General features: G+C 58.8%; 56 protein-coding genes (1 of these 56 running past the window's edge). 26 read left to right on the plus strand and 30 right to left on the minus strand.

The genetic code is table 11. The features are described from left to right. Positions 1-151: 151 nt before the first annotated feature. From tssM to NLU14_RS15830, 15 genes are all read right to left on the minus strand, one after another. Positions 152-3,736, minus strand: coding sequence for a type VI secretion system membrane subunit TssM (gene tssM, locus NLU14_RS15760; RefSeq protein ID WP_275708236.1), 3,585 nt, complete (start codon positions 3,734-3,736; stop codon positions 152-154). A gap of 33 nt (positions 3,737-3,769) precedes the next feature. Beyond that, complete coding sequence (tssA, locus tag NLU14_RS15765) at positions 3,770-5,203, minus strand: type VI secretion system protein TssA (RefSeq protein WP_275708238.1); 1,434 nt, start codon at positions 5,201-5,203, stop codon at positions 3,770-3,772. Positions 5,204-5,257: 54 nt separating this feature from the next. Continuing rightward, a complete protein-coding gene (vasI, locus tag NLU14_RS15770; protein WP_275708240.1) occupies positions 5,258-5,911 on the minus strand; it encodes a type VI secretion system-associated protein VasI in 654 nt (217 codons plus the stop codon). Then, positions 5,908-7,473 carry a sigma-54-dependent Fis family transcriptional regulator gene (locus NLU14_RS15775; protein ID WP_275708561.1) on the minus strand — a complete coding sequence of 522 codons (1,566 nt, stop codon included), beginning with the start codon at positions 7,471-7,473 and terminating at the stop codon, positions 5,908-5,910. The genes vasI and NLU14_RS15775 overlap by 4 nt, the downstream gene beginning before the upstream one ends. Positions 7,474-7,643: 170 nt before the next feature. Then, the gene (gene tssH, locus NLU14_RS15780; protein WP_275708242.1) at positions 7,644-10,286 is read right to left on the minus strand and encodes a type VI secretion system ATPase TssH; all 2,643 of its coding nucleotides are present in this window, start codon (positions 10,284-10,286) and stop codon (positions 7,644-7,646) included. A 10-nt stretch (positions 10,287-10,296) separates the two neighbouring features. Further along, positions 10,297-11,124, minus strand: a complete 828-nt coding sequence (icmH, locus tag NLU14_RS15785; protein WP_275708244.1) for a type IVB secretion system protein IcmH/DotU — start codon at positions 11,122-11,124, stop codon at positions 10,297-10,299. A gap of 3 nt (positions 11,125-11,127) precedes the next feature. Continuing rightward, positions 11,128-12,462 carry a type VI secretion system baseplate subunit TssK gene (gene tssK, locus NLU14_RS15790; protein ID WP_275708246.1) on the minus strand — a complete coding sequence of 445 codons (1,335 nt, stop codon included), beginning with the start codon at positions 12,460-12,462 and terminating at the stop codon, positions 11,128-11,130. Beyond that, positions 12,462-12,995 carry a type VI secretion system lipoprotein TssJ gene (gene tssJ / locus NLU14_RS15795; protein ID WP_275708248.1) on the minus strand — a complete coding sequence of 178 codons (534 nt, stop codon included), beginning with the start codon at positions 12,993-12,995 and terminating at the stop codon, positions 12,462-12,464. Before tssJ ends, tssK begins: the two co-directional genes overlap by 1 nt. After that, entirely contained in the window at positions 12,992-14,326 is a 1,335-nt protein-coding gene (gene tagH, locus NLU14_RS15800; protein WP_275708250.1) for a type VI secretion system-associated FHA domain protein TagH, read from the minus strand. Before tagH ends, tssJ begins: the two co-directional genes overlap by 4 nt. A gap of 47 nt (positions 14,327-14,373) precedes the next feature. Beyond that, complete coding sequence (tssG, locus tag NLU14_RS15805) at positions 14,374-15,390, minus strand: type VI secretion system baseplate subunit TssG (RefSeq protein ID WP_275708252.1); 1,017 nt, start codon at positions 15,388-15,390, stop codon at positions 14,374-14,376. Further along, positions 15,354-17,126: a type VI secretion system baseplate subunit TssF gene (gene tssF / locus NLU14_RS15810; protein ID WP_275708254.1), complete on the minus strand. Its 1,773-nt coding sequence runs from the start codon at positions 17,124-17,126 to the stop codon at positions 15,354-15,356. The genes tssG and tssF overlap by 37 nt, the downstream gene beginning before the upstream one ends. 264 nt (positions 17,127-17,390) lie before the next feature. Then, positions 17,391-17,831 (minus strand): type VI secretion system baseplate subunit TssE, encoded by a 441-nt coding sequence (tssE, locus tag NLU14_RS15815; RefSeq protein WP_275708256.1) that lies wholly within the window; start codon positions 17,829-17,831, stop codon positions 17,391-17,393. A gap of 3 nt (positions 17,832-17,834) precedes the next feature. After that, positions 17,835-19,337, minus strand: coding sequence for a type VI secretion system contractile sheath large subunit (tssC, locus tag NLU14_RS15820; protein WP_275708258.1), 1,503 nt, complete (start codon positions 19,335-19,337; stop codon positions 17,835-17,837). Positions 19,338-19,413: 76 nt separating this feature from the next. Further along, complete coding sequence (gene tssB / locus NLU14_RS15825) at positions 19,414-19,914, minus strand: type VI secretion system contractile sheath small subunit (protein WP_036211254.1); 501 nt, start codon at positions 19,912-19,914, stop codon at positions 19,414-19,416. A 211-nt stretch (positions 19,915-20,125) separates the two neighbouring features. Next, on the minus strand, positions 20,126-20,617 hold the full coding sequence (locus NLU14_RS15830) for a DUF4442 domain-containing protein (RefSeq protein WP_275708260.1): 492 nt from the start codon (positions 20,615-20,617) through the stop codon (positions 20,126-20,128). 152 nt (positions 20,618-20,769) lie between these two features. Here NLU14_RS15830 and NLU14_RS15835 point away from each other — a divergent pair, with 152 nt between their 5' ends. Next, positions 20,770-21,030: an acyl-CoA-binding protein gene (locus NLU14_RS15835; protein WP_275708262.1), complete on the plus strand. Its 261-nt coding sequence runs from the start codon at positions 20,770-20,772 to the stop codon at positions 21,028-21,030. A 143-nt stretch (positions 21,031-21,173) separates the two neighbouring features. Next, entirely contained in the window at positions 21,174-21,485 is a 312-nt protein-coding gene (locus NLU14_RS15840; protein WP_275708264.1) for a site-specific integrase, read from the plus strand. A gap of 18 nt (positions 21,486-21,503) precedes the next feature. Here the strand turns inward: NLU14_RS15840 and NLU14_RS15845 are convergent, their stop codons facing one another. After that, positions 21,504-21,947 carry a hypothetical protein gene (locus NLU14_RS15845; RefSeq protein ID WP_420845071.1) on the minus strand — a complete coding sequence of 148 codons (444 nt, stop codon included), beginning with the start codon at positions 21,945-21,947 and terminating at the stop codon, positions 21,504-21,506. A 134-nt stretch (positions 21,948-22,081) separates the two neighbouring features. Beyond that, a complete protein-coding gene (gene greB / locus NLU14_RS15850; RefSeq protein WP_275708266.1) occupies positions 22,082-22,573 on the minus strand; it encodes a transcription elongation factor GreB in 492 nt (163 codons plus the stop codon). Positions 22,574-22,831: 258 nt separating this feature from the next. Between greB and NLU14_RS15855 the strand changes: the two genes are divergently transcribed. After that, positions 22,832-23,086, plus strand: coding sequence for a hypothetical protein (locus NLU14_RS15855; RefSeq protein ID WP_275708268.1), 255 nt, complete (start codon positions 22,832-22,834; stop codon positions 23,084-23,086). Here NLU14_RS15855 and NLU14_RS15860 read toward each other — a convergent pair whose 3' ends face one another. The 8 genes from NLU14_RS15860 to ftsY form a co-directional block, all read right to left on the minus strand. After that, positions 23,087-24,568: a HAMP domain-containing sensor histidine kinase gene (locus NLU14_RS15860; RefSeq protein WP_275708270.1), complete on the minus strand. Its 1,482-nt coding sequence runs from the start codon at positions 24,566-24,568 to the stop codon at positions 23,087-23,089. After that, the gene (locus tag NLU14_RS15865) at positions 24,555-25,235 is read right to left on the minus strand and encodes a winged helix-turn-helix domain-containing protein (RefSeq protein WP_275708272.1); all 681 of its coding nucleotides are present in this window, start codon (positions 25,233-25,235) and stop codon (positions 24,555-24,557) included. Before NLU14_RS15865 ends, NLU14_RS15860 begins: the two co-directional genes overlap by 14 nt. Before the next feature lie 103 nt (positions 25,236-25,338). Further along, positions 25,339-26,118 (minus strand): hydroxypyruvate isomerase, encoded by a 780-nt coding sequence (gene hyi / locus NLU14_RS15870; RefSeq protein WP_275708274.1) that lies wholly within the window; start codon positions 26,116-26,118, stop codon positions 25,339-25,341. 4 nt (positions 26,119-26,122) lie between these two features. Then, positions 26,123-27,037, minus strand: coding sequence for an NAD(P)-dependent oxidoreductase (locus NLU14_RS15875; protein WP_275708276.1), 915 nt, complete (start codon positions 27,035-27,037; stop codon positions 26,123-26,125). Between the two features lie 243 nt (positions 27,038-27,280). Next, on the minus strand, positions 27,281-28,150 hold the full coding sequence (rpoH, locus tag NLU14_RS15880) for an RNA polymerase sigma factor RpoH (RefSeq protein ID WP_275708278.1): 870 nt from the start codon (positions 28,148-28,150) through the stop codon (positions 27,281-27,283). 194 nt (positions 28,151-28,344) lie between these two features. Continuing rightward, positions 28,345-29,343 (minus strand): permease-like cell division protein FtsX, encoded by a 999-nt coding sequence (gene ftsX / locus NLU14_RS15885; protein ID WP_275708280.1) that lies wholly within the window; start codon positions 29,341-29,343, stop codon positions 28,345-28,347. Beyond that, positions 29,336-30,013 carry a cell division ATP-binding protein FtsE gene (gene ftsE, locus NLU14_RS15890; protein WP_275708282.1) on the minus strand — a complete coding sequence of 226 codons (678 nt, stop codon included), beginning with the start codon at positions 30,011-30,013 and terminating at the stop codon, positions 29,336-29,338. The genes ftsX and ftsE overlap by 8 nt, the downstream gene beginning before the upstream one ends. A gap of 6 nt (positions 30,014-30,019) precedes the next feature. Beyond that, entirely contained in the window at positions 30,020-31,225 is a 1,206-nt protein-coding gene (gene ftsY / locus NLU14_RS15895) for a signal recognition particle-docking protein FtsY (RefSeq protein ID WP_275708565.1), read from the minus strand. A 165-nt stretch (positions 31,226-31,390) separates the two neighbouring features. Here ftsY and rsmD point away from each other — a divergent pair, with 165 nt between their 5' ends. After that, positions 31,391-31,993 carry a 16S rRNA (guanine(966)-N(2))-methyltransferase RsmD gene (gene rsmD, locus NLU14_RS15900; protein WP_275708284.1) on the plus strand — a complete coding sequence of 201 codons (603 nt, stop codon included), beginning with the start codon at positions 31,391-31,393 and terminating at the stop codon, positions 31,991-31,993. A 5-nt stretch (positions 31,994-31,998) separates the two neighbouring features. Here rsmD and NLU14_RS15905 read toward each other — a convergent pair whose 3' ends face one another. Beyond that, on the minus strand, positions 31,999-33,177 hold the full coding sequence (locus NLU14_RS15905) for a DesA family fatty acid desaturase (protein ID WP_275708286.1): 1,179 nt from the start codon (positions 33,175-33,177) through the stop codon (positions 31,999-32,001). Between the two features lie 207 nt (positions 33,178-33,384). Here NLU14_RS15905 and mutM point away from each other — a divergent pair, with 207 nt between their 5' ends. The 7 genes from mutM (at position 33,385) to NLU14_RS15940 (ending at position 39,800) form a co-directional block, all read left to right on the plus strand. Further along, positions 33,385-34,209, plus strand: a complete 825-nt coding sequence (mutM, locus tag NLU14_RS15910; protein ID WP_275708288.1) for a bifunctional DNA-formamidopyrimidine glycosylase/DNA-(apurinic or apyrimidinic site) lyase — start codon at positions 33,385-33,387, stop codon at positions 34,207-34,209. A gap of 191 nt (positions 34,210-34,400) precedes the next feature. Continuing rightward, positions 34,401-34,733 (plus strand): hypothetical protein, encoded by a 333-nt coding sequence (locus NLU14_RS15915; protein ID WP_275708290.1) that lies wholly within the window; start codon positions 34,401-34,403, stop codon positions 34,731-34,733. A gap of 77 nt (positions 34,734-34,810) precedes the next feature. After that, positions 34,811-35,500 carry a GMP/IMP nucleotidase gene (gene yrfG / locus NLU14_RS15920; protein WP_275708292.1) on the plus strand — a complete coding sequence of 230 codons (690 nt, stop codon included), beginning with the start codon at positions 34,811-34,813 and terminating at the stop codon, positions 35,498-35,500. Between the two features lie 41 nt (positions 35,501-35,541). Next, positions 35,542-35,949 (plus strand): ribosome-associated heat shock protein Hsp15, encoded by a 408-nt coding sequence (gene hslR / locus NLU14_RS15925; protein ID WP_275708294.1) that lies wholly within the window; start codon positions 35,542-35,544, stop codon positions 35,947-35,949. A 61-nt stretch (positions 35,950-36,010) separates the two neighbouring features. Then, positions 36,011-36,865: an Hsp33 family molecular chaperone HslO gene (hslO, locus tag NLU14_RS15930; RefSeq protein ID WP_275708296.1), complete on the plus strand. Its 855-nt coding sequence runs from the start codon at positions 36,011-36,013 to the stop codon at positions 36,863-36,865. A 178-nt stretch (positions 36,866-37,043) separates the two neighbouring features. Further along, positions 37,044-38,576: a phosphoenolpyruvate carboxykinase gene (locus NLU14_RS15935; RefSeq protein WP_275708298.1), complete on the plus strand. Its 1,533-nt coding sequence runs from the start codon at positions 37,044-37,046 to the stop codon at positions 38,574-38,576. A gap of 465 nt (positions 38,577-39,041) precedes the next feature. Continuing rightward, complete coding sequence (locus NLU14_RS15940) at positions 39,042-39,800, plus strand: FadR/GntR family transcriptional regulator (protein ID WP_275708300.1); 759 nt, start codon at positions 39,042-39,044, stop codon at positions 39,798-39,800. Positions 39,801-39,858: 58 nt separating this feature from the next. On the opposite strand, the gene NLU14_RS15945 is transcribed toward NLU14_RS15940, so the two are convergent. Continuing rightward, positions 39,859-41,664 carry an IlvD/Edd family dehydratase gene (locus NLU14_RS15945; protein WP_275708302.1) on the minus strand — a complete coding sequence of 602 codons (1,806 nt, stop codon included), beginning with the start codon at positions 41,662-41,664 and terminating at the stop codon, positions 39,859-39,861. 32 nt (positions 41,665-41,696) lie between these two features. Then, entirely contained in the window at positions 41,697-43,442 is a 1,746-nt protein-coding gene (locus NLU14_RS15950) for an IlvD/Edd family dehydratase (protein WP_275708304.1), read from the minus strand. 173 nt (positions 43,443-43,615) lie between these two features. Here NLU14_RS15950 and NLU14_RS15955 point away from each other — a divergent pair, with 173 nt between their 5' ends. From NLU14_RS15955 to NLU14_RS15995, 9 genes are all read left to right on the plus strand, one after another. Continuing rightward, positions 43,616-44,674, plus strand: a complete 1,059-nt coding sequence (locus tag NLU14_RS15955) for a TRAP transporter substrate-binding protein (RefSeq protein WP_275708307.1) — start codon at positions 43,616-43,618, stop codon at positions 44,672-44,674. A gap of 72 nt (positions 44,675-44,746) precedes the next feature. After that, complete coding sequence (locus tag NLU14_RS15960; RefSeq protein WP_275708309.1) at positions 44,747-45,355, plus strand: TRAP transporter small permease subunit; 609 nt, start codon at positions 44,747-44,749, stop codon at positions 45,353-45,355. Next, on the plus strand, positions 45,355-46,656 hold the full coding sequence (locus tag NLU14_RS15965; RefSeq protein ID WP_275708311.1) for a TRAP transporter large permease: 1,302 nt from the start codon (positions 45,355-45,357) through the stop codon (positions 46,654-46,656). The genes NLU14_RS15960 and NLU14_RS15965 overlap by 1 nt, the downstream gene beginning before the upstream one ends. A gap of 34 nt (positions 46,657-46,690) precedes the next feature. Then, a complete protein-coding gene (gene araD1, locus NLU14_RS15970) occupies positions 46,691-47,677 on the plus strand; it encodes an AraD1 family protein (RefSeq protein ID WP_275708313.1) in 987 nt (328 codons plus the stop codon). Positions 47,678-47,695: 18 nt separating this feature from the next. After that, complete coding sequence (locus tag NLU14_RS15975; RefSeq protein ID WP_275708315.1) at positions 47,696-49,276, plus strand: aldehyde dehydrogenase (NADP(+)); 1,581 nt, start codon at positions 47,696-47,698, stop codon at positions 49,274-49,276. A gap of 37 nt (positions 49,277-49,313) precedes the next feature. Continuing rightward, positions 49,314-50,486, plus strand: a complete 1,173-nt coding sequence (locus tag NLU14_RS15980) for a fumarylacetoacetate hydrolase family protein (RefSeq protein ID WP_275708317.1) — start codon at positions 49,314-49,316, stop codon at positions 50,484-50,486. 281 nt (positions 50,487-50,767) lie between these two features. Then, positions 50,768-51,262 carry an anthrone oxygenase family protein gene (locus tag NLU14_RS15985; RefSeq protein ID WP_275708319.1) on the plus strand — a complete coding sequence of 165 codons (495 nt, stop codon included), beginning with the start codon at positions 50,768-50,770 and terminating at the stop codon, positions 51,260-51,262. A gap of 146 nt (positions 51,263-51,408) precedes the next feature. Continuing rightward, entirely contained in the window at positions 51,409-51,777 is a 369-nt protein-coding gene (locus tag NLU14_RS15990; protein WP_275708321.1) for a DUF3703 domain-containing protein, read from the plus strand. Between the two features lie 12 nt (positions 51,778-51,789). Then, positions 51,790-52,470: a DUF899 domain-containing protein gene (locus NLU14_RS15995; protein WP_275708323.1), complete on the plus strand. Its 681-nt coding sequence runs from the start codon at positions 51,790-51,792 to the stop codon at positions 52,468-52,470. A gap of 21 nt (positions 52,471-52,491) precedes the next feature. On the opposite strand, the gene gcvA is transcribed toward NLU14_RS15995, so the two are convergent. After that, complete coding sequence (gene gcvA / locus NLU14_RS16000; protein WP_275708326.1) at positions 52,492-53,400, minus strand: transcriptional regulator GcvA; 909 nt, start codon at positions 53,398-53,400, stop codon at positions 52,492-52,494. Positions 53,401-53,508: 108 nt separating this feature from the next. Here gcvA and NLU14_RS16005 point away from each other — a divergent pair, with 108 nt between their 5' ends. The 5 genes from NLU14_RS16005 (at position 53,509) to NLU14_RS16025 (ending at position 56,733) form a co-directional block, all read left to right on the plus strand. Then, positions 53,509-54,633 (plus strand): cellulase-like family protein, encoded by a 1,125-nt coding sequence (locus NLU14_RS16005; RefSeq protein WP_275708328.1) that lies wholly within the window; start codon positions 53,509-53,511, stop codon positions 54,631-54,633. Positions 54,634-54,756: 123 nt separating this feature from the next. Continuing rightward, on the plus strand, positions 54,757-55,185 hold the full coding sequence (locus NLU14_RS16010) for a GFA family protein (RefSeq protein WP_275708331.1): 429 nt from the start codon (positions 54,757-54,759) through the stop codon (positions 55,183-55,185). A 58-nt stretch (positions 55,186-55,243) separates the two neighbouring features. Continuing rightward, positions 55,244-55,663, plus strand: coding sequence for a VOC family protein (locus NLU14_RS16015; RefSeq protein WP_275708334.1), 420 nt, complete (start codon positions 55,244-55,246; stop codon positions 55,661-55,663). A gap of 2 nt (positions 55,664-55,665) precedes the next feature. Beyond that, positions 55,666-56,232 carry a YdeI/OmpD-associated family protein gene (locus tag NLU14_RS16020; protein ID WP_275708336.1) on the plus strand — a complete coding sequence of 189 codons (567 nt, stop codon included), beginning with the start codon at positions 55,666-55,668 and terminating at the stop codon, positions 56,230-56,232. 12 nt (positions 56,233-56,244) lie between these two features. Continuing rightward, positions 56,245-56,733, plus strand: a complete 489-nt coding sequence (locus tag NLU14_RS16025) for a hypothetical protein (RefSeq protein ID WP_275708338.1) — start codon at positions 56,245-56,247, stop codon at positions 56,731-56,733. 204 nt (positions 56,734-56,937) lie between these two features. On the opposite strand, the gene NLU14_RS16030 is transcribed toward NLU14_RS16025, so the two are convergent. Then, the gene (locus NLU14_RS16030; protein ID WP_275708340.1) at positions 56,938-57,117 is read right to left on the minus strand and encodes a DUF2897 family protein; all 180 of its coding nucleotides are present in this window, start codon (positions 57,115-57,117) and stop codon (positions 56,938-56,940) included. An 83-nt stretch (positions 57,118-57,200) separates the two neighbouring features. Here NLU14_RS16030 and NLU14_RS16035 point away from each other — a divergent pair, with 83 nt between their 5' ends. After that, on the plus strand, positions 57,201-57,671 hold the 5' portion of the coding sequence (locus NLU14_RS16035) for a DNA-3-methyladenine glycosylase I (RefSeq protein ID WP_275708342.1). The gene runs 198 nt beyond the window's last position; 471 of the gene's 669 nt are visible here — the first part of the coding sequence; it begins with the start codon at positions 57,201-57,203; the stop codon falls past the right edge of the window.

Here is a 57,671-nt window from a genome sequence, read left to right on the forward strand (position 1 = left end):
GCGACCACGAACAGGTCTTTGGGGAGTTGGCCAAGGGTGGCCGTGAACTGCAGTCCGGTTGCCTGGGGCATGTCTTCTATCCTTGAAGCAAGAATTCCTGAACCGCCAATACGGAAAACGTCCTGTTTCCGTATTGGCTCTGGTGCATAGTCTAATACAGACTGCGTGGTATCTGGTACCCCGCCAGCAATTCCTGTGTGAATGGGTTGGTATTACTGCCCGCATGCAGGCGATAACGCATTTCACCGTCGTCCAGCGCAAACCGCACGTCCACGGCACTGCTGCTCACCCCGGTGATATCTGCCTCATCCAACAGGCGGAACAGCGCCCAGGGGCCGTTTTCGGAAATACTGCGCGGTGACCGGTTCACTTCCGTAGGCACCAGGGTGACCCGGCTCTCGACCGAATCCCTCAGCGTATTGGGCCACACCAGCGGAATACTCTGGCTGGGGCCGTGGCTGAACTCCACCAGCTGTCCGTCCACGTTCATCACGCTACGGCGCTTGTTGGACGACAGGTGCAACGGTTCGAGCGCGAACTCAACATCCAGCGAGCCGCTTCGGGTGAAGAAGGCACGGCGGATATTTTCAGCCTTTTCCAGCGAGGCCAGCACATCGCGACGAACCAGGCTGGCGCGCTTGGAACCGGCAATGTGCTCCGGATGGTCTTCCAGGAACAGTTTCAGGTTTTCATTGTAGAACTGGTCCAGCACGCCCTCCGGCGCAAAGAAGCGCTCGAAATCCTGCAATGCGGCATCACGACCGGCGCCCGGGTTGAACGGGTAATGCCTGGCCAGGCTCTGCTGGAACGGCTGATACACTTCCTGGTACCACTGGCGCTCAAGCTGCGCCACGGCCTGGTCCAGCACCACGCGCCAACTTTCGGAGGCCAGTTTTTCAAGCATGCGGTCCAGGGGCGCGGGCTGGTTCGAAGCCACCCGTTGCAGGGTAAAGATCGGGTCCGCCCCTTGCAGGCCCATACGGGCACGGGCGGCGGAAAGCGCAGCCTTGCCACGATCCGGCGCTTCCTGGATACCGCGCAGGTAAGTGTGCAAACTCTGGATAACCTCCATTACCTGCTCCATGTCACTGGGGTCGTCACCCTGCTTGTCCATCAGTTCATTCAGGTCGGTAAACTGGCGTTCAATCTCCTGAACCATCTGGAAGTGGGAGGACTGTTCCATCACCTTGCGGGCCGCCTCGGCCTCTTCGCTGCCACCGGGAATCAGACGGGTATTGGCGGTTACCTGGGCCAGCAACTGGTTCAGCGGTTCGTGGCCGCTGGTCAGGCTCTCCAGAACACGCACCCCATGGTTCAAATCGCTGAAGCTCCGGATATCCAGCCGGCTCAGGGCCCGACGCCAGTTGGCCACATAGTTCTCGGCGTACAGGGATTGCAGTTGTGCCTGCAGCCGGGCCTCGTCGGCTTTACTGAAGTTCACGTCATCGCGGCGGCCCAGTACCCAGGCGTCCACCAGCGCCAGTTCCGTGACCGAGCCGGACTTGCGCAGGAACCAGGAATCCAGGCCATCGCGTGTCAGCAGGGAGGGAATCACCACCGGATCCTCCTGTTCCGTATTCTCGTCATCCAGAGGCTCGCCAAACTCATCCAGACGTACAAACACAGTGCTGAAGGCGGGGCCGGATTCCCGGGCCAGATCCAGAGGCGACTGGAAATTCTGTTCGGCTTCTTTCTCCAGGTCACGATAGACCCGCTCCGGGGTCGCGATGCGGCCAAGCTCGTGCTGGGCCCATTGAACGCTGCTACGGAACGGGGCCAGGGCCATATCGGCCGTCTTGTCGCCGTCTTCGACCCGTTGGTTCAGGTCCGTGTGAAGCATGGCGTAATCCAGATGGCTAAGCAGTCGCTGTTGCAGGTCTCGCTGCGCAGGGTAAGCGCGTTGCCAGTAATCGCTCATGTAGCTGTGGACAATATCCCGGCGGCGACCACTGGCGTCGTAAAGCATCCGCAACACACGAAGGTGATCAAGACGCTCCGAGCTGGTGTCCGGAGCATCGCTCATTTCCTCCATCACGCCCAGCATCAGGGCGGGCAGGAACTGGTAGGCCAGCATGTCCAGATAGGACGCTTCCACTTCCGGGCCAACCTTATGGCCTTTGTACAAACCCATGTCCGCCACTACGGCCGGTTCTGCCCGGTAATCTCCAAACGCCAGTGTGGCTTCCTGCAACTGGTCCAGCGGTTCCAGCAGGTTGCGGCCGGTGGTATCGGGTTCGTAGCCGATGGGGCGCCAGTTATCGATAAAGCTGCGTACCCGCTCCTCGACTGCCGTGGCGGCTTCCGCGTTCTCAATGAAGTAATGCTGCCATCCAGCGGTCATGCCCAGGCCGGCGGCAACGGCGACAACCGCAGCAACCGCAATCCGGCGGCGCCGGCTACCGACCACCTTCTGGTTGTCACCAGCCAGGCCCGCCTCCCGATAGATAATGTTGGGGAACAGCTTTTCCGTAAACAGGCTTGACGACTGTCCGCCACGCTGCGCCGGCTGTATCGGGCTGGCAAGCCCATAGTTCGCGGCCGCGGCGGAGACGAAGGCATCTTCTGGTACGCCTTCCTGGACCACGGACGTAAAATAGGTGCCACGCACCAGTGCCGGTGTCGAGAAGGCATCCGCAGACAACAGATCAGCAAGGAACTGTTCCAACACCGGCTTCAGCCCCGCCAATTGACGGGTAAAGGAATAGGCGGCCGCACGCTCTTCCGCGTCCCGGGTAGCAGAAAGGACATCTGGAAGGCGCTCACCGAGTTGTTCCGCGAGCTTGCTGAAGTTTTGGTCGAACTCGCCCAGCCAGTCGTCCGGATCGTGCTGGCCATCCAATTGGAAGGTAAAGCCCAGGGGCTGCTCACGCTCGGCTTTCGAGAGGGTGCGGGCAAACGGTGCAAATCCGTAGAGCAGGTCCATCTTGGTGAAACTGATGTATACCGGTAACTGGGAGCCCAATTGCTCCATCAGTTCCCGCAGGCGGGTACGTAGCAGGATGGCCTGGGCCTGGCGCTGTTGTTCATTACCGGTGCTCAGGCGGGCCATATCCACCGCCAACACCACACCGTTCAACGGGCGCTGAGGGCGGTTCTTTTCCAGCCAGTTCATGAAATGGGTCCACAGCCGCTGCTGGATCTCGCTACTGGCACCCTCGCCATCATTCTGGCTCAGCAGTTCGCCATCCGGATCAATCAATACGCCGTTGTCGCCCACCCACCATTCGAAACCGAACGGGTTGCGCTCGGTGCGGGGGTTGCGGGTGACATTGGTGAGAGTATAAGTCTGCCCCGAACGCTGGATCAGGCTGGTCTTGCCGGCGTCTTCCAGGCCCATGACCAGGTACCAGGGCAAACGATAGACGCCCTTACGGCCCGGCAGGTTACTCTTCAGCTCAGCCAGGCGGCGATCAAGCAGGCGTTGCTGGCGACGTTCCAGCGGCAGGATCGGATCTTCCTCTTCCTTTTGTTCCTCCGCCTTGGCCACGTTCACCTTACGCAACTTGCGGGCCAGCATCATGCCCCAGACCATGGCCACCAGCAGTACCACCACCAGCGTGACCAGGGCCCGCATCTGCCAGGCCGCCAGCGGGTATGCACCGTTGATTTCCAGGCGCGGTCCCAGCCACCAGGTTGCGGCCAGCAATACCACCACACCCAGCGCCAGGGTAATCGGCGCCGCACTGCGCACATAGGGCAGTATCCGTCGTCCAATGAGTAGGGCTTTTCTCCACATGGTGTCCATTCCTGTTAATTGATCCGTCGGTGTTTACGCAAGTCTGTCCAGCCGGGCCACCAGGCCTGGCTCCCAGTCTTCAAGGCTCATATCCCGGGTCTGCTCACGCAGATCCTGCACCTGCTGCTTCGCCAGGCTTTTCATGCCACTGTCTTTCATCAACTGGCTGCTCATCAGCCGCCAGTAGAATCGGTCCCGGGGTTCGCGAGCCGCTTCCAGGCCTTCTTCCAGCAATTTCATGGCCGGAGCCAGACCTTTCTGTTCCATCACACCCCGGGCATCGTCATAGGCCTGCTCCCAGGAGCTCGCCCCACCGGCGGAGCCGCCCTTCGCCGGGCCACTGAGCATCCAGTCGGCCACCGCCTTGGGCAGGAAGGGCGTGCCGTCGTTAAAGGTCATGTCCGCCAGTTCCGGTAACCGTTCAACGAAGACTTTAACGGCCGCGCGAATGGCTTCGGCACAGGGCTCGTGCCCCAACGCGGAGGCCACCTGTGCACTCAGCCAGTGGCCTTCCAGCCAGAACGGGCTGACCGACAGGCTTTGTTCGATACGCTGCCAGAGCGCCAGGTCCGGTGATTTGGATAAGCTCTCCCGGTAGTCCGCCACGCGGTCCGCGCTCACGGCGGCCAGGTCGCTCTTGACGCCGTCCCGCGCGGGGGGAACCGAGGTAATGGTCTGCCAGATGGCGTAGCGACGAAGTTGGTAGCCGAGCGCATCGGCAGGCGTGGCTTCGGTCAGCATATCGGCCACTTTCAGAAGGCTCTGGCGGGTGGCCCGCTCGTTCGCAGGGTCCAGGGTCAGGTCGCCAAGGGAGGCGGACGACGTGCTGGTGCCATGGGATGGCGCCGACCCGGAAGAAGACGCTGCTGTTTCCGTTTTATCGGCGGCTTCGGACGGCCTGGGCGCGTCGGAGGGCGATGGCAGCTTCTCCACCGCCCGGCGCAGGTCGAAGAGCCCATCATCCGGCAGTTCGCGGGCGCTTGCCTGCTCCATCAGTTTGCCCAGGGTGGCCAGGCAGAATTCGCGGCCGTCCCCCACACCCCCATCAAAGCTCAGCGCCGACACTTCCTTGCTGGCACGCTGCATCATCTGGGTCATCAGCATCTTGCGGGCACGCTTACCCTTGTCACCTGAATAGGGCCAGGCGTCGTCCCACCAGCTGTCCAGTACCCGGTGCAACAGGTACAGCGACAAGGCAAAACGCTCGCCGTTGCCGCCGCGCTGCAGACACAGCAACAGGAACCCCAGAACCTTGAGATCCTTGCTGGTATCCGACAACAGGCGCAGTGACTCGCTCTCCACCTTGCCCCATTCAACGCCGGTGTGGGCCAGCGAGCCCACCTTCATGATTTCGTTCTCGAGGTACTCCATGGTGGGGTCGTCCATCAGGTTGTCACCCGTGGAATGCTCACCGGAAAAAGTACTCAACACCTGTTCAACGTATGGATGCTGCTCTACTGCCTGCATGTCCAATCCCTGTCTTTGCAAATGGCGCTATACATTCTTATTCGCTCTTAATCACTACCAGCCACAGGCTTCCCGCAGTGGCTTGAGGGTGTCCCGGAACCCGGTCAGGTCAAACATCAGTCCGTCGACAACACTGCTGGATGAAGCCACGGTCACGCCGGGTGAGGCGGCCATGTTCCGGACCGTCCGGATGGCGGGCAATCCACGGCCGCCGCTGATGACATAACCGTCGTCCCTTACCCGCCAGATCTGCCGGCCCTGGCCGAAATCAACGGTCACCCGCTCTTCTTTCACCGCCTCTGGCAGCATCAATGTGAGCTCGGTGATGTTGTTATGGCACTGTACCGCCAGCAGTGGCCTCGGCGGTTTTACACCGAGGGCACTGAGTGTCAGCAGATGTCCGGCCAGTTGTTCGGTATCGCGGTAGAGGGGGCCCTCACCCGGCTTCCGACGCTGTTCCTGGGCAAAGGCCTGGCGCCAGCGTTCCGGCTGATTGCCTCCACTGATGTTTTCAATCGCCACTTCCACCGGGGTACCGAACACTTCATCGAAACAGGCCAGCCGTTCCAGTCGTTGGCTCTCCTCGGTACAGTCACGGGCCGCGGCCAGCTGCTGGCTGGACTGTGCACTGGCCGCCAGTGAAAAGGTCATGCCGAGGGCGCAGAGCACAGCGGCGAGTGGGCGGTTACTTCTGATAAACGGGTTCACGCTTCTGTCACCTGATACTTCAGACATTTATGGGCCAGGGTGCGCTTGGGCAGACCCAGGCTTTCCGCCGCCTGGGCACGGTTGCCGCCGTATTGGCGCAAGCGCTCACGGATGATGGCGGCTTCGAACGCCTGGGCCGCGGCCCTGAGGTCGTCCACCTCGTCCGCCAGGGGAAGGCCCGGAACCATCTGCGACTGGAAGTCGCTGGCAATGCAGGTTTCCTGGCTTGGAAAAAGATCGTCCAGGCGCAACACTTCCGGCTGGATATCGTCACCGACCGGTGTCTGCAGGCAGGCAAACTCGACAATGTTCCGCAGTTCACGGGCATTGCCGGGAAAGCTGTAACCCGCCAGCATACTGAGCGCGTGGCTGCTGATACCCATGGGGCCAGCGCCCTCGCGGGCGGTGTATTCGCGGATGAAATGCCGGCACAGGGGTTCGAGATCTTCCGGGCGCTCCCGCAGGGGCTTGACCCGCAGCGGGAACTGGCTGAGTCGATAAAACAGGTCCCGGCGGAAGCTTCCGCCCTCAATGCAGTTGCTCAGTGGCTGATGGGTAGCGGCCACCAGGCGAAAATCGGAGTGTTGTTCATGCTGTGCGCCGAGTGGGCGGAAGCGGCGACTTTCCAGTACCCGCAGCAGTTTGGACTGTAGGGCCATGGGCATGTCGCCAATCTCGTCCAGGAACAGGGTACCGCCGTCAGCCTGGGCCAGCAGCCCTTCCTTGGCCCGATCGGCACCGGAGAAGGCGCCCTTGGTGTGGCCGAAAAGTTCACTTTCCAGCAGCGAGTCCGGGATGGCGGCGCAGTTAACAACGACCATGGGCCCTTCGGCCCGGTCGGAGAAACGGTGGATGCCCTGCGCCACAAGGTCCTTGCCACAGCCGGTTTCGCCCTGCACCAGTACCGAGAGCTGGCTACCGGCGGCCCGTACGATCTGGGCACGCAGGTCGGTCATGGCTTTGGAGTTGCCGACCAGGGTTTCCGCCAGTTGATCGCAGCGCTGGCGCACGGCTTCGGCGTCGTGGAGGTGGTCCAGTGAGCGTTTAAGCATGCGCCGTTGCCATACCTGGTCGCTGGTTTTGAGCTGGCTGACCCATTGATGGGACAGCAGGGTCAGCAGGCCACGGTAAAGGGGTTGGGCGGTGATGCCGTCCCATTCGGGTTCTTCGTTACAGAGTACGAGGATACCGAGGGTGCGGCCGTCTTCGCCTTTTATGGGTTCCAGCCAGAATGAGCGGGGCCGGTTGCTGGCTTCGACCATGGCCTGGAAGCCGGGGTGGTCCAGGCGGTAGCTGGCGGCCCGTGACAGTTCTCTGGGTTTGCCCTGTTGCAGCAGGTGGGCAAAGGGGTGGCTGAAGTCGCCGCAGTCGAATTCGCCCTGGTCGCCCAGTGCGGCACATTGGAGTGTGCGGCCGCTGAGGTCGAGTTCGAGTGACCAGCAGCGGTTGAGGCCGAAGGTGTTTTCGAGTTGCCGTGAGGCGACTTTTAGCAGGGTTGGCAGGTTGTCCTGCCGGAGCAGTTCAACTGCCAGGTCTATGCCGGTGTGCAACTCCGTCTGCATCCGTCCCATTCTTTTTATCCCTTTTCCTTGTCCCCTAAGGATCGCGTACCGTGCAGATTCACTTTCCGAAACACGCTGTGAATACATCCCTGTACGCTCCGCTCCGCCATCCTTGGCTCCGCAGGGTATTTGGAAAGCCGAACCACAGGGCCCGCTACCTCCCGATTGCCTTAGGCAACCACCCCGGTGAATTGATTATCTTTGACACCGAGGGTCACTTTGGTGACTGGCTCCCGAGCAGCCAGTTTCTCCAGCAGCGCCAGTGATACCGGCGGCAGCAGTTCACCCTCGATAATCGACTCCAGCATCCGCGCGCCATTTTCACTGCGGGTGGCGCGGCTGCGGATGGCTTCCACCAGGCCGTCTTCCAGCTCCACTTCGGTGTGGTAACGGTCGCCGATCTGGGTGGCCAGGCGGTCGAGTTTGTCGCCAACGATGCGGTTGAGGGTTTCCTCGCCCAGCGGCAGGTAGGGCACGACTTCCATACGTGCCAGCAGTGCCGGTTTGAAGAAGTCGGCCAGTTCCGGGTACAGCGCTTCCTCGATTTTCTTCGGCTCGTCCGCGTGTTTGACGATGGTCTGGTAGCCCAGGTTTGAGGTGAGGAAGAACACCACGTTCTTGCAGTCGATCAGGCGGCCTTCGCCGTCGGCCAGTTCGCCTTTGTCGAAGGCCTGGTAGAACAGGTTGAGTACTTCCGGGTGGGCTTTTTCGACTTCGTCGAGCAGCACGACCGAATAGGGCTTCTGGCGGATGGCTTCGGTGAGGATGCCGCCTTCGCCGAAGCCCACGTAGCCCGGCGGTGAGCCGATGAGGCGGGAGACGGTGTGTTTCTCCTGGTATTCGGACATGTTGATGGTGGTGAGGAACTGGCGGCCGCCGTAGAGCAGTTCGGCCAGTTGCACCACGGTTTCGGTTTTACCCACACCGCTGGGGCCGGCCAGCAGGAAGGCGCCCATGGGGCGGCCGGGGCGGCGCAGGTCGGCGCGGGCGGTGAGCAGGTGCTGGTGCAGGGCGCCGATGGCGGTGTCCTGGCCCTTGATGTGGGATTGCAGGTACTCCGGCAGGCGGGTGATTTTTCCCAGCTCGTCGGCGGTCATGCGGTTGACCGGGATACCAGTCCAGTCGGCGATGACTTCGGCCACCTGGCGGGCATCGACACGGGCGTGTACCAGTGGCTCGTCGGCCTGCAGTTCCGCCAGTTCCTGTTCGATGGCGGCGGCTTCGCTTTTCAGGTCCGGGCGCTCTTCGTCGGTTTCAGGAGTGGCTTCTTCCGCCAGTGCTTCCGGTTCTGCGTCTGTCGTGTCTTCGTTTAGCAGCTGTTCGCGGATGTCCACGAGGCGTGCCACCAGTTCCCGCTGGTCATTCCAGCGCTGTTCCAGTTCTTCCGCTTCCACCCGCAGGGTTTCCAGGCGCTCGACCAGCTCGCTTTCGCGCTGGTGATCGATGGCCTGCCCGAGGGTCTGTTCGCGGGTCATCAGGTCCTGTTCCATGCCTAACTGGTGCAGTTCGCTGCGTACATGGCTGAGACGGCGCGGGGGTGTACTGAGGTTGAGGCTGACCCGGGCGCAGGAGGTGTCGAGCACGTCGATGGCCTTGTCCGGGAGCTGGCGGCCGGCCAGGTAACGGGCGGACATGTCGGCGGCGGCTTTCAGGGCACTGTCGGCGATCAGTACCTGATGGGCTTTCTCATAGACGGTGCGCAGGCCACGGAGGATGTGAACCGCCTGGGCCGGGGTTGGCTCGTCCAGCGCGACAGGCTGGAAGCGGCGGCTCAGGGCCGGGTCTTTCTCGAAGTATTTCTTGTACTCGCGCCAGGTGGTCGCTGCGATCGTCCGCAGCTCGCCACGGGCCAGGGCCGGTTTGAGCAGGTTGGCGGCGTCGGAGCCGCCTTCGCTGTTGCCGGCGCCGATCAGGGTGTGGGCTTCGTCGATAAACAGAATGATGGGGGTGGCGGAGCTTTTCACTGCTTCGATCACGCCTTTCAGGCGCTTTTCGAACTCGCCTTTTACCGAGGCGCCAGCCTGCAGCGCGCCCATGTCCAGGGTCCACAGTTCCACGCCGGCCAGGCGCTCGGGCACATCGCCGTTAACGATGCGCAGGGCCAGGCCTTCGACTACAGCGCTTTTGCCCACGCCGGCGTCGCCGACAACAATGGGGTTGTTCTTGCGGCGACGGCAGAGGATGTCGATCATCTGGTCGATTTCAGTGTCGCGGCATACCACCGGGTCCAGCTTTTTATCCCGGGCCAGTTTGGTGAAGTCGGTGGCGTAGCGCTTGAGCGGATCCATATCCACCTGCGCCTGATTGGCGGCACTGGGGCCATCCTCGGCACGGGGTTGCTCCAGAGAACCACGGGTCATGGAATCGAACTGCCGGCGCAGTTGTTCACGGTTGATGTCTTTCAGGCGCTGGCTGACCCGGGGCATCAGGTAGCGGTCTGCATTCATCAGCAGTGCCAGCATGATGGCGCCGGAACGCAGGTCGGTGTGACCCAGTTCCGTGGAGGCGATGAGCCAGGCGTCCTGCAGCAGCTCGATCAGCAACGGCGAGAACGACGGGTACGGCTCGGCGGACTGGGGTTCGCCGTTAAGGCTGTCTCCCACCACCGGTTGCAGCGTGTGGTGATCAATACCGGTGCTCTCCAGAATCTGGCGCATATCGGTAAAGGGCGTTTCCAGCAGCTTGAACAGCAGATGGGCGGGAGTGATCTCCGCGCCCTGGCGGGTGATACACAGGGCCGCCGAGCCTTCCAGGCCCTGGCGACAAATCTCGTTGAGGCGCCCAATCAGCGCCGGCAGTTCTACCCGAATCACAGTGATCTCCTTATTTCGGGAGTTGTTCCAGTACGCTGAGCACATCCCTGATGCGTTCGTTCAGCGCTATGTTGTAAAGCGTGTATACCCCGGCCATGGCCACCACAAACAGGCCACCAATGCCCCACAGGGGCAGGCCGGTTCGCAACCGGTTGCGGGTGGGGGTAACGTTGTCCAGCGCGCTGGTCAGCGGTTGCGGTTCCTCGTCGCGACGAAGCCCGCGAAGCTGTTCGTACAGCCCGCGGATAATCTGTTCGTACTCGTCCCGACCGTTGGTCATCACCTTGTAGCGGCCTTCGAACCCCAGGCACAGGCACAGGTAGATGAACTCCAGCATGTCGCGGTACCGGGCCGGTTCCTGCTCCATGCGGGCGGTGATGGCGAATACCTTCTCGCCACCCCAGGTTTCATTGTGGAAGCGGGACAGCAGCGAATGCTGGGACCACACGCTGTGGGCGCCCCAGTCGGTGCCCAGCACGGCCTCGTCGATAAAGGCGCAGAGCACGTAGCGATAGGCCACCACGGTCGGGCGTTCGTAACCCTGCTCCACCAGTTCCCGGTCGATGGCGGCCACTTCGTCCACCACCTGTTGGTACAGGTTTTCCACACCGAGAAAATCCGCCAGCCTGCGCACCCGGATAACCAGCCCCAGCAAGGGCGTGGCCGCGTCAATCAGCCGGTTATCCTCAAGGCCCCGCAGTTGGAACTGGTCATTGCCGAAGCCCTGGTCGCCCACGCGACCATCGCGGTTACTGTCCGCGAACATAAGGTCATCAAACGCACTGCCACCTGCTTCCGTGTTGCCATTGGGTGAATCCATCACCGGTGCATCTGCCATGATCTAGCTCCTGATTGCCCAGAATTGCATTTCCATTCCCGGGAAACTTCCCGCCACGTGGAACGCAAAGCCGCTGGCGTTGTCGAGCATCTGCCAAGCCTGGCTCTGGTCGTCCAGCCGGAAGTACACGAACCCGGCGTGATACGGTAACTGGCGGGGCGCCACCGGCAGGGCCGACAGCGGAATCCCGGGCAGTTGCAGACTGATGAGGTCGCGGATTTTCTCCACCGACGCCACCTTGCACTGCTGGGTGAACTGCTTGCGCAGATCGTCCAGTGGCATATCCGCCTTCACCGCCAGGATGAACTCGGCCTGGCCGATCAATTGCGCGTCCTGGATCGGTGCGACCGTGAGGCCGTACTGGCGCTGCTGCAACTGGATGGCCAGTGCGCGCGGCTCCAGCACCGTGCTGAGGGACTGCCTCAGTACCTGCATCAGCGGCGTGAACGAATCCTCCGGCAGGTCGTGATCGTAGGCGGTGTATTCCTGGGGCAGGCGGTTTTCATCGGTGAAGGTCACCAGCTCGCCACACAATTCCAGCAGCGCCTCATAAAGCCGCTCCGGGTGCAATTGCCGCAGGCGCGCCAGATGCAGGAAGCGGGGATGGGCGCGGTTGAGCATCTGCAGCAGCATGAAATCCGCCACATCCGCCACCCCGCCCTGCCCCGGTGCTCCCACGCGCTCGGCAATGTTCTTGGCGCGCTCACGCATCAGCCCGGCCATTTCCCCGACGAACCGTTGCAGCCGGGGCGCCGCGCGGACGCTGAGCATGGTGGGGATGAAGTTCGGGTCCATCACCAGGCTGCCGTCCGGGCGCTTTTCCAGGATCCTGCCGATGGCCAGGGCCGCATAGGCGCTGCGATCGTCCCGCTCCAGCATCAGCTTCGGGGCCACCCGGGCCACGTCGATGGTGTGGGAATCGCCGTCGATGGAATGCAGGTCCCGGACTTCCTCGCTCTGGGCGCGGAAACGGCCGGCGATAGCGGCTTCCGGCCACTCCACTTCCGCCAGGCTCTCACTGCCCAGTGGCAGGGCCAGATACACCACCTGGTTGGCCACGGAGGCGTCGGTGATTTCCAGGGGCTCTGGCATCACATCGTCCTGGGGCAGGCAGAAACGGGTGCCATCCGGGAACAGGCCGCTGGCCCTGACCAGGCCTACCCGGCCAAAGCTCAGGTATTCCGCGTTCAGTTCCAGGTCACTGAAACCGTAGAGGTAATCAGAAACCGCCAGGGCCCGCTCGTTGATCTGGTGTTCCAGGTATCTTTGTTGCTGCTGGAAGTGCTGGGGTTTGATAAAAAGCCCATCACTCCAGACGACTCGATTGGTTGCAGACATCAGGACTCATCCGACCTTCTGAGTTTGACTTCACGCTCACGCAGGTTGACCAGCAAGTGGTAACGACCACCAATGGGGTCCACCTTCACAACCTTCTTCCACTGGGACAGGTTGGGATAGGCGTAGAAAGCGATCACACCAATAAAACGCGTGTCTTCGGCGATTTCGAACGGCTCGATAAACTTGAACTGCCCCGGCACCAGGGTGTAATCGCTGTGGTCCACGTAGTTGCGGCCCAGGGATGGCTCCAGCTCGCCCAGCAACTGGTCAAAATCTGCCGCCATCAACCGCGAACTGTCCCGCATCTGGATGATCTGAAACGCGATCGGCGTCGGCGCAAGTGATTCGTTGGGGTTCACGTCGGGCTCCGCCAGCATGGTCAGATCCACACGGCTGGGCAGATCTTCCGGATAGCCCACGGGGATATCCGGGTCCCACATGACCTTGGCGGTTTTGGTAACAGCGTTGTAGGGGGTGCTACACCCCACCAAAACGAGAATGGCGACCAGCAAACTCCATTTGCAGTACTTCACGACAGGTTCTCCCTCTGTAATTGGCGCAGTTGTTGATCGTAAGCCTGGTCAAACACCTCCTGAAAAAGGCGTTCGAATCCCTGCTGACGACTGGAACTCAGTTCCCGGTAATAGTGTTGGTACATCTCCCATGCCCAGTTGCTTTCGTCTTCGTCGGTTTTCAGCCCGCGGCGATAGCCGTGGAACCGGCGCAGCAGCGCTTCCGGTGAGAAGGCGTGGAGAATGGCGTCCAGCCCTTCGCGGATGGCGGTCTGCGTGGCGACCTGGTGATGATGCAGGCTCTGCAGGCTCTCGCTGACCGCCGCCGGGGCAGACAGGTGAACCGGGCTGCGCTGGCTGGCGAAGAGAGTCTGAACGGTCTCGTTGTAGTCCTCACCCAGGCGCAGCGGGTTGTCCTCGATGGGCTGCAGGCGCGTACGCAGGGCCTGGTGACGGCTGTCCTCGCCCTGGTGCAGGGCCAGCAGGCCCTCCACCGTGGATTTCAGGGTCTGGCCGGCCTCTTCCAGGAACAGGCGCATCTCATCGCTGTCGGCAAAGCCCAGGTCGGTGTCCATGCCGCGCAACAGCGGCGCACCACTGATGTGTTGGCGGCTCTGGTCACTGGTCTCCCGGCGGCGTGCCGGTTTGGGGGTCTCGGACATCCTGTCACGCTCTCCTTTTCGCATGGGCAGCCCCATGGCTACATCACGGTTTTCGCGGTACTCGTCGGTTACGGCGCCATCGCTGGCATACCACTCGGGCTTGTCCGCCAGCAGTGAATCCCGTTCACGGCACATATCCTCATCGGCACTGCGGTTTTCGTCACTGGTGTCTGTCCAGGCTTGAAGGGGATCGTCGCTGAAGGTTTCGCCCGGGGCCGGCTGCAAGCCGTGCAATGGCTCATCGCCGACGGTTTCCAGTTCGCGCTCTTCGGCACGCATCAGCTCGCCTTCGTCCACGTTCACCAGGGTAGTATCTTCCGCTTCCTCCGGCATAGCCTCGTTCCTGCGCTGGCCACTGAGCACTTCCGCCTTGAGCTGATAGCGGCCGATGGTAATTGTATCGCCGCTCTTGAGGCGCGCCCTGCGACCGCGGCCTACCGGCTGGGTGCCACTGTTGATATAGGTGCGGCCGCTACGATCGATCAGGCAGAACACGCCGTCCATAAAGCGAACTTCGGCATGGCCCGCCACAGCGCCGGTACGATGAGAAGACAACTGCCAGGTATCGCTGCCAGCACTGCCAATCGAGCCGCCCCTGACACCGAACACATACTCCCGGGCCAGACCACTGGCAACCTGGGTGGGATTGCTGACCACCAGTTTCAGGCTGCGGGTTGGTTGATGTTCCATATCCGGTTTCCTTTTATTCAATCCGTCGTTTGCTCAACCCATTGGGATCAGCGGCGTATCTGCAGCCGTACCGCTGGCAACTTTGTGGCCTTTTCCGGCGTTACAAACGAGTTCCAGCCCAGCCGCACATCCGCACCCAGTTGCATCGGCTTCACGTCCTTGGGGCGCATTTGCAGTTCCAGGTCGTAGGCCAGTTGTTCCCGGGTAACAAACTCCACCAGTTTCACCAGCCGGTCGTGGTCCTCGCCATTGGGCAGAAAGTCCGCGAAGCGCTGGCGGTCCAGGTTGCGGATGCGCAGGATGAACTTGCCACTGCGATCGCGAATGCCGGAACCTACCAATGTATCCTCCCCCAGGGAGGCATTGGCCTGCCCCAGGCGGGTTTGCTGGTCTTTCGGAATGGCCACCCGTCGCAGTACCCACTGCTCAATGCCCACATCGTCAAGATCGAAACAATGGCCGATGATGCCGCTGACCACTTCCGGCGAGCGGCTGCGGCCCGCCATCATTCCGGCGTACGCCAGCATCTTCGACCAGTTGACCGGCGTTGCCGCTCTGACTTGCGGGTCCCCCAGGCCAACCAGGGAAAATATGTGCTCGGAGAAGCCATCCGAGGCTTCCGGTTGAAACCGCACGTAATAGCGATACTTGCGCCACGCCCGGTGAAACAGGGTCACCAGCCGGTGATTGAAAAAATCCAGGAAGTGGCGCCGAATGCCCAGGTTCTGCCCCGCTTCCCAGGCCAGATCCTCCAGGTAATAACCCGGCAGGGGCGACTGGGAACCGTGCAAGCCCAGAAAGCTGACTTCCAACTGATAGGGCGCATGCTCGTGCTCCGGCGACGCCGCCGACACCACATCACTGCCCGGAAAGCCCAGCCCCGCCGACGCCGAGAAGCGGATGCGCTCGCGCTGGGGCTGTTCGTCCTGGGACCGTTCCAGGTCATCACCGTGGTGCCGATGGATCAGGTCCACCAGTTGGAAAAAGCTGTAGCGCCGTGCATTGCCCAGAACGGGTTGCAGCTCGGCTACATCAGAGGCTGCTGCCCTTGCTGTAACGTCCATGTGTACCGTTCCTGATTGTCTGTGTTCACCACTTCCAGTTGGTGAAATGCGTTAATACTGGCGTAGAGTGCGAAGAACTGGCTCAGCACCGTGCCAAAGAGGTACAGGTCGCCTTCCGAGGCAAACGACTGCTGATCCAGCCGCATCACCGAGCGGATTCCCCGCACCGGCAACCCCCGCACCATCCGGTCCACCGGCGTGGTTTCGATATCCAGGATGCCCGCAAGGCGCTTCTGGGACACCCGCTCCGCCTGGCGATCCACCAGTGCCCGGAAGTCGTAAACCCGCAGCACCGTGCGCAGGGCATCCACATCCAACAGTGACAGATAGTTCAGCGACAGGTTGGAGATCAGCGTCCACAACAGGCTGCCATCCAGTGTCGGCCGCAGGGTGTGAGTGGGCCGGGTAATATTGCTGAACGCAGCAAACGACGGCGTGTTCTCCGTCGCCATGCAGATCTCCCCCACCGCCAGTTGGTGCGGCAACTGCCGGTTGGTGCAGGTCAGCGTCAGCGACACCGCTTCCTGGCGATTCATGCATTCCGACTCATCCCCGCGCACGAAGGAAATGTAGTGATCAAAACCATCGCCCCGCACACTCTCCCGGGCCTTCACCCGGTAATACAGGGCGGTGCGGCCACGATCCCGCTCCACCTCATGCTGAAAACTTTCAAACGCGGTGTACAACCGCGGCTCCCCACGCCCGGACCGGCCTTCCAGCCAGCCCTCCACCTGCTCGATACTGAACACCTCGTAGTGCTCCGGCGAGCGACTGGACGGCGCAATCCGGTACTCCGTCTGGCGGCCATTCAGGTCCACCGGGTCGGCCTCGTGGGTAAAGAGATTGATGGCCGGTGTGCAGTAAAGCTGAAAATTCTCCGCCCGGATCTTCGCATCCGGCGGCAGAATCCGGCTGAAATGGAAACGCAGGCCGACCTCATCCGCCTGCACCACCGGCAACCGGCCCTTCAACCCCGAAATGTCCACAAACCGGAAGGCTTCGGGAAAACTCAGGTACTCCTGCAGAATCCGGTAACCCGGATAGGCATTCTTGGGATACGGCAACAGCGCCTCATCGTTGGCAAACCCCACCGGCTTCAGGTGGCTGGCCGGAATGGAAAACACCGAATCCCCGACCACCAGCTCCATACGCTGCAGGTAATGGTTCAGCCACAGGTACAGCGTCTCGGAAATGTGGCTCTCGCCGCCCAGGTAAAAACGCAGGTTATCCAGGCCCAGGGTCGACAGCGGCTGGTCGGTGTGCAACGCCAGGTCCACGGTCACCGAAGACACTTCCCGCGAATGCTCGGCATGGGCATCCGCCACACTCACCGGAAATACATCCACCGCCCGACAGGTCCGGAACCGGCACTGGGTCTGCCGCGTGGCGTCCCCGAGCGGCCGGCTCTTGATCTCGGTATGCCGATCCACCCGCTGGCGCTCGCTGATAGCATGCAACTGCGGATCAAACCGCATAATGGTGCAGCTTGGCACCGGCCGCAGATAGTTCGGCCACAGCATATTCAGCAGTGAATGCGTCAGCTCCGGAAACTCATCCTCGACCTTCTCCCTAAGCTTCCCGGTCAAAAAGGCAAAACCTTCCAGCAGCCGTTCGACATCCGGATCGGTACTCTGCTCCGACAGGAAACGAGTCAACTGCGGATGTGCATCCGCAAATTCCCGCCCCTGCAATCGCAGAAAGCTAAGCTCGTCCCTGTAAAACCGATTCAACTTCATAGAACCACTACACCAAAGTTCGATCGAGGGGGATGGGGATGCCTTTTCTGCCGGGAAAAAGGTGTCTGAGCGAAGCGAGTTCTTTTTCCCAGAAGAAAAGGTATCGCTGTCCCCCTCTGACTCCGAGCGGGGGTGCAGTCAGGCTTCCAAAAGACGCTCAAGCCATCCATGGGCGCTTGGGCTCCGCCATCCATGGCTCCGCACACTTTTGGAAGCCTGACTGCACCCCCACTCTCATCCGTGTCTTCAAGCTATTTCGTGGCGTTAAATCACCCGGTAATAGCGCTTGTCATCCAATAACAAATCAATGGTCGTTTTATCGTCTTCCGAACCCACCTTCAGGTAGACCGTCACCTGGAACCGCAACTGCAATGGATCCGGCCCCTGGGGCATCGCCATCACATCCACCCGGCTCACCCTGGGCTCAAACTTCTCAATACACTGCCGTATAGCGCTGCGAATACGAATGCTCAGGTCATGGGTACCAAGCGTGGCGTCGTTGAAATCCACCAGCCCCAGGTCCGGCACACTCTCGCTGTTGCCCGGATGGGCATTCAGCAGACGAACCAGGTGACGCTTGATGGAATCCACCACATGGGTCACCTCCCCCATGCCTTGCCCCGCGGGTTCGGCAGCCTGCTCCAAACGCTCGAACAGGCTGCCGCCCGAAGCCTGAACACCGTCAGCACCGGTGTTCCTGAACACGGGTTAGTCCTTGTCCAGACGGCCGACGAGTGACAGTTCGAAGTTCGCACCCATGTACTTGAAGTGCGGACGAACCGCCAAAGACACCTGATACCAGCCCGGATCGCCTTCCACATCGGAAACGGTCACCTTGGCGGCGCGCAGCGGACGACGGCTGCGAACATCCGCCGGCGGGTTTTCCTGGTCGGCGACGTATTGGCGAATCCAGGTGTTCAGTTCCCGCTCCAGGTCCTGACGCTCTTTCCAGGAACCGATTTGTTCCCGCTGCAGCACCTTGATGTAGTGCGCCAGGCGGTTGACGATCATCATGTAAGGCAGTTGCGTACCCAGCTTGTAGTTGGTTTCCGCTTCCTTGCCTTCCTTGGTGTTCGGGAACTGCTTGGGCTTCTGCACCGAGTTGGCGGAGAAGAACGCCGCGTTGTCGCTGCCCTTACGCATGGTCAGCGCAATGAAGCCTTCGTCGGCCATTTCGTATTCGCGACGGTCGGTGATCAGCACCTCGGTCGGGATTTTCGCTTCCAGTTGGCCGAAAGACTCAAAGGTATGAACCGGCAGGTCTTCCACCGCACCACCGCTTTGCGGGCCGATAATGTTCGGGCACCAGCGGTACTTGGCGAAGCTTTCGGTCAGGCGCGTGGCCAGCAGGTAGGCAGTGTTGCCCCACAGGTAATGCTCGTGATCGCCAGACACGTCTTCCTTGTAGTTGAAGCTGCGCACCGGATTCTCGGTGGGGTCGTAAGGCACCCGAAGCAGGAAGCGTGGTGATGCCAGGCCCAGGTAGCGGGCGTCTTCCGACTCACGCAGGGAGCGCCACTTGGCGTATTTCGGGCCTTCGAAGACAGCTTTCAGTTCCTTGATGGCCGGCAATTCCTGGTAGCTGTCGACACCGAAGAAGGTTGGTGCAACGGAGGACAGGAACGGCGCATGAGCCATGGCACCCACGGAAGACACATACTGCAGCAGCTTCATGTCCGGTGTGGAGGGCGTGAACGCGTAGTTGCCTACCACGGCACCCACGGGCTCACCGCCAAACTGGCCGTATTCGGTGGAGTAAATGTGCTTGTAGAAACCGGTCTGGGTGACGTCGGGCGCAAACTCGAAGTCTTCCAGAAGTTCGGTCTTGGTGGCGTGGAGGATATCCACCTTGATGTTCTCGCGAAAATCCGTGCGATCGACCATCAACTTCAGGCCGCGCCAGGAGGATTCCAGTTCCTGCAGCTTGGGCGCGTGCAGGATTTCATCCATCTGGGCGCTGATCTTGCGGTCCAGCTCGACCACCATCTGGTCGACCAGTGCCTTGTTGACCGGCTGGCCTTTCTCGTCGCTTTTCAGCAGGTTGGAAATAAATGTCGCAACGCCGCGGCGCGCCACATCGTATCCTTCATCGGCGGGAGCCATGCGACTGTTGGCCATTACCTGGTCCAGCAGAGAGCCTTCAGCTCCAGATAGAGAGCTATCCGCAGCAGCTTCGGAGGCAGCAGATTGCTGCTCAGCAGTATCAGACATACCACATCCCTTCAGTACGTTTTAATAGAAAAGTGAAACCTGCCAGCAATGGCAGAATTCGAATCAAGCGTCCGGATTATTCGCCGCTTTCGTCCGTGGCCAGCTCAAGCTCCTGGAGGAGTTTGTCGCGGGCGTCATCGTTGTCCAGCAGTTCCTGCAGCTTGGACCGGAACGATGGCACGTTACCCAGCGGGCCCTTGAGGGCAACCAGTGCTTCACGAAGCTCAATCAGCTTCTTCAGCTCAGGCACCTGGCGGGAAATGCTATCCGGGGAAAAGTCATCCAGCGTCTGGAATTCGAGGTTCACCGGGAGTTCCTCGGCTTCTTCGTCCAGCTTGTTGGTGACAGTGGTGGAGAGGGTGAGACCGGCTTCCGACATCACAGAACGGAAATTGTTCTTGTCGACGGAAATCGCCTTACGGTCTTCGATCGGAGTTTCTTCGGCCTGCCCCTTGAAGTCACCAACGACAAACATCTTCAGCGGCAGTTCTGTTTCAGCCTGCTGATCACCGGTGGCGGGGACATACTTGATATTGATGCGCTCTTTCGGCGCGACGGAACCGTCTTTTGAAGACATGCGCTTGCTCCCTGTGGTCCATTGCAAACTCAGTTGCGGTGTTACAGTCCATTGTGCGCACCTTCCTGGCACGCTACAGGCCGAACTTTACACAGGATAAACCGGGCACTCAAGCAAAAACTGGCCAGCTTTTGGCAAAATTTCGGCCCCGGGCAAGGAATTGCCAACCATTCGACATCCCGGAGCCTTTTACAACAATGACATGGCGCAACTAGCGACGCTTCGGTGTCCAGGCCCAGATCATTTCAATTTCTATTGGCTCCTGGCCTTCACTGTCATGAAGGGTCACCGGCACCGAGGTTTCGCCCTTGTCCTCGGTCAGCATGCGTTCCCGTTGTTCAGCGGTCAGGTAGGCCTCCACCTTCATGTCACCCTTGGCGCGGCGAGTGTACTCGGCATGGGCGGTTTTGATCACCGGCACTTTGTCGTCCGGCACGTTCAGGCCCACCAGGAAGCCAGTGGCAGACTCCGCCAGCAGCAGGGATGCTACCGCATGCACGCCTTTGATGTGATTCTGGACCCTGCGCTTGTTTTTCAGGGAAATCACACAGCGTTCCTGGTCCAGGGTTTCGATTCGAATACCGGTGGTACCGGTGAAGGGAACCGCCTTGCCGAAGAAAACCGACAGGGCTTTGGGCCGGGCGAATTCCGGCAACTGGTTGATTTTGGCAACAATGCTGGCCAGTCTGTTGGTGGCGGCCATGGGGTTTCTCCGCTTAGCTGAAAAGAAGGATCGGGACAATACCCCATTCGTCGAAGGAATGGAACGATCAGCCAATGACGGTCACACTGTCTCTGGATATACTCTGCTCAGCCGTAAGTGACGGAATTAACGCCAGACAAAAGGAACCCCACATGAGTGACCTGAAAACCCGCTTCGACGAAGCCGTTAACTACATCCAGAACGCCGAAGGCGACTTCAAGCCGTCCAACGAACTGAAGCTGGAATTCTACGCCCTCTACAAACAGGCCACCGAAGGCGATGTCAGCGGCAAACGCCCGGGCATGATGGATTTTGTCGGCCGTGCCAAGTACGACGCCTGGGAAAAGATCAAAGGCATGTCCTCCGACGACGCCATGCAGAAGTACATCGACAAGCTCGAAGCCCTGAAGTAAGCGGCGGACAGCCTGTATTGGGAGCGACAGTCAACCGGACTGTTGCTCTCCGTCAATTCTCCCTGTGAAAGTTTTGCGATGGTCAAACGATTGTCATAAGATGCGCCCAACATAAGAACAACAATTCACACGGAAGACGCACCATGGATATTACCGAGGCGCTGGAACAGTCGCAGCCCGGCCTTGTCAGTCGAGTGACTGGCGCCATCCGCAAACACCAGCTTAATCACCGCGCAGAGCAAACCTACCTCCACTGGATTTCCCGGTTTGTGCTTTTCCACAACCTGAAGAATCCGGAGGCACTGCAGCCTGGTGACCGGCAACTGTTCCTTACCTATCTGAGTGAGCGCATGGAAGTGTCACGGGCACGCCTCAACCAGGCCAAGCAGGCTCTGACATTCTTTTACGAGGATGTGCTGGGCAGAACCGAATCCGAAGGCATCGTCGCCGCCTGAACCATTGCGGCGCGCGGATTAACGTTCCGTTGTTGTGGTATTGAACGCGCCGTAATTCCGGTTTGTGGGCGGGCGGATAATATAGTTGTCGCCGTGGGTCTGTCCGGGAATGGACTTGGGATTACTGAAGCGGAATTCCACCGGAATCTCACTGCGCCCGAGATCCGTCCGGGGATCCCTGGGCTGAAGGGCGAGGGGGTCAAGGTAGAAATCCTCGTCCGTTCGCGGTTGCACAGGCACACCCGCTGCCGGCGCTTCCAGCCCGCCTTCAATCACGGTGTTGGCCAGAGATTCCTCCTCCATCGAGCTGAAGGGGATGGTTTCGATGGTCGACCGCTCTTCGTAGTCGAACGCACCGCCCTCAACGGTATCTTCGCTGGTCTGCGCCCACACCAGCGGTGACTGTGCCGCCACCAGCATGGCCACACCAACCATTGTCCTTTTTGAATCGAATCCGCCCATAACGACTGCCTTTTATTATTCCATGCCCTGCCTGGTCATTATTTAAACAAACGCGATTCAGGCTGACAATTTTTGATCAGTCTATCGCCATAGACGACAAAAAACCCGGCGATTCGCCAGTTTTGTGACACTCCTCACTTGTCCGACGTCAGCGGCTCGTAACGAATATTGGTAATAACCACGTGCTTCCAGCCATCCGGGGTGCGCACACCAACCTCGTCGTCAATGCGCTTGCCCAGGAGAGCTCGAGCCATGGGAGCGTCGATGCTCAGGTAGCCACGGGACAGGTCAAACTCATCCGGCCCCACCAGTCGATAGGTGTTTTCGTCGCCCTCCTCGCTCTCGATGGTCACCCAGGCTCCGAAGAAGACCTTGCCCCGATCATCCGGCAGGCGGTCCACAACGGTCAGTTCGTCCAGCCGCTTGCTGAGAAAGCGCACACGGCGGTCAATTTCCCGCAACTGTTTCTTGCCGTAGATGTACTCGGCGTTCTCGGAGCGGTCCCCCTGAGCCGCGGCTTCACGCACCGCCTGGGTGACTTCCGGGCGCTTCTCCTTCCACAGGTAGCGCAACTCTTCACGCAGGGCCTGCTCGCCCTCCGCTGTTATGTAGCGGGTACTGGCCATATAAAAACCATCGTTCAGAAATAAAAAAACCCCGTAAAAACGGGGTAAGGCTAGCGCTGTGCTGGAGGGAGAAGCAAGCGGAGATTCCGCCAGCTTCCATAACTACAGTTTCAATTATGCACAGGACAGGTTACACAGTAGTGGCTGTGAAATTACGTTTTGGTCAGGCCCGGATTAGGTTGTGCACTCTAGACCCAAGCGTTAGCGTCTACGCTAACCAGAGATTACCGACTCCACTTCAAAGTACGGAATGCCCACATGAACACGAAAAAACTTCTCGACACGGCCCTTAATGGCCTCGACAGCATTGGTTACCGACTGGACCAGTACGGCATCACCGGCAAGTTGAACCGCCACAACCTGGCCGCCTTCATCATGCTGGAACAGAAACACCTGGAAGGTGAGTGGGATAGCCTCCAGGTCAGATTCGATCGCCGCCGCTCTCAGGTCGACAACCTGCTGAAACCAGTGATCAGCCGCGTCAACCAGTTCCGGGGCGTATCCGGTAGCTGATCAGGAGGAGCCCTTCAGCTCCTTTGGAGAGGTCTGCTCACCAGCTTCCGACGCGGCGGGAATGGTCTGGGTGTCTTTCAGGCGTTTCCGGTTTGGTGAGTAGGCAGGCATCCGAATGGTCACCATCAGCCCAGGGTAATCTTCTCCGGGGTGGTGGTCATTCAGGGAGATTACCCCTTGGTGGATTTCCGCCACTGCGCTGACAAGGCTGAGACCAAGCCCGTTGCCCGGTAGCGAACGGCTCTTGCCGACCCGATAGAAACGCTGGAATACCTGGTCTTTTTCCTCATCGGGAATACCGATACCGCTGTCCCCCACCTCGAAAATCGCGTCATTCTCTTCCTTACGCACGTTCACGCGGATCCTGCCCTGTTCGGGCGTGTACTTGATGGCATTATCAATCAGGTTGCTGACCATCTGGAAAAGCAGGTCCCGATCGCCTTCAATAACGACATTATTCTCCAGAGACTGCTCGAATTGCTGCGCCTTGTCCTCCGCCAGCGCCTCATAAAGCTCACAAGCGTCACTAACAAGCTCAGCCAGGGACACCTGTTTCATATCCGCGGTATTACCACGGGTTTCCAACCGCGCAATCCGCAGCAGGGCGTTGAACGTGGCCAGCAACTGGTCGGCCTCCGCCACGGCCCTGCCGGCCTGCTCACGGGCCTCGTCGTTGTCCACCGACATCAGGGTGTTCTCCAGCTGATTGCGCAGCCTGGTCAGCGGGGTTCTCAAGTCATGGGCAATGCTGTCGGAGACGTGTCGGATGCCCTCCATCAGGTACACAATCCGGTCCAGCATCTGGTTCAGGTTTTCCGCCAGTTGGTCGAAATCATCGTCGGTGCCACGAGTGGGTATGCGCAGGGACAGGTGCCCGTTCATGATTCGCCGGGACGTATTGTTGATCACCTCAATGCGCCGGGTGGTGCTGCGGCTCATCAGAAAGCCGCCCAGTAACGCTAGTGCCAGGGTGATCCCCATACCCCAGTTGATGGCGGTTTCGATCACCCGCTTGAGGTTGGTGAGTTCGTCCACATCACGGCCAACCAGAAGGCGCAGGCCACCCTGCACCTCAAAAATTCGCGCACGGGCCAGGCGCTCGGGGCCGGTCCAGCCCACGGATTCGTTGAGGGTGAAATTGATCCAGCCACTTTCGGAACGGGAGCCCTGGGGCCAGGTTTCGATATTACCGGCGAGCTTGACGAAGTCGTCGGTAGTCAGCAGATAGATGGATTTGGCGTTGGGGTCGCGAGCGACACGCTCACGAATGATGGTAATGAGGCCATTGATACCGCTGCCGCGGTACTGCTCAGCGAGGCCGGCGATCTCGGCCTCGATGGTTTCATCGGTCTGGGCAGTCATGAATCCTGCCGTGCGCCAGTAGATAAACGCCAGCAACAGGAAAACCGAGGTGGCAAAGACCACCATGTACAGCAAGGCTAACTGGAACGATGAGGTTCTGAGCTGGCTAAGCAGTTTCACGCAACATGTACCCTGCACCCCGTATGGTCTGCAGCAAGGGGGTCTCGAACTCCTTGTCGATCTTCGCCCTCAGACGGCTGATGTGTACGTCGATGACGTTGGTCTGGGGGTCGAAATGATAGTCCCATACCTTCTCGAGCAACATCGTACGAGTAACCACCTGCCCGGCATTGCGCATGAGGTATTCCAACAGACGGAATTCCCGGGGCTGAACGTCAATATTGTGCCCTGCCCGCTTGACGGTCCTGGCGAGCAGGTCCATTTCCAGGTCTGCCACCCGCAGAACGGTCTCGGTTTCGGCAGACTGGCGGTTACGGCGTACCAGGGATTCGATCCGGGCCAGCAACTCGGTGAACGAGAAGGGCTTGGTCAGATAGTCGTCGCCGCCGCCGCGCAGGCCCTCCACCCGGTCATCCACATCACCCAGGGCGCTGAGAATCAACACAGGCACCTGGTTGCCGGTGGCGCGCACCGTCTTGATGATCGACAAGCCGTCCATGCCCGGAAGCATGCGGTCAACAATCATGATGTCGTAGTCTTCGCTGGCTGCCATCATCATGCCGTCCTTGCCATCCGCCGCGTGGTCCACGACAAAATCAGACTCTTTCAGCCCTTTAACAAGGTAGTTTGCCACGTCCTGATCGTCTTCAATTACCAGTGCTTTCACCGGTTATCCTCCCGATAGCGGATTACATTAACAGCTAGGGTACGAAGAACATCGGTTGCCGGCCAGTTACGATCTTGTAAGAGGGTGTCGCCAATGGCGACGGTCACGCTCCGTTTCGAAACCAGTCCAGACTCTCCGTCGTGCTGCCCCTGGGGCGATATTCCGCACCCACCCAGCCACCATACCCCAAGCGATCAAGGGCCGCGAAAACATTCCGAAAGTTAATCTCGCCGGTACCGGGCTCATGGCGGCCGGGATTATCCGCAAACTGGACGTGGCCGATCCACGGCAACAGACACTCCACTGAGCGGATCAGATCCCCTTCCATGATCTGCATATGGTACAAGTCATACTGCAGTTTCACGTTGTCGGCATCAACGGTCTCAATCAGTTGCATGACCCGGGCAGAGGTATCCAGGAAAAACCCCGGTATATCCACCCGCGAGTTGATAGCCTCCAGGCAAAGAGTCATGCCCTCATCCTCAAAGCGGACGGCGGCATGGCCCACATTGTCCACCAGCGTTTGCCAGGCCACCGACTCATCCAACGTATTGGGGCGGATGCCAGCCAGGCAGTTGACCTGCCTACAGCCCAGCGACCGGGCATAGCGAATGGCATGGTCGACACCCGCCTCGAACTCCTCCACCCGGTCTGGCAGACAGGCAATGCCCCGCTCCCCGGCTGCCCAGTTACCGGGCGGCAGGTTGAACAACACCTGGGTCAGCCCATGGCTCTCAAGCTCACGCTTCAAATCCTCTTCCGGCCACTCATAGGGAAACAGGTACTCAACCCCGGTGAACCCCGCCTCCCTCGCCAGCCGGAAACGGTCCATGAAATCCGCCTCGGTAAACAGCATGGAGAGATTGGCGGCGAATGCAGGCATGGCTTTACCCCTTACGTTTGATGGCTGGTGAAGCGCCCAGCAGGGCACCATTGAGATGTTCCAACTCCAGTAACAGCCCGCAGTGGTCCACATCGCTGTGCCCATTGGCCACCAGGCTCTGGTACCCATTGTGCACCTGCTGCGCCAGCGGCAGAGTCAGCCCCTCGGACCGTGCTTCATCCAGGATCATACGCATATCCTTGAGCTGAATCCGCGCCGGCGCGCCGGGCGCAAAATCCCGGTCAATCATACGCTGGCCGTGCAACTCCAGAATCCGACTGCCGGCAAAACCACCCATCAACGCCTCCCGCACCGCAGCCGGATCAGCACCACCCTTCGCCGACAACAGCAATGCCTCCGAAACCGCACCAATGGTAATCCCCACAATCGCCTGATTCGCCAGCTTCGCCAGTTGCCCCGCCCCCACCGGACCAATCGGCGTACACTTCCCCAAAGCCTCAAAAACCGGCAGCGCCCGCTCAATATCGGCTTTCGCGCCGCCGGCCATAATACTCAGCCTTGCCTGCTCAGCGCCGACGGTACCCCCGGAAACAGGCCCATCCACATACCCGGCCCCCTGCTCCCGGGCCAGTTCCGCATGGCGCCGGGCCAGCGACGGCTGAACCGAACTCATATCAATATACACCGCCCCGGCCTTGAGCGCCGCGATGCCGCGCTGGGCTACCATCACGTCATCCACCACATCACCGTTCTCCAGCATGGTGATCACGATATCGGCACCACGGACAGCGTCTTCTGGCGAATCGGCAATGGCGGCCTCATTGGCAAAAGGCTCGCATTTGCTCGCGGTCCGGTTCCACAAAGTCATTGAATAACCGGCATCCAACAAATTCCGAACCATCGGCGAACCCATCAAGCCAATACCCAAAAAGGCGATATGCAAACGTCTCGTAGTCATGACTTTTCAGCCCCTAATTCAAATGCCGGAAGAAGTGAGTGGGCAGGCCCTTCCAAAACCGTGCGGAGCCATGGATGGCGGAGCTCGAGCCGCACAGGGACGTCTTGAGGCGTGTTTTGGAAGGGCCTGCCCACTCACTTCCGCCCCAAGGTCTGCGTTTGTTTCAAAGGATTATACAAACAAAAACGCCACCAACCCGCATCGGGTGGTGGCGTTCTGACAGAAGCCAATATTATCTCAGGCTTACGCAGCGACCTCTTCCGTCGTCATCTGCGCACGAATCTTCTTCATCGCATTCTTCTCCAACTGACGAATACGCTCAGCGGAAACACCGTACCGGTCAGCCAACTCATGCAACGTAGACTTGCTGTCTGACAACCAGCGCTCCCGCAGGATATCCTGGCTGCGCTCGTCCAACTGCCCCAGCGCCGCCATCAGACGACCATTGGAATCATCCGTCCAGTCTGACTGCTCCAGCTGGGTAGCCGGATTGCTGCGATGGTCTTCCAGGTAATAAGCCGGCGCCTGATAGGCATTGTCATCATCATCGTCCTGCGGGCCATCAAAGGCGGTATCGTGGGAGGCCAGACGACCTTCCATTTCACGCACCACCCTGGGCTCAACACCCAGATCACTGGCCACAGCATTGACCTCATCGTGGCTCAACCATGCCAGACGCTTCTTCTGGCTGCGCAGGTTAAAGAACAACTTGCGCTGGGCCTTGGTGGTAGCCACTTTCACGATGCGCCAGTTGCGCAGGATGAACTCGTGAATTTCGGCCTTGATCCAGTGCACTGCGAAGGACACCAGACGCACGCCATATTCCGGGTTGAAACGCTTGACCGCTTTCATCAGCCCCACATTGCCTTCCTGGATCAGGTCGGCCTGGGACAGGCCATAACCCGCATAACTGCGGGCAATGTGGATCACGAAGCGCAGATGCGAAAGAACCAGCTCCCGCGCGGCTTCCACATCACCGTCGTAATGCAGGCGCTCCGCAAGATCGCGCTCTTCCTCAACAGAAAGCACCGGGATACGGCTGGCCGCCTGAATATAGGACTCAAGGTTCGCGCCCGGAACCAGTCTGTCGATGACCTGTAAATTCGTACCCATGTCTTATCCTCCGAACATGACGACCGATAAATATACCAACTGTTACCTGGACCGCCAAGTATTCCGCAAGTTCCCAGCATTTCCATATAAAACGTTTTAAATCAACAAACTGGAAATATGGCTGCCTTTGCTCTCTAGCACCAACCTACGACAGGGGCAGGCGTGCCTTCAATACGGTATTTCCGAGATCGGGATCACCCGCCAGCGATTTCTCCGGGCTCGATATCATCAAGGTGGCGCTTAACGGCAACCCATGCACCCAACCAGCCTAACAGCATGGCGGCAATTATCAACGCCAGTGCGCCGTCGAAACTTAGTCCATTGAGGGAAAACTCACTGCGATAAAGCCCGGCCAGCCGTTCCACCGGTCCGCTGAGCCACCAGAGTGACAACTGCAGCAGTACCCACGCCACAACACCACCGCCAAGACCAAACCAGGCGCCCGTATACAGGAACGGCCGGCGTACGAAGGCATCGGTACCGCCTACCAGCTTCGCCACCAGAATCTCGTCGCGACGGTTTTCGATGGCCAGGCGAACGGTATTACCAATCACCAGCACAACCGCTGCCGCCAATAACAGCGCCAGCGCCCAGACCGCACGACCCAGCAGGTCCGTCATGGCGTTCAGGCGTTGCAGCCAGCCCAGATCCACCTGCACCCGCTCGACGCCATCCAACCCTTCGATCACCGTCAACAGCATGTCCACGCCATCGGCGGTACGGGAACTTTCACTGGGGGTCACCAGCAGGGTATGGGGTAGCGGGTTTCCTTCCAGATAATCCAGCGCATCCTCAAGGCCGGAAGAGGCGCGGAATTCCTCCAGCGCTGTGTCCCGGTCGATCAGTTCCACCTCCGCCACGCGGCTGTCGTCGGCCACCTCGGCTTTCAGGGCCTGTGCCTCTTCAATGGTAACTGAATCGTTCAGGTAGGCGGTCACCCGGGCGGAACTCTCCCAGCCAGCACTGACGCCTTCCAGGCTGGCCAGCAACAGCATCAGTGCCACCGGCAACGCCAGCGCCACTCCCATCACCGTCCACGTCATCATGCTGGCAACCGGGGACTTCCAGAGACGCTGTGCGCTGTCCCGGGCCACCTTGCGGTGATGGTTCAGGTAACTCTCGGCCTGTTGGCGCCAGGGGGAAAGGGCGCTTTTTGCACCACGGCTCTGCTGTTTACGGGGATTGTTAGCCATGCCGCCCTCCCGCAACGCCAGCCACTAGCCGGCCGTGGTCCAGCGTAAGGGTGCGGCGCCCAAGATCGTTGATCAGGGCAATGTCGTGGGTGGCAATCAGTACCGTGACTCCAACCTGGCTGAATTCCGTAAACAGCCGCATGATGTCGGCAGACAGCTCCGGGTCCAGGTTACCGGTGGGCTCATCCGCCAGCAGCACCGGGGGCTTGTTCACCACCGCCCGGGCAATGCCCACCCGCTGCTGCTCACCACCGGAAAGCTGCAGCGGGTTCATCTTTTCCTTGCTCAGCAACCCCACCTTATCCAGCGCAGCCCGCACACGACGGCCGATATCCCGGGCCGGTGTGCCCATCACTTCCAGGGGCATGGCGACGTTATCGAATACGGTGCGATCGAACAGCAACTGGTGGTTCTGGAACACAACGCCGATATGGCGGCGAATATAGGGCACCTGGCGGCGCGGCAGGGTATTGAGCACCTGCCCGCCCACAATCACCTCGCCGGCACTGGGGCGTTCCATCACCATAATCAGCTTCAGCAGGGTACTTTTGCCGGCACCGGAGTGACCGGTGAGAAAGGCCAGCTCGCCACGCTCCAGCCCGAAATTGACCTGGCGCAGCGCGGTATGGTCGCTGTCGTAGCGTTTGGTGACCTGGCGGAACTCGATCATCGAGGGTTACTTCTCCGGACTTTCATCGAACAGCGCCTCCACAAACGTGCGGGCATCGAAACTGCGCAGGTCGTCCACCTGCTCACCCACACCGATGTAGCGAATAGGTAGCTGCAACTGCCGGGCAATGGCGAACACAATACCACCCTTCGCCGTGCCGTCCAGTTTCGTCAGGGTAATACCGCTGACCCCCACCGCCTGCTGGAAAACCTGGGCCTGGCTCAGGGCATTCTGGCCAGTGCCGGCATCCAGCACCAACATCACTTCATGGGGTGCGGTGTCATCCAGCTTCTTCATCACCCGCACCACCTTCTCCAGCTCGCTCATCAGATTATCCTTGTTCTGAAGGCGGCCGGCCGTATCAGCAATCACCACATCCACACCACGGGACTGCGCCGACTGGACGGCATCGAAGATGACGGATGCACTGTCGGCGCCGGTATGCTGGGCCACCACGGGCACGTTGTTACGCTCGCCCCACACCTGCAACTGCTCAACCGCTGCCGCCCGGAAGGTATCCCCCGCCGCCAGCATTACCGACTTTCCGTCACGCTGGAACAGCTTGGTGAGCTTGCCGATGGTGGTGGTTTTACCCACGCCGTTCACACCCACCATCAGGATCACGTAAGGCTTCCTGGTGGCATCAATTTCCAGGGGTTTGGTCACATCCGCCAGCAGGCCATGGAGCTCGTCCCGCAACGCTTTGCGCAAAGCTTCGCCGTCCTTGAGCTGATTGCGCTCCAGCTTGTCGGTTAACGACTCAATGATTTCCGAAGTAGCAGTAACGCCCACATCCGCCATCAGCAACGTGGTTTCGATTTCCTCCAGCAGATCCTCGTCCACTTTCTTGCCGACAGAGAACAGATCGGCAAAACCGCCAGTCAGGTTGGCCCGGGTCTTCCCCAGCCCTTTACGGATACGCTCGAAAACGCTGACCTGGGGCGGCTCGGGCTTAGGTTCCGGCGCAACCGGGGCTTCAGCAGGCGCTTCCTCAACAACCTCGGATTCCTCGGGCGCTTCAGCAACCGGCGCACTATCAGGCTCTGCCTTCTCCTCCGCCCCTGCCTTGGGCGTGGCGCCTTCCTGGGGTTCCGGCTTTTTCTGGGGCACCGGCTTCGGCCGGGGAACCCGCCGACGGTTGGCCGCCACATCCAGAACAAACACTAGGACAAGAAGGGCCAGAAGGCCGATATCAATCCACTCTGCCGTCATAGTCATACCATTGGTTGTCGATTCGCGGGATAAAAGAAAGCCGGTATTCTAGCAGACTGCTTGCCCTAAGTGATGACCGCAGGTGACTCGCCCGACAAAGCTTCGTAACATGTCGCAACCTGCACCCACAGGCGCACCAAACCCGAGATCAAGAGGCCCGCTCCTATGGCGCGCAACCAGAAACCCAAGCCAGCAGGCAGTGGCGGCGAACTCCGCATCATCGGCGGCGACTGGCGCAGCCGCAAACTCCGCTTCCCCGAAGCCGGCGGCGTACGCCCCACACCGGCACGCACCCGCGAAACCCTGTTCAACTGGCTAACGTTCCACCTGGCCGGCAGCCGCTGCCTCGACCTCTTCGCCGGCTCCGGCGCCCTCGGCCTGGAAGCATTGTCCCGAGGCGCCGGAAAAACCGTCTTCGTCGACCACACCCCGGTACTCGCCCAGGCATTGCGCGGCAATCTGCGGCTACTGAAAGCAGAAAACGGAGAAGTCGCCTGCCAGAACATCGACACCTTCCTGGCCCAACCACCGGCCGAACCCTACGACATCCTGTTCATGGACCCACCGTTCAGACAAGGCTGGCTGGAAAAACTGTTCCCGATGATTGCAGATAATGGATGGGTAAAACCGGGAGGCTGGATCTACGCAGAACACGAAAGCGACATGCCAACGCCCACAGCGCCGGCCAACTGGACCCTGCACAGACAAAAAACAGCAGGCCAGGTGACCTACTGCTTGTTCAGGGTGGAAGAATCAGAAGCTACGTGAAAAAACTAGGGCGAAGGCCGAAGAGAATAAGCCCGCAAGTGCGCCGCAAAGTCCTCCAGATAGCGGATACCACTGGCCTCCGCCTCCCGGCACCACTGCATCAGCGCCTGAAGCTTATCCTGCGGCTTCAAACCACGGCGACGCCACAACTCCTGCAACTCATTGCTCTTCTCATAAATCTGCCGCAACACCGCATTGCGCTCCAGCGCCGTCTCAAGATGCTCCTTCTCCTTCGGCTTGATCAGAGTCACCTCCCGGGACAACAAACGCTTCAGACTGCTATACCGCGGACGAATCTCCTCATCCATCAACGCTTTCTGCTGGCGCAACACCGGCTCCATGACCCGCTTACGGTATTGGCGCATAATATCGAACCGGCTGTTGGTAATCGCCTGCACCGTCTCCACATCCACCTCCTGCTTACCCGGCACATAGTGCGCAATCGGCTTGAAACCCTTGGGCTTTGCCAACCCGAAGAGCTGGAACAGACGGATGTAGCCCCAACCGATATCCACTTCGTACCAGCGACGGGACAGCTTGGATGAATTGGGATAGGTATGGTGATTGTTGTGCAGCTCCTCGCCGCCAATCAGGATGCCCCAGGGCGAAATATTGCGGGCATTGTCAGCGCATTCGAAATTGCGGTAGCCCATGAAGTGGCCGATACCGTTGACCACACCAGCGGCCCATACCGGAATCCACATCATCTGCAACGCCCAGATCCAGATACCGTGAACACCGAACAGCAGCAGGTCGATCACCGCCATCAACTGGATACCCAGCAACTTGTAGCGGCTGTAAACGTTATTCTCCACCCAGTCTTCCGGGGTGCGCTGGCCATAGCGTTCGAGGGTTTCCGGCGTGCCGGCCTCATCGTACAGTTCGGCACCTTCAAACAGCACCTTGCGAATACCCAGTACCACCGGGCTGTGAGGGTCTTCCTCGGTTTCGCACTTGGCGTGGTGTTTACGGTGGATGGCCGTCCACTGTTTGGTGTTCTGCGCCGTGGTCAGCCACAGCCAGAAACGGAAAAAATGCGCCAGCACCGGATGCAGATCCAGTGAGTTGTGGGCAGAATGGCGATGCAAATAAAGCGTAACGCTGATGATTGTGATGTGGGTAAGCCCCAGCGCAACCAGAATCAGCTGCATCACCGAAAGGTCCAGAAGACCGTTGTACCACATAGAGTTTTCCTCGTTCGAAATCATAAGGTTGCAAAGTGCATGACAGGGCCCGGCAGAAAGCCTGCGGCCTGACGGATCCGGTACTGCCCAACAACCGTATCTGGCCACTTTAGCGTACACTTGTTAGCCGGAACAACCGCATTTGGACGCCAATTTGTTACTGATTACACTAATCCGTTACCGCCCGTGCCGCTGGAGAAGAATCCCTTGCCCGAATTGCCCGAAGTAGAAACCACCCGACGCGGCATCGCCCCCCATTGCGAGAACCGCACCATCACCCAGGTGACCGTGCGCGATGGTCGCCTGCGCTGGCCAGTGCCGGGCAACCTGGCGGAGTTGCTGGAAGGCGCCGTGATCCATACCGTGGACCGCCGGGCAAAATATCTGCTGATCGGAGTGAGTTCCGCCACCGTTGCAGGCTCGCTGATTGTGCACCTGGGTATGTCCGGCAGCCTGCGGGTAATTACGGATCAGAGCGAGCCCCTGCTCCATGACCATGTCGAGCTGGCACTGGACAATGGCATCCGCCTGCGCTTCAACGACCCGCGCCGTTTCGGCTGCTGGCTGTGGTCTGAAACCCCGGACCAGCACCCGTTGATCGCCAGCCTGGGGCCGGAGCCACTGGCGCCGGAATTCACCGGCCGCATGCTCTACCGGTTGTCCCGGGGCAAGAAAACACCGGTCAAATCTTTCATTATGGATAACCACGTGGTGGTGGGCGTGGGCAACATCTACGCCAACGAAGCATTGTTCAAGGCCGGCATCCACCCCCGCCGCGCCGCCGGGCGCATCAGCCTGGACCGCTACAACCGACTGGTGAACGCGATCCGCGAAACACTGAGCGCGGCCATCCTGATGGGCGGAACCACCCTGCGGGACTTCGTGAACAGCGACGGCAAGCCGGGCTACTTCGCCCAGTCGCTGCTGGTGTATGGCCGTAGCGGCGAGTTCTGCCCCGAATGCGGGCACCCGCTGAAGGAAATCCGCATGAACCAGCGCTCGACGGTTTACTGCAGCAAATGCCAGCGTTAAGCAGCTATCAGACAACTAATGAAACAGAAAAATCGTTTGAAAATACGCAAATATGATTCATAGTTAACAGAGTATCCATAATCGTAAGCTACAATGTGCGGTATATGTATCGTCAGCCGGACTAAAGGCGGGGCGACCAGCGGCCAGACCAGAATGCCGTCAAGCTAAGGTAAGCTCAGGAGAAACAAGAAATGACCGGTAAGATTTCCCACATCGTTATCACAGCCGTAGCGGTTTGCCTGCTGGCTTTTTCCTCCGTAGGTCATGCCCAGGCCATTGACGAAGAGCCCTCGGCACTGGCAATGACCGGCGATGCCCTGTTCGTACGCCCGGCCCTGTTTGCCACTACCGTTGTGGGAAGCGTGGTGTATCTTGTGTCCCTGCCCTTCTCCGCACTGGGCGGTAACGCCGCTGAAGCCGGTGAAGTGCTGGTTGTTGGCCCGGCCAAAGCCACCTTCGTGCGCTGCCTGGGTTGCACCCGCACCGGCAGGAAGCCAGACACCGTCGAGCAAAGCGGTAACTGATCCGTAAAATCCCGCCTTGCCAATTGTCGTATTCTTCGGCAGCCTGAAGTCCAATCAACTTCAGGCTGTTTCTGTTTATGGTGAACTGGCACTCACTTGATACCGTGTTTCTGGATATGGACGGGACACTGCTCGACCTGCATTTCGACAACCATTTCTGGCTTGAGCACCTGCCCAGACGTTACGCCGAGCACAACAATCTCACCCCTGAAGCAGCTCGCGATACCATTATCCCAATGATCATGGCCGAACGCGGCTCCCTGAACTGGTACTGCACCGATTACTGGAGTGACCGGCTGGACCTGGATATCACCGGCCTCAAGGCCGAAGTGGGGGAACGCATTGGCTACCGGCCCCACGTCACCGATTTTCTTGATGCCGTACGCAACGCCGGCCTGCGCTCGGTGATCGTCACCAACTGCCATCCCGACCCGCTCAGCCTGAAACTGCAGCGCACCGGCCTGGACAGCCGGGTGGACAACATCATTTCCAGCCACCAACTGGGCAAACCCAAGGAAGACCCCGCTTTCTGGCAGGACCTGGCCCGGCTTGAGGCCTACCGGCCCGCCGCCACCCTGATGGTGGACGACAGCTTCCCGGTACTGGAAAGCGCCCGCACCGCCGGCATCGCCCAGTGCCTTGCCATCCTCGCGCCAGACAGCAAACAGGCCGCCCGGGAGAGCCACCCGGACATTCCCTCGATCCATCACTTCGATGAAATCCTGCCGGCCCTGCGTCAGCGCCAGCCCCTGCCATCCGGCCAGTGAGACAGCTATACTATGGCTATACGCTCATCAGGTGAGGAGACATGACGGCAACCACCACTGACGACACCCGCGTAAGACTCGACAAATGGCTGTGGGCAGCACGCTTCTATAAAACCCGCAACCTCGCCAAACAGGCCATCGAAGGGGGCAAGGTCCACTACAACAGCCAGCGCACCAAACCCGGCAAACTGGTGGAACCCGGCGCCAAAGTCACCCTGCGACAGGGATGGCAGGAGCGCATCGTCATCGTGGACGACCTCAGCGAACGTCGTAAGGGAGCACCTGAGGCGCAAAAGCTCTACCACGAAACCGAAGACAGCGTGAAACGCCGGGAAGAGCTCTCATGGCAGCGCAAAACCATGCAGGCGGCACAATTACCACCGGCCCGACGGCCCTCCAAGAAAGACCGCCGGGACATACAGCGCTTCCGGGAACAGAACGGGCTCTAGTATTCCGTGCTTCCCGCCCCAATGATTACCGATTCCGCCTTTAACGCTCAGGAGAAAACACATGGCATCCCGGGACCAGTTCCAGCGATTTATATTTGAAGACAGCCAGGTCCGGGGAGCCTGGGTGAAGCTGAATGACAGCTACAGCGAAATCGGCAACCAGGCGCCCTATCCCGCCTCTGTGCGGCGCATGCTGGGGGAATCCCTGGTGGCCAGCGTACTGATGAGCAGCACCCTCAAGTTTGAAGGCACCCTGTCCCTGCAGGCCCAGGGCAACGGCCCGCTGCGCACCCTGATGGCCGAGTGCAGCCACGACCGCTTTATCCGTGGCCTGGCCCGCTACGACGAACACGCGGTTACCGAGGAATCACTGGACGCACTGCTGGGCGAGGGCCGTATGGCCATCACCATCTCCCCGGACAAGGGCCAGCGCTACCAGGGCGTGGTGCCCCGGGAAGAGGAAAACCTGGCCGGCTGCCTGGAAGAATACTTCGAGCGCTCCGAACAGATTCCCACCAGCTTCTTCCTGTTCGCCGACGAAACCAGCAGCGCCGGATTGATGCTGCAGAAACTGCCCGGTAACACCGAACAGGACTCCGACCTGTGGGACCGCCTCAACCATCTGGCCAGCACCGTGGAAGCCGAAGAGCTGCTGACCCTGGACAGCGAAACCGTGCTTCACCGCCTGTTCCACGAAGAAACCGTGCGTCTGTTCGACGCCGAACCTGTCGCCTTCCGTTGCAGTTGTTCAAGGGAAAGAACCCTGGGCGCGCTGGAGGCCATCGGTAAGGAAGAGTGCTACAGTATCCTCGATGAACAGGGCTCCATCGAAATGGACTGCCAGTTCTGTTACCAACACTATCGCTTCGATAGAAATGATATTGATCACCTTTTCACCGGCCATACGTTACACTGAACACCCGGCTGAACGGCCCGGAAGCCAGTCACAGAGCGGCTTCCGGGGCAGTCGTTTTTTACCGGCGTCTCTGGCATAATAGCGCGCCTGAATTGACCCGATTGCTCAGATTTCCGTCAATTTTTTTCAGGGGGGACGGCCTGGGCAATCACGATCACATCCCGAGGGCGAGGTCGAAGTGAGTAACACTTATAATGATCTGAGTGCAGCACACCTGGTTGAGCTGGCACTGGAAAGACGCGAAGGCCAACTGGCCGCAAACGGTTCCCTGGTGGTCAAAACCGGTGAACGCACGGGCCGGTCCCCGAAAGACCGCTATATCGTCGAGGAGCCAAGCACCTCTGACGACATCCACTGGGGGCCCATCAACCGCCCTTTCGACGCGGAAAAGTTCGATGCCCTCTGGGACCGCGTTGAAGCCTACATCGCCGAGAAAGACAGCTTTGTAAGCCATGTACACGTCGGCTCCGATCCCGAACACTACCTTCCGGTACGCATGACCACCGAAACCGCCTGGCAGAACCTCTTCGGCCAGAACCTGTTCATTCGCCCGGACAGCTTCAACCCGGCCGACAAGCAGGAATGGCAGATCCTCAATGCCGCCGACTTCGAATGCGTGCCCGAGCGTGATGGCACCAACAGCAACGGCTGCGTGATCATCAACTTTGCCAAGCGCAAGGTACTGCTGGCTGGCATGCACTACGCCGGCGAAATGAAAAAGGCCATGTTCTCCGTGCAGAACTTCCTGCTGCCGGAAAAAGACGTGCTGCCCATGCACTGCTCCGCCAATGTGGGCGAAGACGGCGAAACCTGCCTGTTCTTCGGCCTCTCCGGCACCGGCAAGACCACCCTCTCCGCCGACCCCGATCGTTTCCTGATCGGCGATGACGAGCATGGCTGGGGCCCCGGCACCGTTTTCAACATCGAAGGCGGCTGCTACGCCAAGTGCATCGACCTGAGCCAGAAGAACGAGCCCATCATCTGGGACGCTATCCGCTTCGGTGCCATCGTTGAAAACGTCACCATCGACCCGGAAACCCGCGAGCCGGACTACACCGACGTCTCCCTCACCGAAAACTCCCGCTGCGCCTACCCACTGGAGCACGTTGAGAAGCGCGTGATCGAAAACCGCGCCGGCGAGCCGTCACACATCGTCTTCCTGACCTGCGACATGACCGGCGTACTGCCGCCCGTGTCCATCCTCAGCAAAGAAGCTGCTGCCTACCACTTTCTCAGTGGCTACACCGCGCTGGTGGGCTCTACGGAAATGGGCTCCTCTTCCAAGCTGAAAGCCACCTTCTCCACCTGCTTCGGCGCGCCTTTCTTCCCGCGCCCGGCCGGCGTATACGCCGAACTGCTGATGAAGCGCATGGACGAGTTTGGCAGCAAGGTCTTCCTGGTAAACACCGGCTGGACCGGCGGCCCCTACGGCGTGGGCGAGCGCTTCAGCATCCCCACCACCCGTGGCATCATCGCCGCCATCCAGAATGGCGACCTGGACGACGCCGAAACCGAGCACCTGCCAACCCTGAACCTGGAAGTGCCGGTAGACGTACCAGGCGTAGACAACAACCTGCTGAACCCGCGCAACACCTGGGCCAGCAAGGAAGACTACGACGCCAAAGCCGCCGAACTGATTGGTCAGTTTGTAGAAAACTTCAAGAAGTTTGATGTTTCCGACGCCATTGTGAAGGCCGGGCCGAAAGCGTAAGCCCGCCTTTACTGAGGAAAGCGCCCTGCTCTTTGAGTACGGCGCTTTTTTTGTGCCTTATTCAAAGCGTCCCCCTAGAAGAGACTAGGCTGGGCCGTCGGGGGAGGAGGAATCGCTATCGCTGGAACTGCCATTGCACCCCGTCAGTATCAGGGCTATTGCGGTCGCGAATCCCAGGCGACCAAAAATACTCTGGGCGAAGTAAAGTAGCCCATTGGGCTCTCACATTTTAGATTGAGTGCAGAACACAGTTGCGAAAGTGGCTTTGTAGCACAAAACAAATCGCGGCTGATTGGACATAGAAAGGTAAATGCGGGCTGTTACGTCACTGTGGCGTTAGCCCCTAAAATTACCAGACAAAATCGCTCTTTCAGAAAGAACCATCAGACCTGATACAAAGGTCAACATTGACGAAATGTCCAACATACTCCACCATATGCTGAAATTTAATCGGATAGGCGGCTCGTGAAAGACAAGCAAAAGAAAATACCCTCACGGCCCAGTGTGGCCGACTTCCTGGCTGAAGCTATTTTCTCCGGCCATTACGAGCCGGGGGACTTCGTTCCCAAGGAGGTCGACCTTTGCGCGCAATTTGCCATCAACCGTTCCGCTGTACGTAGTGACCTGCGACAACTGGTGGATGTTGGTATCATTGAGCGTATCTCCGGTCATGGCTCCAAGGTCCGAGAGTATGAGGAGTGGAGAATTCTCGACCCAGCGGTGACCGATTGGATGACACGCTATGCCTCCCCCAACCCCAAAATCCAGCGTGAAATCCTCGCGTTTCGACTGGATGTCGAACCCTATGTCGCTATGACCGCCGCCAAGCGCGCCAAGGCACGCGATCTGGTGGCCATTGAGGAAGCCTTCGAGGGTATGGGGAAGAATCTGCACAATGCCAGCCGCCCGGAAGAGCGCCGTCTGCACAGCGATTATGACATTGCCTTCCATATCGCCATCTACAAGGCTACCCATAATATTGTCTGGGCCCAGCTTTCTCACATACTGCGCCCTTCGATCTACCTGGTGATCGAGAAATCCAACATCAGTGCCAGCGATCCCGAGGAAAGTCTGGAACGGCACCGCCGATTGATGGAATGCATTCGCACCCGTCGCCCCGACGAAGCCTTTCTCGCAGCCCAGAAAGTCCTTGAGGGCACTGCCCAAGCGCTAGGTATCGAGCCCCCCGAGAGTGCTCTAGGGCGCCATCTGAAAGCCATCTAACCCAGCTTCGAATATACATGACCGGCACCTTGATTGACGCCAGCCATGTCATGTTTTTTCAGTGATTGTCTCGAGGCGGGCTACGTCGGGCAACATCGCGGTACTTGGTAGCCATATCCAGCGTCATCCCCCGGTCCAAAGGCTCTATCAGGCTGCGCTGAATTTCCTGCCATGGCGTCTGGTGCGCCGGATATTGATAGCCCCCGGCGGCTTTCAGGCGCTGCCGGCGCGCTTCAAGCTCGGTATCGTCAATCAATAATCTGACTTCGCCGTTCTTCAGATCAACCCTCAAGCAGTCGCCGGTTTCAAGCAACGCCAAGCCGCCGCCGATGGCCGCTTCAGGCGAAGCGTTAAGGATTGAAGGAGAGCCCGAGGTACCCGACTGCCGGCCGTCTCCCAGGCATGGCAGCGATTCGACACCAGCCCTGATCAACGCTTCGGGAGGTTGCATATTCACAACTTCCGCCCCGCCGGGATGACCTACTGGCCCAGCTCCGCGCATGACCAGAATAGTATGAGCGTCTATTCCCAGGGCAGAATCATCGATTCGTGCGTGATAGTCTTCAGATCCATCGAATACCACCACTTTTCCCTCGAAAGCATCTGGGGAGTCAGGGTCGCTCAAGAAGCGTTGACGGAATTCACGCGAAATGACACTGGTCTTCATCAGGGCGGATTCGAAAAGGTTGCCTTTGAGATTGAGAAAACCAGCATGTTTGACTAGGGGATTGTCGTAACGCCGGATTACCTCGGGGTCGCAGGTTTCACTATGTTCAACGTTGGCTGCGATGCTGCGGCCATTGACCGTCAGGGTCTCACCATTAAGGCGTTCCGCCTTGAGCAATTCATACAGGATTGCGGGCACCCCCCCGGCGCGATAGAACTCCTCACTGAGATAGGCTCCTGCCGGTATGATATTGGCGAGCAGCGGTATTTCATGACCGAGACGCTGCCAGTCATCGTTGCTCAGTTCGACGCCCGAATGTCTGGCGATCGCGTTGATATGCACCGGCGCATTGGAAGACCCGCCCAGCGCCGAGCAAACCACGATTGCGTTCTCGAAGGCGGCTCGCGTTAGAATATCGCTGGGGCGCAGATCTTCCCATACCATCGCCACACTTCGCTGACCAGTTTCATATGCCACCGCGGCACGTTCCTTGTAGGGAGCCGGAATCATCGCCGACCCAGGAAGACTCATCCCCAACGCCTCGGCCATGGAGTTCATGGTGGAAGCGGTGCCCATGGTGTTGCAGTGGCCAATGGAAGGAGCGGAATTGGCGGTGCGGGAAAGAAACTCATCGTAATTGATGTCGCCGGCTGCCAGACGTTTGCGCAACTCCCAGATAATCGTTCCGGAACCGACACGTTCGCTGCCTCGCCACCCATTCAACATGGGACCACCCGAAAGCACGATGGCGGGAATATTGACCGTTACCGCGGCCATCAGGCAGGCCGGGGTGGTCTTGTCGCAGCCGGTGGTCAGCACCACGCCGTCCAGGGGATAACCGTGCAGGATTTCCACCAACCCCAGGTAAGCCAGGTTGCGATCCAGCGCAGCTGTCGGGCGCCGTACATTCTCGTGGATGGGATGCATGGGAAACTCGAAGGGAACCCCTCCAGCTTCACGAATACCGTCCTTGACTCTTTTCACCAGCTCTATGTGATGGCGATTGCAGGGAGTCAGGTCGGAACCGGACTGCGCGATCCCGATGATCGGCTTGCCGCTCGTCAATTCTTCCAGCGTGATGCCGTAGTTCATGTAGCGTTCGATACACAACGCGGTGGTGCCGGGGTGTTCAGGATTATCAAACCACCAGCGTGAACGTAGTTTATCGGCAGTCATTTTGTCGTTTTTTTCAGACATGGAGCCTCCAGCCCTTGAGATTTCAGCCATCCTTAATGCGAGTGCCGCGGTACATCGGCGCCACGACAGCCGACAAGGAAGTCAAAATCACAGCCTTCGTCCGCCTGTAACACATGCTCGATATATAACTGGCGATAGCCGCCGTCACTGGCGATACGCCGCGATTTTTCGGTGGGATCACTTCCGGCCAGGCGGGAAGTAAGCTCGGCATCGCTGATATCCAGATGCAAGTTACCGGCCTCACAGTCGAGTTCGATCCAATCACCTTCATGCACGGCGGCTAGAGGGCCACCGGCAGCCGCTTCCGGTGCTACGTGCAGTACCACCGTGCCGTAAGCCGTACCGCTCATGCGTGCATCCGAGATGCGCACCATGTCGGTCACGCCTTGTTCGAGCAGCTTTGACGGCAAACCCATATTGCCAACCTCGGCCATGCCGTGATAACCGCGGGGGCCACAGTTTTTCATTACCAATATGCTATTTGCGTCGACATCCAGGTCGGGGTCGTTGATGCGCGCCTTGTAATGGTCGAAATCTTCAAAGACCACCGCGCGCCCGCGATGCTTCATCAATTCAGGGCTCGCCGCTGATGGTTTGAGTACGGCACCGTTGGGAGCCAGGTTGCCGCGCAGCACACACATCCCACCATCAGCAAGCAGTGGACTATCCAGTGCGCGGATGACCTCATCATTGTAAAGCGGCGCATCCTGAACGTTTTCCCACAAAGTTCTGCCGTTGACGGTCAAGGCATCCTTATGGGGTAGGCGGTCAGCCTCTCCCAGACGCCGCAGTACCGCAGGCAGCCCTCCGGCATAGTAGAACTCCTCCATCAAAAAGCGCCCCGACGGCTGAAGGTCAACAATCGTGGGCGTGCCACGTCCGATACGAGTCCAGTCATCAAGGGCCAGATCCACACCGATACGGCCGGCAATCGCTTTGAGATGAATCACCGCATTGGTTGATCCACCAATGGCGGCATTGGTGCGAATCGCATTTTCGAAGGCTTCCCGGGTCAGTATCTTCGACAAGTTCAACTCTTCATTGACCATCTCGACGATGCGATTGCCGGATAGATGCGCCAGGACGTAGCGCCGCGAATCCACCGCCGGAATTGCGGCGTTGTGGGGCAGCGAGGTGCCTAGAGACTCTGCCATGCAAGCCATGGTCGAAGCGGTACCCATGGTGTTGCAGGTACCTGCCGAACGCGACATCCCGGCTTCCGCCGCCATGAACTCATGCATGGATATCTTGCCCGCCTTGACCTCTTCCGAAAGCTTCCAGACAACGGTGCCCGAGCCGATATCCTTGCCATTATGCTTGCCATTCAGCATTGGCCCACCGGTGACCACGATGGTGGGAATGTCGCAGCTCGCCGCACCCATCAACAACGCCGGGGTGGTCTTGTCGCACCCTACCAACAGCACCACTGCATCCATGGGATTGCCGCGAATAGCTTCTTCGACATCCATGCTCGCCAAGTTGCGAGTAAACATTGCCGTGGGTCGCAGGTTGGATTCACCATTGGAAAACACTGGGAATTCTACCGGATAGCCTCCGGCCTCCAACACCCCTTGCTTGACGTGATCCGCAAGCTTACGAAAGTGGGCATTGCACGGTGTCAATTCCGACCAGGTATTGCAGATACCGATGATCGGTTTACCTCGGAACTCGTGATCGGGAATCCCCTGGTTCTTCATCCAACTGCGATACATGAAACCATTCTTGTCCGCGGTACCAAACCATTCGGCACTGCGTAATGGACGCTGTCGCTGGGACATCGTAGTCACTCCTTAAAGGGGCACGGCCGACTAGCCCAACCCGTATATGGCGTAAATTCGCTTAAAACGGTACTCCCTCCCCCCTACTCTGTCGATACATACGAAAGTATATGTTGAACAAATAAATCTAATAGTACAACATAGAAAATGCTCGGATGGGGGTTACCCCCTCCATGAAACAACAACAACAATCTTCATCGTCGGAGAAACACATGCTTAATTCGAAATACAGCCTTCTTCTTATTGTTCCCGCTTTGTTGCTGGGGCTGTCCACAGCTCAAGCAGCCGACTACAAGTGGAAATTTCAGGCATCGGAGACGTCCGGTGAGCCGAGTTTCAAAATCAAACAGGAATGGGCCAACAAGATCACCAAGATGACCAACGACCGTGTTGAAATCGAAGTAATGCCTATCAATGCCGTGGTTGGGCCGACCGAAACCTTGTCCGCTGTCAGCGCAGGCATTCTTCAAGGACACATGACCGATCCCAGCTACTTTTCAGGACAAAACCCGGCTTTCGGCATGCTGGGTAACTTGGTGGGGGCTTGGAGTAACTCCTATGACTTCCTGGAATATATGAAATACGGCGGTGGCGAGGAGCTCTACAACGAGCTGGCTGAGCCTTATGGTGTTCACCTGATCGCTGCCGCCACTTTTCCTCTGGAATCGATCCCTTCCACCGTACCCATCGAATCTCTGGAAGATTTTGAAGGCCTGAAGATCCGCGCGCCCCAAGGCATGGTCTACAATATTTTTGAGCGCATCGGCGCGACCCCGGTCAACCTGCCCGGATCCGAAGTTTACACCGGCCTGGAGAAAGGGGTGATTGACGCCGCAGACTCCACGGTACTCTCCAACAACGATGCCATGGGCCTGCATGCGTTCGCCCCTTACCCTCTGTATCCCGGCTTCCACTCCATGCCGATGATTGCGGTATCGATCAACAAGGATATCTGGGATAGCTTGCCCGAGGAGTTGCAGGCCACCCTCAGCACTGCTTTCGATGGCATGTCCTATGACCTGATCGCACGTCTCAAGCTGCAGGATATCGAGACGCTGCAAAGGCTTCAGGAAGACCCTGACGTTCATCCCTACGACCTTTCTGCCGAAGACCGCAAGAAATTCCGTACTGCAGCGGAAGCGGAATGGAAAGAATGGGCTGGCAGAAACGAGATGACCCAGAAGATCTACGATTCGGCCACCGCCTTTTTGCGCTCGCGCAACCTTCTCTGACCCGGCGTCCTTTAACCCCAATCGACATATCGCTTGAGGTAGCCCCTCGGGCGATATGCGTAGAGACGAGCCATGCCGAAAAAAATCCCCGATACCCAAGACCGCCCTCCTGAGACCCAGGATATTTCCGACATCCTGGGAAAAGCCGAAGAGGTGTCACCCGAACGCACGGCGCTCGATCGTGTGGTTGCCCGAGGTGGCCGTGTCGCCGCCTGGCTGGTACTTCTGGCCATGGGCATCAGCGTATTGGAAGTGTTCATGCGTTACGGGTTCAACAGCCCCACTTCGTGGGTACATGAAACCGTGGTGTTTCTAATCGCCGTAATCTTCGCCCTCGGTGGGCCAGCGGCATTGGCGAAAAACAGCCATATCCGCGTCAAGGTGCTCTACGACAGCGCCGGTCCACGCCTCAAGTGCTGGATGGACCGCTTGAACGATTTCCTGACGTTGTTCTTCTGCCTGGCCATGAGCTATGCCGCTTTCCACATGTTCTGGGGCGCATCGCACAACCCGCTCGGTCAGTGGTCACTGGAGCGTTCCGGAACCTCCTGGAACCCGCCGTTTCCAGCCATGGTGAAGGGTGTGATCCTGTTCGCCCTGCTGTTGATGAGCGTTCAGGCATTGCTGCATTTGATTCAGGCAATCCGTGCTAAGCCCGTCGCCACCGAGGAGACCAACTGATGGATATCGGAACCGCGACGATTCTGATGGTGGGCGCAATCTTCGCCCTGCTGATCACCGGTCTCCCTCTCGCTTTCATTACTGGTCTGGTGGCCCTGGCCTTCACCTTCGGCTGGTTCGGTGAGATGGCGTTACCGCTGATAACGAGCCGGGTTTACGGATTCATCACCGAGTACTCGCTGGTGGCCGTACCAATGTTCGTGCTGATGGCCTCGTTGCTCGACCGTTCGGGAATCGCCAGGGATTTATTCAATGCCATGCGCGTATTCGCCGGACGTCTTCCGGGTGGCGTAGCAGTACAGACCATTGTGGTGGCATTTTTCCTCGCCGCCCTGTCGGGCATCATCGGCGGTGAAATAGTGCTGTTGGGTATCCTGGCATTGCCCCAGATGCTGCGGTTGGGTTACGACAAACGTCTATCTATTGGTGTGGTCTGCGCTGGTGGGGCCCTGGGCACCATGATGCCTCCTTCCATCGTGCTGATCATCTACGGCCTGATCGCCAGCGTTTCGATTGCCGAGCTGTTTACCGCGGCCATTACACCCGCAATAATTTTAATGGGTTCTTACATCGCCTACGTGCTGGTGCGCTGCCTGAAGAATCCTTCTCTCGGACCGCCCCTCGACGAAAACACTCAGGACAATCCTTTCACCAGCCGATTCGATGCGCTCAAGGCCATCCTGCTGCCTGGGCTGATCGCCTTCCTGGTGCTGGGCACCATCTATGGCGGTATCGCCTCGGTAACCGAGGCCGCCGCCATGGGCGTGTTCGGGGTAATACTCGCCACTCTGGTACGCGGCGAGTTCAACATAGGCATGCTGCACCACAGCCTGAGTCAGACGATGAACACCTGCGGAATGATCATCTGGATCGGTATCGGCGCCGCTGCGCTGGTGGGTGTCTACAACCTGATGGGCGGCAACAGCTTCGTCTCGGACCTGATACTCGGGCTCGATGTGGCGCCAATCATGATCATCATGGTGATGATGGCCATCATGCTGGTTCTTGGGCTGTTTCTCGACTGGATCGGCATCGCCATGCTGGCCCTGCCTATTTTCCTGCCGATCGTCATTCAGCTGGGATTCGACCCGATCTGGTTCGGCATCCTGTTCGCGGTCAACATGCAGGTCTCGTTCCTGTCTCCGCCCTTCGGTCCCGCCGCTTTCTACCTGAAAAGCGTGGCGCCGCCGGATATCAGCCTGAAGGACATTTACTTATCGGTTCTGCCGTTCATGGCTATCCAGCTGTGCGTACTGGCGACGCTGTTGCTCTGGCCGCAACTGGCGATCTGGCCTCTTTGATTCACCGGCTCATTGCCTCCAGGAGGAAATCATCATGCGATTGATTCAATGTTCACATCGGGGCCAGATCCGCTCCGCCCTGGTGGAACACGAGCAACAAGTCAGGCTTCTCGATGCCGACACCTATACCTTGGCGATGCGGGCGATCCGTAGCGGCAAGCCGTTGAGTGACATCGTCGAAGCATCAATGACCGAAGACCGACTCGACTATCAGCAGTTAATCGATGAAAAGTGCCTGCTGCCGCCGTTGACCCACTCCGACCCCGCCCATTGCCTGGTCACGGGCACCGGCCTTACTCATCTGGGCAGTGCCGATACTCGCGATGCCATGCATGCCAAAGCCAAGGCCGATGAAAGCGAAATGTCCGATTCCATGCGCATGTTCAACCTTGGCGTCGAGGGGGGCAAGCCTTCCGCCGGCGACATAGGTGCCCAACCGGAATGGTTCTACAAGGGTGACGGCAATTGCGTGGTGGCCCCGGAGACCCCGATCCCGGTACCCGGCTTCGCCAAGGACGCAGGCGAGGAACCGGAGCTGGCCGGGCTCTACGTGATCGGGAACGACGGCACACCTTGGAGGGTCGGCTACGCCATCGGCAACGAGTTCTCCGACCATGTCACCGAACGCTTCAATTATCTGTGGCTGGCGCATTCCAAGCTGCGCGCCTGTAGCTTCGGGCCGGAACTCCTGATCGGCGACCTGCCCAGGCATCTGGAAGGCAGCAGTCGCATCATGCGCAACGGCAAGACATTATGGGGAAAGCCGTTTCTAACCGGCGAGGCCAACATGTCGCATAGTCTGGCCAACCTCGAATACCACCACTTTAAATACGACAACTTTCGTCGTCCCGGGGATGTGCATGTGCATTTCTTCGGCACGGCCACCCTGAGTTTCGCTGACGGCATCAGCCCTCAAGAAGGTGATCGCTTCGATATCAGTCTGCCTGAATTCGGACGGCCGCTGCGCAACTCCCTACGTTTTGAAACGGACAATACCACCAGCGCAATTTCATCACTTTAAACACCCAAGGAGTTCATTATGACACTGGAAGGTAAATCACTGATCGGACAAAGAACCGTCGGCGGCAATACAGCGGACATCTACGCCATCGACCCCTCTAACGGCCAAAAGCTTGAGCCCCCCTATCAAGGCGGAGGACAGGCTGAAGTTGACCTGGCTTGTGGGAAAGCCTGGGCCGCCTTCGATGCCTATCGCGAGACCTCTCTTGAGGAGCGTGCGGTTTTTCTGGAAACCATCGCGACCGAAATCGAAGCCATCGGCGATGAATTGGTCGAGCGAGCAATGGCTGAAAGTGGCCTGCCCCGGCCGCGTATCGAGGGCGAACGGGGCCGCACCTGCGGCCAGCTGCGTCTATTCGCCTCCGTGGTGCGTGCCGGTGAGTGGCTCGACGTGCGCATCGACCCGGCGCTGCCGGAACGCCAGCCCATGCCCAGGGTCGACCTGCGCCAGCGACATGTCGCTACCGGCCCGGTGGCCGTCTTCGGCCCCAGCAACTTCCCGCTGGCATTTTCCGTCGCGGGAGGGGATTCCGCCTCGGCGTTAGCCGCAGGCTGCCCCGTGGTGGTCAAGGCCCATTCGGCTCATCCCGGAACATCCGAGCTTGTCGGTAAGGCAGTACAGAAGGCAGTGAAACACTGCGGTCTGCCGGAGGGTGTCTTCTCGCTCCTTTACGGTTCGGGCCGCGATCTTGGTCAGGCACTGGTCGCCGACCTACGCATCAAGGCGGTGGGCTTTACCGGCTCGCGTCAAGGCGGAACCGCGTTGATGAAGACGGCTCAGGGTCGTCCCGAACCGATCCCGGTGTATGCCGAGATGAGCAGTATCAACCCGGTCTTCCTGTTCCCGGAAGCACTCAACAACCGGGCTGATGAGATTGCCAAAACCTTCGTTGGTTCCCTCACCATGGGTGCTGGCCAGTTCTGCACCAACCCGGGCCTGGTACTCGCAGTGAAAAGTCCGGCCCTGGATACTTTCCTCGATACCGCAAGCGCCGCGGTCAAGGAGAGCGCGGCCCAGACAATGCTCACGCCGGGTACACACCAGTCCTACGAGGAAGGCGTCAATCGCTTCTCCAACCATGCCAAGGTCCGCGAAGTGGCTCGTGGTCAGCAGGGTTCCGGCCCCCACGATTGCCAGGCGGCGTTATTTCAAACCACCGCTTCCGAGTTCCTCGCTGACGAAGCATTGCAACAGGAAGAAGTGTTCGGGGCTTGTTCGCTTGTAGTGGAATGCTCAAGCAACGACGAGCTGAAGCACGTCGCCGAGAAACTCGAAGGCCAGCTCACCGCTACCCTTCATATCGACGAGGGCGACCTGACCAGTGCACATGCCCTGCTACCGACACTTGAACGCAAAGCCGGTCGTATCCTGGCCAACGGTTGGCCCACCGGCGTGGAGGTGTGTCATGCCATGGTGCATGGAGGCCCTTACCCGGCCACATCCGACTCGCGTACCACCTCGGTGGGTAGCGCGGCGATCCATCGCTTTCTGCGTCCGGTCTGCTATCAGAACCTGCCCGAGGGGCTCTTGCCCAATGCCCTGCATGGAGGCAACCCCCTGGATATAAGCCGGCTCGTGGATGGCGTGCGCGAAGCGTAAAAACAAAGCAAAACCAACAGTTACCGGGAACTAAAACATGCATGACAGTTTGCCAGCAACTCACTTGCCCGAGGATGCCCAGGCCGCCCTGCTGGTGGGCCGGGTATGGCGGGACACGGCCCATGCCGGGCCGGCGATCATCGTCGTCCGAGATGGCCAAGTCATCGATATTTCGGCCCACGTCATGACCATGGCGGATCTCCTTGATCGTCCGGATGCCAGCGATTTCGCTTCGCGGGTCGAAGGTGAATCCCTGGGAACCGTCGAGGCATTGCTTGGTAACTCCCTGGCAGAACCCAGGCATCCACCCTATTTGCTCGCTCCCTGTGACGTTCAGGCGATCAAGGCTTGCGGCGTGACGTTTGCCGTCAGTCTGCTAGAGCGTGTCATCGAAGAGCAGGCCGGTGGCGACCCCCAACGTGCAAGTGAGTTGCGGCAGGAACTGCAAACAATGATCGGCGGAGATCTGTCCCGGATCACTCCCGGTTCTCAAGCCGCGCTCACGCTGAAGGCCGAACTTCAATCACGCGGCGCCTGGTCCCAGTACATGGAAGTGGGTATCGGTACCGATGCCGAAGTTTTCTCCAAGGCTCAGCCGCTTTCATCGATGGGGTTCGGTGACTATGTTGGCCTGCATCCCGACTCTCAATGGAACAACCCCGAACCTGAAATCGTCCTTGCGGTGGATGCCAACGGTATTCCTCGTGGGGCCTCCCTGGGTAATGACGTCAATCTGCGTGATATCGAAGGTCGCAGCGCCTTGCTGCTGGGCAAGGCCAAGGACAACAATGCGTCCTGCGCCATTGGCCCCTTTATTCGCTTGTTCGATGAGCACTATACGCTCGATAACGTAAGAGAGGCACAGGTCTCGCTGCGCATCGAAGGGTGTGACGACGGATTTGTATTGGAAGGCACCAGCGACATGCGAGAAATCAGTCGCGACCCCCTCGACCTGGTGAATCAGACCTGCGGTGTCCATCATCAATACCCGGATGGTTTCATGCTGTTTCTCGGCACCATGTTCTCCCCCATTCAGGATAGGGATGGCGCCGGCCAGGGCTTTACCCACCATATCGGCGATCGCGTCACGATCTCCACACCCAAGCTCGGCAGTTTGGTCAATGTCGTCGATCGCAGCGATCAATTGCCACCTTGGCAGTATGGCATTCGGGAATTGTTTATCCACTTGGCAAGGCGTACCTGTGGGTAAACCGGTTATTTTCGTTGTTCAATACAACTTGTCGTTCTAAAGTTTTTGGGACACTAGTCGCCAAATAATAAAACGACAAAGAAAGAGACCCAGATGACCCTGAAAAAACGCCTGCTCTTTGAGTACGGCGCTTTTTTTATGCCTTCCTTATGTCAATACTTCGGTAAGCTCTGGATAATATCGGGCACTCCGCATTTCATTCAGGCCACCTTCACCTGTCGATTTACTCTCGCGCCGTTCGACTATTGAGTAGCACTGCCAATAGAATCAAGGTGAAAATTATGGGATTTCTTCAGGTTGCGTTAGCCCTTGCAACATTTCTGTGTTCTCTCGTGGCGGGATTCCTGTTCGCTTTTGCCGTCGTGGTCATGCCTGGCATAGGAAATCTAAACAACAGAGAATTTATCCGGGCATTTCAGGCCATAGATGGCATCATCCAGAACAACCAACCCCTATTTATGGTGGTCTGGCTTGGTTCACTTATAGCGTTGGTTGTCGCTACGGCGCTTGGAATTGGCTACCTGGATGCGGTGGGTGCCTGGCTTCTAATCATTTCAACACTCGCCTATCTGCTCGGTGTCCAATTGCCGACATTCACCATCAACATCCCCCTAAACAACAGACTCCAATCTCTGAATGTCGATGCCATGGATGAGGTCGCCCAAGAAGCAGCTCGCGAGGCCTTCGAGGTACGCTGGAATCGGTGGAACGCAATACGGACGGTTATCGCGTGCCTGGTATCTGCTCTATTGGTAGTTTTGATATTTAGATATTAAAGGGGGCATGACGCTCGAAAAATACCCGGCCATTCAGGCCGGGATCGAACGTATCAAAGCCCTGCCGGGGTATATCGGAATATCCGGGATTGGGTATAGTTAGAGTCTGTGCCCGATGGCGTTGATACCCCTCCAAGGAGGTCAGGATGGAAACGAACTTCACCAGGAAAATAGCTCCCTACGTGGAAGCGGAGTTGGCTGAGGCCCGCCGGGCCAATTCCGCCGGCCAGGCCAGCCAGGAATTTGTGCACCTGGAAAGAGCTCACGTGCTTGGCCAGGAGTCCACCTACTGGCATGTAAAGGTTCATGTGCTGATGCTGTTGTGGGCATTGCGCAATCATTCAGCCAAAGAAGCGTTCGGGCAGCTTTTCCGGATTGTCGGTGCCGCTACAAAAACAGCGTTTGGATTGGTGCCCCAGGGCAACACCGGTGGAGCCAACATAAGCCCGTTCAGAAAGATGCCAATTGCGCCCGAGCTGGCCACTTTGATTCAAAAGGCCAAATCCCACCCATAGGAGGACCACGGTATGACAACTCAGCAATCGCTACCAAAGGCCGTGTCTGCTGAGGAATGGCAAGCAGCCCTTGATCGACTGTTGGTAAAAGAGAAGGAGCTGACCCGCGCACGTGACGCGGTGAACGCCGAGCGCCGCAGATTGCCAATGATGAAGGTGGAGAAGGACTATACGGTACAGGGCGTAAACGGTGCAGCGACTCTTCTCGACCTGTTCGCGGGGCGCCGCCAACTCATTGTGTACCATTTCATGTTTGCCCCCGACTGGAACGCGGGTTGTGACGGGTGTTCGTGGGTTGCCGACGCCATGACTCACCCCGCCCATCTCAATGCTCGTGATACCTCGCTGGTAATGGTCTCACGCGCTCCTCTGGAGAAGATCAGGCAGTACCAATCGCGTATGGGTTGGACGATTCCCTGGTACTCGTCCTACGAAAGCGATTTCAACTACGATTTCGGCGTAACCACCGATAATGGCGAGAGGCACGGTGCAAGCGTTTTTCACCGTGACGGCAACGACATATACCGTACCTACTTTACGGGAGCGCGCGGCGTCGAATACCTCGGCACCCACTGGACCTACCTGGATCTGACCCCCTTTGGCCGCCAGGAGACATGGGAAGACTCTCCAGAAGGCTGGCCGCAGACCGCCCCGTATGAATGGAACCGCCGCCACGACGAGTACGACATTTAGGAGGTGGTCTTTGGCTGACGTCTAGCTGGCCTCGCTCAATATCCAGTCGCGAAGCGTCTTTACACTGGGCTCTTCGCTGCTGCTTTCCGGATAGACCAGATGATAGGCGTACTCCTCCGCTACGCTCACCCCGATATCGAACAGTCTCACCAGCCGCCCCTCGGCCAGGTCGTTCTCAACCATCTCCAGTTCAACCAGGCCGATGGCATTTCCGTCAGTTACCGCTTGCACCACATGGCTCGAATCAGTGAAGGCGATGCATTGGCTGTCGTCGAACTCGTCGATTCCCGCCGCGGCCATCCACATCGACCAGTTCGGCCAGACCATGCCTCCGGTTTGACAGTCAACATAACAGAGGGTGTGGTGGAAGAGGTCTTTCGGCACTTCGGGTTTGAGGCTGGTTTCAATCAGTCTTGGGCTGCAGACCGGGACCACAACGGTATCGAACAGGCGCTCTGATTGCGTGCCCGTGTATTTGCCATTGCCGAAGCGAATCGCAGCGTCCACATCATCCACACCGAAGTCCCGCACCTGATCAGTGATATCGAATGTCAGTTCCAGATCGGGATTTGCTTCCCGGAAACGGGACAGGCGAGGCAAAAGCCAGTGGGTGGCAAATCTTGCGCCCAGGGAGAGGCGCAGGTGGGCGGCCCCACGGGCCATTCTTCGAGCGCGGCCAGCAGCACGGTGCAGACTGTCCAGAGCGTCGGTGGCGGCTTCGAACATCACGGCGCCAGCAAAGGTGAGCTGAATCCTTCGGCTGGTGCGCGTGAAGAGCGGGACGTCAAGCTGCTCCTCAAATTCCTTGATCTGAAAACTGACCGCCGCCGGGGTTAAACCCAGCTCTTCCGCCGCGCGGGTGAAGTTCAGGTGTCGCCCGGCTGCTTCGAACGTTCTGAGTGCCCGGGTCCCGGGGAGCATTCGCTGCATATATCTTCAAGTTTTACTTAATGACCTGCCAAGAAATACTCGTTTTTCTGCGTAAGGTCAATGGGGGATAGTGATTGCCACTGGTTCACCTTTCGAAGGAGTTTAACGATGCTGAAGCCCAAACTTACCCATCCACTGGCAATCGCGATGTGGGACTTCTCGTGGCTGGAACGTCGTTGGCCAGGCGCCGGATATGAAGATTGGGATAAAGCCCTGGATGAGCTGACAGAACGGGGCTACGACGCCGTTCGCATTGATGCCTATCCCCATCTTATTGACGCTGATCCTGAACGTGAATGGGAGCTCTTGCCTGTCTGGAGCCAGCACGACTGGGGGAGCCCGGCCACGACCAGAGTCAGGGTACAGCCTGCCTTGAACGAGTTTATTGGCAAGTGCGCGGAACGGAACGTGAAGGTCGCACTGTCGACGTGGTTCCGACAGGACGCGGATAATGTCAGGATGCGGATCAACTCGCCAGAGGACCTGGGGCGTATCTGGGTAAGCACCCTGAACTCCATTGCTGAAGCAGGCCTTCTGGACACTGTGTTATGGGTTGACCTCTGTAATGAGTGGCCAGAACCCCTGTGGGCGCCATTTCTAGGGCCTGACTCCGGGAATAGCAGCAACGGCGATAGCGGGCCCTCACGAACCTTACCCGAGATACGGCGCTGGATGGCGGAGTCGACCGCTATAGTACGGCAAGCCTATCCCGAGCTGGATTACTGCTTCTCCTACGCAGCGGAATACCGGAACTGGCAGGAACAAGATGTCTCCTTCATGGATCTGCTAGAACCGCACATCTGGATGACGCAGCCAGAGCTGAGCGACTTTGACGAACGGATTGGGTTCGACCTTGGCAAGGCGAGCTTTGATCCGGAAATGTACGAGATTCTGGCTCGGAATGCAGAGACCACGTACAGAACTGATCCCGCGCATTGGAAAAACTGCCTGAAAGAGGGTATCGACCTTCTGGCCGAATGGTCCCGCCATGCCGACAAACCCCTGATTACCACCGAAGGCTGGGCGCTGGTCGCCTACAAAGACTGGCCACTGCTGGACTGGGATTGGGTTAAGGAGCTGTGTGCATTCGGCGTGAAGGAGGCGTCGGAGACCGGCCGTTGGATCGCACTTTCCACCAGCCACTTCTGCGGCCCACAGTTCGAGGGCATGTGGCGAGACGTGGAGTGGCACAGGCGCTTGACCGACCTTATTCACAAGGGGGATATCAAGTAGAAAAGGACCGGGATAGATCTGTTCGGAGGCCCGTTAAGCAACCTGAAATACTTCTACCCCGGCTTCCCTTTGCTATTCTGTCATTCTGATCCAGCAGAAAAGCGGGAGCAAAGGAGGTAAACAATGAGCACTGAACAATCGCGCACAGGTCAATGCTTGTGTGGGTCAGTCCGGATCACGGCGACACCGAAAAGCATTCATTTTGGCGCCTGTCACTGCAGCCTGTGCCGCAAGTGGGGCGGAGGGCCGCTTTTGGCCGTGGAATGCGAAGACCGGGTTAGCTTTGAGGGCGAGCCAAACATTACCACCTACGCCTCTTCGGAGTGGGCCGAACGGGGGTTTTGCAACACCTGCGGTACGCACCTGTTCTACCGTTTGAAGGAACAGCCCTTCTATGCCATTCCTATCGGTATGTTTGATGACACCCAACCCTGGGAGTTTACCGAGCAGATATTCATCGACAAAAAGCCGCCGCATTACAGCTTTGCAAACCACACCAAAAACCTGACCGAGGCAGAGGTATTCGCCCAGTTCTCTGGCGAATCCGGTTGACGGAGCGCAGGATTGAGGAGCTACATATCAACGGCCAGTAAAGTCAAGGGTACCGACGATGAGCATTCAACTTGACCATGCGATAGTTCCAGTTCGGGATAGAAAGGCTGCGGCCGAGTTACTCGCCTACCTTCTGGATGTTCCGTGGGCGGAGTCGGGAACCGGGCCGTTTTCCCCTGTTTATGTGAACGACGGACTGACGTTGGATTTCGACCAGGCTGACGATTCCTATCCTGTGCAACATTATTGTTTTCGTGTGAGCGACGAGGAGTTCGACGGGATCGTAGCCAGAATCAAGGCCAGGGGAATCGAGTACAGGAGCACCCCGCATGGTTCAGTGGATATGGAGATCAATACTCAGCATGGCGGACGAATTGTTTACTGGAATGAACCCGACGGCCATGTATGGGAGGCATTGACGGTGAGCTATGCCCGGCAGCCACGGGAAGAGCATAACCAATCATTGAAGGCTAACTAGACATGGAGCAAAGCGACACAAAGTCTCGGTTTGAAGCAGAACTGCTACGCCCGGCCAAGCCAGGCACTGATACTCCCTGGGCTTTTATCGTTTTGCCCAAGGACGCGAGCGCAAAGCTTCCCAGGCGAGGCAGGACGACGGTAGAGGGCAGCATCAACGGCCGAAGCTTCCAGGCGACGCTTGAGCCGGATGGTCAATTGAGCCACTGGCTGCGGATAAACGAGGAGTTGCTCGAGACCGCAGGCCTGAACATTGGCGACATGGCCACGTTCGAGATCATGTCAGTGGCGCAGGAACCCGAGCCTGAGGTTCCGCCCGACCTGCTAGAAGCCCTGGCAGAGGCTCCCGAGGCTCGAGTGGTTTGGGACGATACCACCCCCATCGCGCGCCTGGACTGGATACACTGGATTACCTCAGCCAAGCAGTCCAAAACCCGGGCAAAGCGGATCAGCGATGCTTGTGACATGCTTGCTTCCGGCAAACGCCGGGTTTGCTGTTTTGATCCATCAGGCTACTACAGCAAAGCCTTAAGCGCGCCCAAGGCAGCCGATGACCCCATTCCAAGATAATGAGGAACCAACATGCCAAGGAAGACATCACATAGTATCAAGGCGTTCATTCTGCTCGCATTGTTCACCCTCTCCGGCCCGGCCCTTGCCGGCCAGCCCACACCTGCGGATTATATCGACAGTAAGCCTTTACTCCTGGAAGTTCGTTACTGCGAGTGTCAGGCCGCAAACCCCGACAGTCCTCCGTCCGATCTGTTGCCCAAATTTCTGGATGAGTCAAAGATCTTAAAGGTGGGCGTGGCTGCCGAAGATAACGGGTTCATCGCGTCCAGGGAGTTTGCCCTAGGTTATAAGATCAGCCCGGTCGATGGTTCCTCCGGGCCATTCCGGTTCAACTACATCGGTACATACACTACCGACGACGGCAGTAATACCGGCCAGGGGCCGCTGGTATTGAAGGAAGGTGAATGGGTCAGCCTTTTCGGATCCCATCACCAAAGCGAAACCGGGTCGCAACACATGGGTGTCGCGGTGCGATTAATCGCGGCGGACGGTTCCTGAAGGCAGGTCTACAATAGCGCTATGCAAAGCAGAGAATCGCCATCGATGGCACCGCGGTGCCATTGCCTGTTACGGCTAGCGAAGGCACGCAGCACCGTCCTCGAGGGTGACAAGGCTGTAATGACACCGAACGCGGCGTTCTGATTCGCCGCTCAGGTGAATCACTGAAGCGAAATCAGGAAAATCACCGGAGGACCGGACGAACTACCACTGTTCCCTGTCCTCCGCGCTTTCCTCGGCTTCGACTTCTGCCTTCCGTGCCTGGATCTTCTTCATCTTTTCTTCCGAGATGCGCATACTATTGGCGCTGTCCCGCAGCACGAAAAGGCTGCCGACCACCAGGGCAAAAGCAACTAAGATAAAAACCCATCCGATAAGTGGCATAACCTGGCTCCCTGATTGAACCCGTTTCCTTTATAGTGAACCACACACCTTCTGCTCTACAACCGGATTTCGGATATTACGTCATGTCCTTTGCCAGAATTTATAACCAGGCAGCCGCCCGCAAGGGTGGAGAAGCCGAATTACGCACACTCCTGCCCCGGGTCGCCGAGCCAGGAGAGCTGGAAGCGATAAGTGACGACCGCTATCTGTCTGAGGTGACTCGCGGTGTGTTCAAGGCAGGTTTTGTGTGGCGTGTGATAGAGAACAAGTGGCCCGATTTCGAGGCTGCCTTCAAGGGCTTCGTGCCACTCTACTGGCAGCAGGTGCCCCCGGAAGTATTGGAAGAACTGGCACAGGACGAGCGCATTGTGCGGAACATGCAGAAGATCCGCACCGTACCTGAAAACGCCCGCATGATTGTGGACGGGGCCCGTGAACACGGCGGCTTCGGCGCTTTCCTGGCCCAATGGCCATCCCAGGACCAGGTCGGCCTACTGATGTGGCTCAAACGCCACGGCGCCCGGTTGGGCGGCAACACGGCCCAGTATTTCCTG

This window comes from Marinobacter iranensis, from assembly GCF_029207565.1.
GTDB lineage: Bacteria > Pseudomonadota > Gammaproteobacteria > Pseudomonadales > Oleiphilaceae > Marinobacter > Marinobacter iranensis.

Bases quoted from the DNA above. Each gene is read 5' to 3' on its own strand.
- NLU14_RS15845 (WP_420845071.1), bottom strand. From the start codon at position 21,947: ATGGGCGGATTCGATTCAAAAAGGACAATGGTTGGTGTGGCCATGCTG.
- rsmD (WP_275708284.1), top strand. From the start codon at position 31,391: ATGGCGCGCAACCAGAAACCCAAGCCAGCAGGCAGTGGCGGCGAACTC.
- ftsX (WP_275708280.1), bottom strand. From the start codon at position 29,343: ATGGCTAACAATCCCCGTAAACAGCAGAGCCGTGGTGCAAAAAGCGCC.
- NLU14_RS15975 (WP_275708315.1), top strand. From the start codon at position 47,696: ATGACACTGGAAGGTAAATCACTGATCGGACAAAGAACCGTCGGCGGC.
- NLU14_RS15955 (WP_275708307.1), top strand. From the start codon at position 43,616: ATGAAACAACAACAACAATCTTCATCGTCGGAGAAACACATGCTTAAT.
- tssK (WP_275708246.1), bottom strand. From the start codon at position 12,462: ATGTCTGCAACCAATCGAGTCGTCTGGAGTGATGGGCTTTTTATCAAA.
- tssG (WP_275708252.1), bottom strand. From the start codon at position 15,390: ATGGACGTTACAGCAAGGGCAGCAGCCTCTGATGTAGCCGAGCTGCAA.
- NLU14_RS15915 (WP_275708290.1), top strand. From the start codon at position 34,401: ATGACCGGTAAGATTTCCCACATCGTTATCACAGCCGTAGCGGTTTGC.
- NLU14_RS15990 (WP_275708321.1), top strand. From the start codon at position 51,409: ATGGAAACGAACTTCACCAGGAAAATAGCTCCCTACGTGGAAGCGGAG.
- NLU14_RS15875 (WP_275708276.1), bottom strand. From the start codon at position 27,037: ATGACTACGAGACGTTTGCATATCGCCTTTTTGGGTATTGGCTTGATG.
- NLU14_RS15905 (WP_275708286.1), bottom strand. From the start codon at position 33,177: ATGTGGTACAACGGTCTTCTGGACCTTTCGGTGATGCAGCTGATTCTG.
- NLU14_RS15855 (WP_275708268.1), top strand. From the start codon at position 22,832: ATGAACACGAAAAAACTTCTCGACACGGCCCTTAATGGCCTCGACAGC.
- NLU14_RS16025 (WP_275708338.1), top strand. From the start codon at position 56,245: ATGCCAAGGAAGACATCACATAGTATCAAGGCGTTCATTCTGCTCGCA.
- hyi (WP_275708274.1), bottom strand. From the start codon at position 26,118: ATGCCTGCATTCGCCGCCAATCTCTCCATGCTGTTTACCGAGGCGGAT.
- tssF (WP_275708254.1), bottom strand. From the start codon at position 17,126: ATGAAGTTGAATCGGTTTTACAGGGACGAGCTTAGCTTTCTGCGATTG.
- tssM (WP_275708236.1), bottom strand. From the start codon at position 3,736: ATGTGGAGAAAAGCCCTACTCATTGGACGACGGATACTGCCCTATGTG.
- NLU14_RS15960 (WP_275708309.1), top strand. From the start codon at position 44,747: ATGCCGAAAAAAATCCCCGATACCCAAGACCGCCCTCCTGAGACCCAG.
- rpoH (WP_275708278.1), bottom strand. From the start codon at position 28,150: ATGGGTACGAATTTACAGGTCATCGACAGACTGGTTCCGGGCGCGAAC.
- NLU14_RS16015 (WP_275708334.1), top strand. From the start codon at position 55,244: ATGAGCATTCAACTTGACCATGCGATAGTTCCAGTTCGGGATAGAAAG.
- ftsY (WP_275708565.1), bottom strand. From the start codon at position 31,225: ATGACGGCAGAGTGGATTGATATCGGCCTTCTGGCCCTTCTTGTCCTA.
- NLU14_RS15835 (WP_275708262.1), top strand. From the start codon at position 20,770: ATGAGTGACCTGAAAACCCGCTTCGACGAAGCCGTTAACTACATCCAG.
- yrfG (WP_275708292.1), top strand. From the start codon at position 34,811: ATGGTGAACTGGCACTCACTTGATACCGTGTTTCTGGATATGGACGGG.
- NLU14_RS15980 (WP_275708317.1), top strand. From the start codon at position 49,314: ATGCATGACAGTTTGCCAGCAACTCACTTGCCCGAGGATGCCCAGGCC.
- greB (WP_275708266.1), bottom strand. From the start codon at position 22,573: ATGGCCAGTACCCGCTACATAACAGCGGAGGGCGAGCAGGCCCTGCGT.
- tssB (WP_036211254.1), bottom strand. From the start codon at position 19,914: ATGTCTTCAAAAGACGGTTCCGTCGCGCCGAAAGAGCGCATCAATATC.
- NLU14_RS16030 (WP_275708340.1), bottom strand. From the start codon at position 57,117: ATGCCACTTATCGGATGGGTTTTTATCTTAGTTGCTTTTGCCCTGGTG.
- NLU14_RS15775 (WP_275708561.1), bottom strand. From the start codon at position 7,473: ATGCAGACGGAGTTGCACACCGGCATAGACCTGGCAGTTGAACTGCTC.
- NLU14_RS16010 (WP_275708331.1), top strand. From the start codon at position 54,757: ATGAGCACTGAACAATCGCGCACAGGTCAATGCTTGTGTGGGTCAGTC.
- ftsE (WP_275708282.1), bottom strand. From the start codon at position 30,013: ATGATCGAGTTCCGCCAGGTCACCAAACGCTACGACAGCGACCATACC.
- NLU14_RS15830 (WP_275708260.1), bottom strand. From the start codon at position 20,617: ATGGCCGCCACCAACAGACTGGCCAGCATTGTTGCCAAAATCAACCAG.
- hslR (WP_275708294.1), top strand. From the start codon at position 35,542: ATGACGGCAACCACCACTGACGACACCCGCGTAAGACTCGACAAATGG.
- araD1 (WP_275708313.1), top strand. From the start codon at position 46,691: ATGCGATTGATTCAATGTTCACATCGGGGCCAGATCCGCTCCGCCCTG.
- NLU14_RS15985 (WP_275708319.1), top strand. From the start codon at position 50,768: ATGGGATTTCTTCAGGTTGCGTTAGCCCTTGCAACATTTCTGTGTTCT.
- NLU14_RS15965 (WP_275708311.1), top strand. From the start codon at position 45,355: ATGGATATCGGAACCGCGACGATTCTGATGGTGGGCGCAATCTTCGCC.
- NLU14_RS15840 (WP_275708264.1), top strand. From the start codon at position 21,174: ATGGATATTACCGAGGCGCTGGAACAGTCGCAGCCCGGCCTTGTCAGT.
- NLU14_RS15950 (WP_275708304.1), bottom strand. From the start codon at position 43,442: ATGTCCCAGCGACAGCGTCCATTACGCAGTGCCGAATGGTTTGGTACC.
- tagH (WP_275708250.1), bottom strand. From the start codon at position 14,326: ATGGAACATCAACCAACCCGCAGCCTGAAACTGGTGGTCAGCAATCCC.
- NLU14_RS16005 (WP_275708328.1), top strand. From the start codon at position 53,509: ATGCTGAAGCCCAAACTTACCCATCCACTGGCAATCGCGATGTGGGAC.
- NLU14_RS15995 (WP_275708323.1), top strand. From the start codon at position 51,790: ATGACAACTCAGCAATCGCTACCAAAGGCCGTGTCTGCTGAGGAATGG.
- NLU14_RS16020 (WP_275708336.1), top strand. From the start codon at position 55,666: ATGGAGCAAAGCGACACAAAGTCTCGGTTTGAAGCAGAACTGCTACGC.
- hslO (WP_275708296.1), top strand. From the start codon at position 36,011: ATGGCATCCCGGGACCAGTTCCAGCGATTTATATTTGAAGACAGCCAG.
- tssA (WP_275708238.1), bottom strand. From the start codon at position 5,203: ATGCAGGCAGTAGAGCAGCATCCATACGTTGAACAGGTGTTGAGTACT.
- NLU14_RS15945 (WP_275708302.1), bottom strand. From the start codon at position 41,664: ATGTCTGAAAAAAACGACAAAATGACTGCCGATAAACTACGTTCACGC.
- tssC (WP_275708258.1), bottom strand. From the start codon at position 19,337: ATGTCTGATACTGCTGAGCAGCAATCTGCTGCCTCCGAAGCTGCTGCG.
- gcvA (WP_275708326.1), bottom strand. From the start codon at position 53,400: ATGCAGCGAATGCTCCCCGGGACCCGGGCACTCAGAACGTTCGAAGCA.
- icmH (WP_275708244.1), bottom strand. From the start codon at position 11,124: ATGGCAGATGCACCGGTGATGGATTCACCCAATGGCAACACGGAAGCA.